At 64.9% G+C, this 42,026-nt stretch carries 38 protein-coding genes and 2 pseudogenes; 21 read left to right on the top strand and 19 right to left on the bottom strand.

Annotation, left to right across the window (positions count from 1 at the left end; translation table 11 throughout):
* Nucleotides 1-111: 111 nt before the first annotated feature.
* Both CXZ05_RS21645 and CXZ05_RS21640 read right to left on the bottom strand, forming a co-directional pair.
* Complete coding sequence (locus tag CXZ05_RS21645) at nucleotides 112-900, bottom strand: SDR family oxidoreductase (protein ID WP_219726580.1); 789 nt, start codon at nucleotides 898-900, stop codon at nucleotides 112-114.
* On the bottom strand, nucleotides 897-1,778 hold the full coding sequence (locus CXZ05_RS21640; RefSeq protein WP_102974516.1) for a helix-turn-helix transcriptional regulator: 882 nt from the start codon (nucleotides 1,776-1,778) through the stop codon (nucleotides 897-899). The genes CXZ05_RS21645 and CXZ05_RS21640 overlap by 4 nt, the downstream gene beginning before the upstream one ends.
* A gap of 102 nt (nucleotides 1,779-1,880) precedes the next feature.
* On the opposite strand from CXZ05_RS21640, the gene CXZ05_RS21635 reads away from it, so the two are divergent.
* From CXZ05_RS21635 to CXZ05_RS21605, 7 genes are all read left to right on the top strand, one after another.
* Nucleotides 1,881-3,326, top strand: a complete 1,446-nt coding sequence (locus CXZ05_RS21635) for an MFS transporter (protein WP_102974515.1) — start codon at nucleotides 1,881-1,883, stop codon at nucleotides 3,324-3,326.
* A 296-nt stretch (nucleotides 3,327-3,622) separates the two neighbouring features.
* Nucleotides 3,623-4,504, top strand: coding sequence for an aldo/keto reductase (locus tag CXZ05_RS21630; protein WP_102974519.1), 882 nt, complete (start codon nucleotides 3,623-3,625; stop codon nucleotides 4,502-4,504).
* Nucleotides 4,505-4,520: 16 nt separating this feature from the next.
* Nucleotides 4,521-5,546 (top strand): aldo/keto reductase, encoded by a 1,026-nt coding sequence (locus CXZ05_RS21625; RefSeq protein WP_102974514.1) that lies wholly within the window; start codon nucleotides 4,521-4,523, stop codon nucleotides 5,544-5,546.
* Between the two features lie 31 nt (nucleotides 5,547-5,577).
* Nucleotides 5,578-5,904: a nuclear transport factor 2 family protein gene (locus CXZ05_RS21620; protein WP_102974513.1), complete on the top strand. Its 327-nt coding sequence runs from the start codon at nucleotides 5,578-5,580 to the stop codon at nucleotides 5,902-5,904.
* Nucleotides 5,905-6,161: 257 nt separating this feature from the next.
* Nucleotides 6,162-6,530: a carboxymuconolactone decarboxylase family protein gene (locus CXZ05_RS23615; protein ID WP_308411015.1), complete on the top strand. Its 369-nt coding sequence runs from the start codon at nucleotides 6,162-6,164 to the stop codon at nucleotides 6,528-6,530.
* Between the two features lie 8 nt (nucleotides 6,531-6,538).
* Nucleotides 6,539-6,940, top strand: a complete 402-nt coding sequence (locus tag CXZ05_RS21610; protein WP_102974511.1) for a cupin domain-containing protein — start codon at nucleotides 6,539-6,541, stop codon at nucleotides 6,938-6,940.
* Between the two features lie 109 nt (nucleotides 6,941-7,049).
* Nucleotides 7,050-8,087 carry a zinc-dependent alcohol dehydrogenase family protein gene (locus tag CXZ05_RS21605; RefSeq protein ID WP_102974510.1) on the top strand — a complete coding sequence of 346 codons (1,038 nt, stop codon included), beginning with the start codon at nucleotides 7,050-7,052 and terminating at the stop codon, nucleotides 8,085-8,087.
* A gap of 485 nt (nucleotides 8,088-8,572) precedes the next feature.
* On the opposite strand, the gene CXZ05_RS21595 is transcribed toward CXZ05_RS21605, so the two are convergent.
* Nucleotides 8,573-9,562 carry a sugar-binding transcriptional regulator gene (locus tag CXZ05_RS21595; protein WP_102974508.1) on the bottom strand — a complete coding sequence of 330 codons (990 nt, stop codon included), beginning with the start codon at nucleotides 9,560-9,562 and terminating at the stop codon, nucleotides 8,573-8,575.
* A gap of 316 nt (nucleotides 9,563-9,878) precedes the next feature.
* Between CXZ05_RS21595 and CXZ05_RS21590 the strand changes: the two genes are divergently transcribed.
* From CXZ05_RS21590 to CXZ05_RS21565, 6 genes are all read left to right on the top strand, one after another.
* On the top strand, nucleotides 9,879-10,841 hold the full coding sequence (locus tag CXZ05_RS21590) for a sugar phosphate isomerase/epimerase (protein ID WP_102974507.1): 963 nt from the start codon (nucleotides 9,879-9,881) through the stop codon (nucleotides 10,839-10,841).
* On the top strand, nucleotides 10,842-11,810 hold the full coding sequence (locus tag CXZ05_RS21585) for a PfkB family carbohydrate kinase (protein ID WP_102974506.1): 969 nt from the start codon (nucleotides 10,842-10,844) through the stop codon (nucleotides 11,808-11,810).
* A gap of 150 nt (nucleotides 11,811-11,960) precedes the next feature.
* Nucleotides 11,961-13,019, top strand: coding sequence for a substrate-binding domain-containing protein (locus CXZ05_RS21580; RefSeq protein ID WP_180987494.1), 1,059 nt, complete (start codon nucleotides 11,961-11,963; stop codon nucleotides 13,017-13,019).
* Nucleotides 12,958-14,544 carry a sugar ABC transporter ATP-binding protein gene (locus CXZ05_RS21575; RefSeq protein ID WP_102974504.1) on the top strand — a complete coding sequence of 529 codons (1,587 nt, stop codon included), beginning with the start codon at nucleotides 12,958-12,960 and terminating at the stop codon, nucleotides 14,542-14,544. The genes CXZ05_RS21580 and CXZ05_RS21575 overlap by 62 nt, the downstream gene beginning before the upstream one ends.
* Complete coding sequence (locus CXZ05_RS21570) at nucleotides 14,541-15,623, top strand: ABC transporter permease (protein ID WP_102974503.1); 1,083 nt, start codon at nucleotides 14,541-14,543, stop codon at nucleotides 15,621-15,623. The genes CXZ05_RS21575 and CXZ05_RS21570 overlap by 4 nt, the downstream gene beginning before the upstream one ends.
* 190 nt (nucleotides 15,624-15,813) lie before the next feature.
* Complete coding sequence (locus CXZ05_RS21565) at nucleotides 15,814-16,743, top strand: amidohydrolase (RefSeq protein WP_180987492.1); 930 nt, start codon at nucleotides 15,814-15,816, stop codon at nucleotides 16,741-16,743.
* A gap of 76 nt (nucleotides 16,744-16,819) precedes the next feature.
* On the opposite strand, the gene CXZ05_RS21560 is transcribed toward CXZ05_RS21565, so the two are convergent.
* Entirely contained in the window at nucleotides 16,820-17,335 is a 516-nt protein-coding gene (locus CXZ05_RS21560) for a MarR family winged helix-turn-helix transcriptional regulator (protein ID WP_102974501.1), read from the bottom strand.
* A 113-nt stretch (nucleotides 17,336-17,448) separates the two neighbouring features.
* Here CXZ05_RS21560 and CXZ05_RS21555 point away from each other — a divergent pair, with 113 nt between their 5' ends.
* Complete coding sequence (locus CXZ05_RS21555) at nucleotides 17,449-18,240, top strand: SDR family NAD(P)-dependent oxidoreductase (protein ID WP_102974500.1); 792 nt, start codon at nucleotides 17,449-17,451, stop codon at nucleotides 18,238-18,240.
* Nucleotides 18,241-18,443: 203 nt separating this feature from the next.
* The gene (locus CXZ05_RS21550; RefSeq protein WP_102974499.1) at nucleotides 18,444-19,064 is read left to right on the top strand and encodes a TetR/AcrR family transcriptional regulator; all 621 of its coding nucleotides are present in this window, start codon (nucleotides 18,444-18,446) and stop codon (nucleotides 19,062-19,064) included.
* 149 nt (nucleotides 19,065-19,213) lie between these two features.
* Here the strand turns inward: CXZ05_RS21550 and CXZ05_RS21545 are convergent.
* From CXZ05_RS21545 to CXZ05_RS21530, 4 genes and pseudogenes are all read right to left on the bottom strand, one after another.
* Nucleotides 19,214-20,025 (bottom strand): annotated as a pseudogene (locus CXZ05_RS21545) (hydrolase).
* 259 nt (nucleotides 20,026-20,284) lie between these two features.
* Entirely contained in the window at nucleotides 20,285-21,100 is an 816-nt protein-coding gene (locus CXZ05_RS21540) for a hypothetical protein (RefSeq protein WP_102974518.1), read from the bottom strand.
* Nucleotides 21,101-21,330: 230 nt separating this feature from the next.
* On the bottom strand, nucleotides 21,331-22,572 hold the full coding sequence (locus tag CXZ05_RS21535; protein WP_102974498.1) for an NAD(P)/FAD-dependent oxidoreductase: 1,242 nt from the start codon (nucleotides 22,570-22,572) through the stop codon (nucleotides 21,331-21,333).
* 205 nt (nucleotides 22,573-22,777) lie between these two features.
* A complete protein-coding gene (locus CXZ05_RS21530) occupies nucleotides 22,778-23,002 on the bottom strand; it encodes a hypothetical protein (protein ID WP_102974497.1) in 225 nt (74 codons plus the stop codon).
* A gap of 225 nt (nucleotides 23,003-23,227) precedes the next feature.
* Here CXZ05_RS21530 and CXZ05_RS21525 point away from each other — a divergent pair, with 225 nt between their 5' ends.
* Nucleotides 23,228-24,688: an MFS transporter gene (locus tag CXZ05_RS21525; protein WP_102974496.1), complete on the top strand. Its 1,461-nt coding sequence runs from the start codon at nucleotides 23,228-23,230 to the stop codon at nucleotides 24,686-24,688.
* Here the strand turns inward: CXZ05_RS21525 and ftsW are convergent.
* From ftsW to CXZ05_RS21510, 3 genes are all read right to left on the bottom strand, one after another.
* Complete coding sequence (ftsW, locus tag CXZ05_RS21520; protein ID WP_102974495.1) at nucleotides 24,685-25,920, bottom strand: putative lipid II flippase FtsW; 1,236 nt, start codon at nucleotides 25,918-25,920, stop codon at nucleotides 24,685-24,687. The two genes, CXZ05_RS21525 and ftsW, sit on opposite strands and share 4 nt — an antisense overlap.
* 125 nt (nucleotides 25,921-26,045) lie before the next feature.
* Nucleotides 26,046-26,318, bottom strand: a complete 273-nt coding sequence (locus tag CXZ05_RS21515) for a hypothetical protein (protein ID WP_102974494.1) — start codon at nucleotides 26,316-26,318, stop codon at nucleotides 26,046-26,048.
* 377 nt (nucleotides 26,319-26,695) lie between these two features.
* Nucleotides 26,696-27,328 carry a hypothetical protein gene (locus CXZ05_RS21510; protein ID WP_102974493.1) on the bottom strand — a complete coding sequence of 211 codons (633 nt, stop codon included), beginning with the start codon at nucleotides 27,326-27,328 and terminating at the stop codon, nucleotides 26,696-26,698.
* Between the two features lie 235 nt (nucleotides 27,329-27,563).
* Between CXZ05_RS21510 and CXZ05_RS21505 the strand changes: the two genes are divergently transcribed.
* Complete coding sequence (locus tag CXZ05_RS21505; RefSeq protein WP_219726581.1) at nucleotides 27,564-28,172, top strand: dihydrofolate reductase family protein; 609 nt, start codon at nucleotides 27,564-27,566, stop codon at nucleotides 28,170-28,172.
* A 34-nt stretch (nucleotides 28,173-28,206) separates the two neighbouring features.
* Here CXZ05_RS21505 and CXZ05_RS21500 read toward each other — a convergent pair whose 3' ends face one another.
* On the bottom strand, nucleotides 28,207-29,520 hold the full coding sequence (locus tag CXZ05_RS21500; RefSeq protein WP_102974491.1) for an aspartate aminotransferase family protein: 1,314 nt from the start codon (nucleotides 29,518-29,520) through the stop codon (nucleotides 28,207-28,209).
* 251 nt (nucleotides 29,521-29,771) lie between these two features.
* Here CXZ05_RS21500 and CXZ05_RS21490 point away from each other — a divergent pair, with 251 nt between their 5' ends.
* Nucleotides 29,772-30,407 carry a dihydrofolate reductase family protein gene (locus CXZ05_RS21490; protein ID WP_102974489.1) on the top strand — a complete coding sequence of 212 codons (636 nt, stop codon included), beginning with the start codon at nucleotides 29,772-29,774 and terminating at the stop codon, nucleotides 30,405-30,407.
* Between the two features lie 42 nt (nucleotides 30,408-30,449).
* Complete coding sequence (locus tag CXZ05_RS21485) at nucleotides 30,450-30,992, top strand: substrate-binding domain-containing protein (protein WP_258006680.1); 543 nt, start codon at nucleotides 30,450-30,452, stop codon at nucleotides 30,990-30,992.
* 3 nt (nucleotides 30,993-30,995) lie between these two features.
* On the opposite strand, the gene CXZ05_RS21480 is transcribed toward CXZ05_RS21485, so the two are convergent.
* Entirely contained in the window at nucleotides 30,996-32,141 is a 1,146-nt protein-coding gene (locus tag CXZ05_RS21480) for an FAD-dependent oxidoreductase (protein WP_102974488.1), read from the bottom strand.
* 129 nt (nucleotides 32,142-32,270) lie between these two features.
* On the opposite strand from CXZ05_RS21480, the gene CXZ05_RS21475 reads away from it, so the two are divergent.
* Both CXZ05_RS21475 and ribA read left to right on the top strand, forming a co-directional pair.
* A complete protein-coding gene (locus CXZ05_RS21475) occupies nucleotides 32,271-33,149 on the top strand; it encodes a LysR family transcriptional regulator (protein ID WP_102974487.1) in 879 nt (292 codons plus the stop codon).
* A gap of 127 nt (nucleotides 33,150-33,276) precedes the next feature.
* Nucleotides 33,277-35,169, top strand: coding sequence for a GTP cyclohydrolase II RibA (ribA, locus tag CXZ05_RS21470; protein WP_102974486.1), 1,893 nt, complete (start codon nucleotides 33,277-33,279; stop codon nucleotides 35,167-35,169).
* Nucleotides 35,170-35,210: 41 nt separating this feature from the next.
* Here the strand turns inward: ribA and CXZ05_RS21465 are convergent, their stop codons facing one another.
* The 6 genes and pseudogenes from CXZ05_RS21465 to CXZ05_RS21435 all read right to left on the bottom strand — a co-directional run.
* A complete protein-coding gene (locus CXZ05_RS21465) occupies nucleotides 35,211-36,416 on the bottom strand; it encodes a cytochrome P450 (RefSeq protein ID WP_308411014.1) in 1,206 nt (401 codons plus the stop codon).
* On the bottom strand, nucleotides 36,392-37,066 hold the full coding sequence (gene bioD / locus CXZ05_RS21460) for a dethiobiotin synthase (RefSeq protein ID WP_102974485.1): 675 nt from the start codon (nucleotides 37,064-37,066) through the stop codon (nucleotides 36,392-36,394). Before bioD ends, CXZ05_RS21465 begins: the two co-directional genes overlap by 25 nt.
* Nucleotides 37,063-38,220 carry an 8-amino-7-oxononanoate synthase gene (locus tag CXZ05_RS21455; RefSeq protein WP_102974484.1) on the bottom strand — a complete coding sequence of 386 codons (1,158 nt, stop codon included), beginning with the start codon at nucleotides 38,218-38,220 and terminating at the stop codon, nucleotides 37,063-37,065. The genes bioD and CXZ05_RS21455 overlap by 4 nt, the downstream gene beginning before the upstream one ends.
* An 8-nt stretch (nucleotides 38,221-38,228) precedes the next feature.
* A pseudogene (locus CXZ05_RS21450) lies at nucleotides 38,229-39,640 on the bottom strand (adenosylmethionine--8-amino-7-oxononanoate transaminase).
* 199 nt (nucleotides 39,641-39,839) lie between these two features.
* Nucleotides 39,840-40,889 carry a biotin synthase BioB gene (gene bioB / locus CXZ05_RS21440; RefSeq protein WP_102974482.1) on the bottom strand — a complete coding sequence of 350 codons (1,050 nt, stop codon included), beginning with the start codon at nucleotides 40,887-40,889 and terminating at the stop codon, nucleotides 39,840-39,842.
* A gap of 202 nt (nucleotides 40,890-41,091) precedes the next feature.
* Nucleotides 41,092-42,026 (bottom strand): aldehyde dehydrogenase family protein (locus CXZ05_RS21435; protein WP_102974481.1); only part of this gene is annotated, 935 nt, incomplete at its 5' end.

Below are 42,026 nucleotides of genomic sequence, written 5' to 3'. Positions count from 1 at the left end.
CCATGGGATCCATGGTGTCGCTCATGATCGGTCCTCCCCGCCAGGCAACGCCCGGCGTGTCAGGCCAACCACGGATCCACCGTTATTCAGACAGTCCCAGACACGTCGTTATCAGTCGGTTTTAGGGCCTTGCTGTTGCGATGGTTGCGAGGTCGCGACGGAAGGTTTCGGGCTCTTTGTCGAGGGGGAGGTCGGTAGTGTCTTCGGCAGCGTCGAGGGATTCGCTTGAGTCCGGCGTGAGTGAGGCGAAGACGGTGGTGAGGTGGTCTTGTTCGGGTCCATGGTCGGCGATGAGCTCGAAGGTTTTGTGGTTGGCGGCACCGATATGAAGGCTGTCGATGAGGACGCGGGCGATTTGGTCCCGGGCGATAACGCCGTCTTTGGGTGAGCCGGACTGTCGTTTGTCGCCTGAAGCATGACGATCTTCCGCTGGTCGGGCAGGTTGTTGTCGAACCAGCCGGGCCGCACGATCGTGTACGGGTTGCCGCTGGCACGGACAAGCCGCTCACTGCGCAGCTTCCACTGGGCGTAGGCGACGCCGGGCCGGGTGGTGCCGATAGCCGTCATGAGGGCGATGTGGACCGGGCGACTGCCGTCCAGCGTCTTGAGGACGTTCGCGACGCCGGCGTAGTCGTTATCCCGCACGTCGCGTTCTGTTGTGGTGGACCCGTGGGTGAACACGATCGCCCCGACCCCGTCGAGGGCTGGACCGAGAGTTTCAGGACGGTTCAGGTCGCCGATCACAAGGTCCACGCTATCGGGAAGGACGCGGGCGGCGCGGGTCTGGTCGCGCACGAGCGCCCGGACGGCGTGGCCCTGCCGCAGAGCTTCCGCTGCCGCAGGGCGTCCGATGCTGCCGGTGGCACCCACGATGAGCACGGTGGAGGGACGGGGGTTCATTTCTTCTCCTTGAGAGGTATCTCTGTGGTGTCGCGCTGGGTGGCGACCCAGCTGGCGAGGACTTTCAGGGCGTCCTCTGAAGGTGTCCCGGGATCTGCGGTGTAGACGTTGATGCGCAGTCCGGGGTCCGCGGGAAGTTCCAGTGCTTCGAAGCTGAGGTCCATATCGCCCACGATCGGGTGGTGGAGCCGCTTGCGGCCGGTGCGGTGGTGCTTCACGTCGTGCCGCGCCCACCGGATGCGGAACTCCTCGCTGCGGGTTGAGAGTTCACCGATCAGGTCCGTGAGGTCCTTGTCGTAGGGGTTTTTCCCGGCCGCGGAGCGCAGGACCGCGACGACGTCGTCTGCTGCACGTTCCCAGTCTGTGAAGAATTCCCGCGCTTTTGGGTTCAGGAAGGTGAAGCGTGCGCTGTTAGGCGGGGTGGTTGCTTCTGCCATCATGTCCAGATAGAGCGCATGGCCGAGTTCGTTGGCGGCGAGGACATCGCCGCGGTCGTTGCGGACCCAGGCCGGGGCCGTCGCGATCGCATCAATGACGCGTTGCACGCTCGGCCGCACTGTTTGCGGGATGCGCTTGCGCCGCACCCGGGGGGAAGCGATGGCGGCGCGGGCGAGGTCAAAAAGGTGGGCCGTTTCGGCGTCGTCAAGCTTCAAGGCCCGTCCGAGTGCTTCGAGGACGCTGTCGGAGGCGCCGGAGAGGTTTCCGCGCTCAAGGCGTATGTAGTAATCGATGCTCATCCCGGCGAGCATGGCGACTTCCTCGCGGCGCAGCCCGGTGACGCGCCGGTTTCCGCCGTAGGCCGGCAGACCGGCCTCCTCGGGGGTGATCCTTGCCCGGCGGGAGGTCAAGAATTTCCGCACGTCGTCACTGTGTGTCATGGCATCCACGCTACGCGCGGCGTCGGGAGCGAGGGAGGCACTGGCGTTACCCGGAACAGCCGTGACTCCCGGAGCGTAAGGAACCACGGTTGCATTGAAGGCATGAAACCTGCACCCACAACGGCTTCCCACCCGGCAGCGATCCTGGCGATTATCCTCGTCAGCTACTTCATGATCCTGCTGGACAATTCGGTCATCTTCACTGCCCTGCCGAGCCTGCAGGAAGACCTGCAGCTGAGTACCGGTGAGCTCTCCTGGGTCCAAGATGCGTACACGCTGGTCTTCGGCGGCCTGCTGCTCCTAGGCGCCCGTGCCGGCGATCTGCTCGGACGCCGGCGGGTTTTCGTGTTCGGGCTGGTGGTGTTCTCAATCGCATCACTGCTGATCGGCCTGGCACCGGCAGGGTGGTGGGCGATCGCCGGCCGCGCCGTGCAGGGTATTGGGGCTTCGATCGTCGCGCCCGCTTCGCTATCCTTACTCACGGCGAGTTTCCCGGAGGGCCGTGAGCGCACCCGGGCGGTGACCCTGTATGGCGCAACCGCAGGGATTGGCGCCAGCCTCGGCCTGGTCATGGGCGGTGCATTGGCCCATTGGACCTCCTGGCGGGCCGGGTTCTTCGTGAATGTCCCCATCGGCGTCGCGATGATCGCACTCGCCCCACGCTTCATCCCGGAAACCGGCCGGGCCCGCGGCCGCTTCGACCTACTCGGTGCGCTCAGCGCCACCCTGGGAGTGGGCGGTCTCGTATTCGGCATCATCAACACCATCGATGCGGGATGGAGCTCGCCTGTTACGCTCACAGCCGTCAGCGCCGGTGTCGTGCTCCTGGGCGTGTTCGTACTGACTGAGCGCCGGGCGGCCCAGCCGATCATGCCGCTGCGGCTGTTTGCGAGCCGCCGTCGCACAGGCGCTTATGTGGCGCGCTTCCTGTACCTGGGCGCGATGATCGGGTTCTTCTTCTTCACCACCCAGTTCATGCAGGAAGTACTGGGCTTTGACCCGCTGCAGGCCGGCATCGGCTTCCTCCCAATGACGGCGGTCAACTTCGTGGTCGCGATGAGCATCCCCCGGCTGACGGGGCGGATGCCGGGTTCCATTCCGCTCGTGGCAGGCATCCTGATCACTCTTGCCGGGATGTTCTGGCTCAGCCGCGTCGGAGTCGACTCCGCATACCTGACCGGGGTGGCTTTGCCTATGATTCTCATCGGCGCCGGCCAGGGCCTCGCATTCGCGCCACTGACCTCCTTCGGCATCATCGGCGCCCCGCCCTCCGACGCCGGGGCAGCATCGGGCCTCGTGAACACCTTCCACCAGATCGGCACCTGCCTCGGCCTCGGCATCGCCGTGGCCGCCGCAGCCACCGTCCCGGCCACGGGTTCTGCCGCAGCGCACCTGGCCGCCGAGGTCAGCGCCGCACTCACGACAGGCAGCGTCCTGCTGCTCCTCGCCCTGGGCGTCACCGCGGCCCTCATCCTGCCCGCAGACGTCGCGGCACGGCGAACCGCGACGCTGCCGGGGCGTACCCCGCAGCCCGAGTCCGCACGGTGAAACTGCTCGGTAGCCGGCTACGGACCAATCTTCCCCTCAACCCAAGCGCTCAATAAGACAAAGGAAGAAACACGCAAGCTCGGCAACGGCATCGAGACATCAGCCATTGTCCTCGGCTGTATGGGCCTGAGTTTCGGTCTCGGCCCCGCCACCGACCGGACGACCGCGACCACTAACCGGCAGATCATGACGCGGCGGGGTGGCACCCTCGCAGGGCGCCACACCCGCCGAAAGAGGGGGGTAGTAACGTGCCCTCCCTTAATCTCCCTCATCTGAATACGTTGAAAGGCATGGACATGGAACTTTCACTGAACAACGGCGTCACGATGCCCGCCCTCGGGCTGGGCGTCTTCCAAAGCACCCCGGAGCAGACGACGGCGGCGGTCGAGGCCGCGCTTGCTGCCGGCTATCGGCACATCGACACCGCCGCCGCCTACGGCAACGAACGGGAGGTCGGGGAAGGTATCCGCCGTTCCGGCATCGACCGTTCCGACGCCTTCATTGAGACCAAGGTCTGGGTCAGCGACTACGGCTACGACCAGACGCTGCACGCCTGGGATAAAGCTGCCGGCAAGCTGGGCGTCGACTACCTGGACCTGCTCATCCTGCACCAGCCTGCCCCCGACCGGTTCGAAAAAACCATCGCCGCATACAAGGCGCTGGAGACCCTGCTCGCCGACGGGCGCGTGCGGGCGATCGGCGTCAGCAACTTCATGCCCCACCACCTGAAGCAGCTGCTCGCAGAGACTTACATCATCCCGGCGGTCAACCAGATCGAGCTGCACCCCTACTTCACCCAGCCCGACGTCCAGACAGCCGACGCGCAGCACGGCATCCTTACCCAGGCCTGGTCCCCGATCGGCGGCATCACCTTCTACCCCGGGTGGGGCGAGGACCGCCGGAACGTGATGGAAGACCCCGCGATCGCCGCCATCGGGGAAGCGCACGGCAAGACCCCTGCCCAGGTCATGCTCCGCTGGCACCTGCAGCAGGGCCGCTCAGCCATCCCGAAATCAACCAACCCGGCACGCATCGCCGAAAACTTCGACGTCTTCGACTTCGGACTCAGCGCCGACGAACTCGCCACCATCGACGCGCTCGACACCGGCGTGCGCAACGGACCGGACCCCGACCAAGCCCGCGAAGAGCGCTTCGCCATGGTCATCCCCGAAGCCTAAGAAAGAAGGAACCAGCATGGAATACCGCCCACTTGGCCGCACCGGCGTGCAGGTCAGTACCTTATGCCTCGGCGCGATGATGTTCGGCCCCTGGGGCAACAACGACACCGCCGACTCCACCCGCATCATCCACCGCGCCCTCGACGCCGGGATCAACTTCATCGACACCGCCGACGTCTACTCAGGCGGTGCATCCGAGGAAATTGTCGGTCAGGCACTGGAAGGCCGGCGAGACGACGTGTTCCTCGCCACCAAGTTCTTCATGCCCATGAGCGAGGACCCGAACCAGCGCGGAGGATCCCGCCGCTGGATCATCCGCGAAGTCGAAAACTCCCTCCGCCGCCTGAACACCGACTACATCGACCTGTACCAGGTCCACCGGCCCAGCCCCGACACGGACGTGGAGGAGACCCTCGGCGCGCTCACCGACCTCGTCCGCCAGGGCAAGGTACGGTACATCGGTTCGTCGTCGTACTCCGGATCCCAGATCGTGGAGGCCCAGTGGGCATCGCGTGAACGCAACCTGCAGCGGTTCGTTACCGAGGAGCCGCCCTACTCGATTCTCGTCCGCGGCATCGAAGAGGACATCCTCCCGACAGTGCAGCGCCACGGCATGGGCACCCTGACCTACAGCCCGCTCAGCGGCGGCTGGCTCTCTGGACGCTGGCGCAAAGACTCAGCCTCCGCACCTACCTCGTCCGCGCGTCCCAACGCCCGGTTCGACATGACGAGCCCGGCGAACCAGCGCAAGCTCGACATCGTCGAGGAACTCGCCCGGCTCGCCGAACAGGCCGGCATGAGCCTCATCGAGCTAGCGATAGCGTTCGTGATCAATCATCCCGGCGTCACTTCCGCGATCGTCGGACCGCGCACCATGGAGCAGCTGGAGTCCTACCTGCCCGCGGCCGACATCACTCTGTCCGCCGACGTGCTGGACCGCATCGACAAGCTCGTCGCACCCGGAGTGACCGTCAACCCTGACGACAACAGCTACGGCGCCCACGAACTAATGCCGCAGGCACGCCGACGGAACCAACCGTGACCGCCGAGGAGATTGAAGCCTCCATGAGGCCATGTTCGAGGCGATGGTGGCCGGGGACGTTGCGGAGCTGGACGGCATCCTTTCGGAGGACTTCACCCTGACGCACATGACCGGATACGTGCAGTCAATGGCGGAATGGCTCGAGGCTATCGAATCCGGCCAGATGCGGTACCACCGGATAGAAACGGTCGAGGCCACCCTCAGCACGGAAGGCACCGTGACCGCGCTGACCGCCCGCACACGTACCGACGCCACTATCTGGGGATCCAGAGCCACTTGGCGCCTGACGTTGCACTCCTTGTTCGAGCCGCACGGGGACGACTGGGTCATCACAGGCACCGTCGCATCAACCTGGTAACCCCCCGGACACCGGCTGCCCAGCCTTCCGACACAGCAACAGACCACACAGAATCGAAAGGAAATGCCATGGAAGGCCCGGAAACCGTCGTACTCCTGGGCGTACCCCACTTCCCGGGCGTGACGACATCATCTTCATCAGCGCAGGCGTGATCATGCTGATCCAGGGCCCCCTACTGCCGACGGCAGCCCGGTGGGCCCGGCTTCCGGAGGAGCCCGAGGAGGAAGAACTCCGCCTGGCCGAACTGGCCATCGCTTCTGCCTCCGTCTCCGCAGTCGACGGACTCGCCGACGAACTCCGGACCGGGGCAGAAGTCCGCGGCCGCGCCGCAGACGAGTACCGATCCCACCTGTCGGTATTGCAGGCGCGGAAAGGCGGTTCCGATCCGGTGGCGACTATGCAACCCCGAACTGAGCGCGCGGGATCGCAGCCTCATCACCGTGGCTGTGCTCACCGCCGGCGGGAACACGGACCAGCTGGGTTTCCACATCGGCCGCGCCATCGACAACGGCGTAACGCAGGAAGAGCTCATAGAAGCCATCACCCACGTCACGTTCTACGCCGGCTGGCCAAGGGGCATGTCCGCGATGGGCGTCGCCAAGCAACTCTTCACCGACGACAAGTAAGGACGACCATGAATATTGAACCCACCGTGCCGACCACAAAGAACCCGCCGGCCCAGTTCGCCGGTGACGTGTGGCTGGATCCGATCGCTCTTCCCCATGAGAGCGACCAGACCATGGTCGTCGCAACCGTCCGCTTCGCGCCCGGAGCACGTACCGCCTGGCACTCCCATGAGCACGGCCAGTATCTGCGCGTCACCCAAGGCGTCGGCCGCTTCGGTACCCGGGACGGAAGAATCATCGAGGTCCACCCCGGCCAGACGATCTACACCCCGCCCGGTGAGGAGCATTGGCACGCCGCCGCCCCCGGCTGTTATATGGAACATATTGCCATGCTCCAAAACGGTGAAGACCCGTCCAAGACCACCACTTGGGGCGAGCACATCACCGATGACGAGTACAACGGCCGCTAATCACCGGATGCCATCCACACGAGCCAAGAAGTCGAGGTGGCGTTTCACGTCGGCTCGACGGACCTGACCTGAGTCTTTTTCCATCAAGAACTGAAAGAGAGATAGCCAGATGCGAGCAACTTTTATGTACGGTGCCGGAGACGTGCGCGTGGAGAACGTGCCCGATCCCATCCTGCAGGATGCGACCGACGCGCTGGTGCGCATCGTTCGTTCATGCGTCTGCGGATCCGACCTGCACCCGTACCACAGCATGCCTAAATCCCATGAGGGATCTCCAATGGGCCACGAGTTCATCGGCGTGATCGAGGAGATCGGCAAGGACGTCGCCACGTTGAAGAAGGGTGACTTCGTCATCGCCCCCTTCGCATGGTCTGACGGGACCTGCGACTTCTGCCGTGAGGGCTTGCAGACCTCCTGCCGCCACGGCGGTTTCTGGGCCTCGGGCGGGATCGGCGGCGCCCAAGCTGAGGCCGTCCGCGTACCTTTCGCTGATGGCACACTGGTAAAGGCTCCGGTGGGCGAGGACAGCGAACTGCTGCCGTCGTTGCTGACCCTTTCTGACGTTTACGGCACCGGCTACCACGCTGCCATCAAGGCTGGTGTCAACGCCGGGACCACTGTCACGATCATTGGCGACGGGGCGGTAGGCCTGATGGCGGTGCTGTCAGCCAAGCAGCTTGGGGCCGAGCAGATCATCCTGATGGGCCGGCATCAGGCCCGCACGGACCTCGGTCTGGAGTACGGCGCCACGGACGTCGTCGCCGAGCGCGGCGGGGCCGGCATCGAGAAGGTCCGTGAGCTCACTGACGGCGATGGCACCCACACAGTGCTCGAGTGCGTAGGACACCGGCCGGCGTATGATCAGGCGCTCGGCGTGGTTCGTCCAGGCGGCGTGATCAGCCGCGTGGGCGTCCCGCAGTACGAGGATGCCCCGATCGGGTTCGGTTCCATGTTTGGCCCGAACGTGACCCTCACTGGCGGCCCCGCCCCCGTCCGCGCCTACATCGAAACACTGCTGCCCGGCGTCCTGGACGGCACCGTCAACCCCGGCAAGGTCTTCGACCGCACCATCAGTTTGGACGAAGTGCCCGACGGCTACCGCGCCATGGACAACCGTGAGTCCCTCAAGGTCCTCGTCCGCCCGTAGTGCACCCCCTCCGAGAAGTCGAGCTACAGGGGCATGGTCATGCACGTCGCCAATGTTTCGCCCCATGAGATGTCCGAAGGAGGCGCAACACCAAGACGTTTGATACCCAGCTGGCGACCTACCCCCGGACTTGGGTGTGCGCGGTCGGGACAGTGGGCCGAGGTCCGGCCAAGACGCCGGAGCTTGCCGACGGCGGGCGGAACTAAGGTGCGCAGCTGGCAGGGATTTGCCGGGTCTGAAGGCCCAGGCACTTCGCGGCACGGAGCAAGAGGGCAAAAAAGAGGCTGTGGACAGTGTCCAGACCCTGGGCTTCGGATTCGGTTGTAACGGCCTCGGACTGGGCCGGAGTGGTGATATTTTCGGGGGAGTGGCGGATTTTCAGGGAGGCGGCTGGTTCGAGTCCCACCTCGGGACTTTGGTCGGTCTTTCCTGCTCAGCTTGTGACGCAATACCTGCTATCGGCCCGGGCTAACGTCGGCGCTCACTTAGAGTTGCGGAGGCTCCAGAAGCTGTCGTGCCACGTCGGCATCCGTTATTAGAACATTGATCCACCCTCCTGCGATGGCGCCTCGGATCGCGTCAAGTTTGCGCATGCCTCCGGCGACGCCGATGCGGCGGGGTATCCTCATCATTGCTTCGGCGTCGATGGAGATCATTCGATCTTCGATTGCGGGTTTCATGGGTTGGCCGTTGATGTCGAAGAAACGCAAACATATCTCTCCTACGGCGCCGGCTCGGGAAAGTTCTTTTTCTTCGGCTCTGCTGAGTGCGTTCCCGCTGGCCTGCCACAACGGGGATGCCGGGAACGTCCCGATACCGACTAGCAATGTGGTCAGACGGTCCCAGGCTTCAATCGACGCTTTCACCGCCGGGTCTCCGAGGAATGCCTCGCGGATTTGTGAGTTTGCGACGAGCCCGGGACAGCCCATGTAGTAGGGCTTGGCCGATGTCAGCTCTGCGAGGTGGGAAACAAGACGGGTCGCCTGTAGTTGCGCCTGGGGGCTGCCCACGCCTCCGATGAGTTGTATCACTTCCTTGGCGATTTTTCGTGGCCGTGAGCGCATCGCTTCGACGGTATGCAGGAGTGTCGTGCTCCATGAGGAGATTCCCACGTAGTCGTCGGCGTCGATTGTGGTTTCGAGGTAGGTAGCCGCCGACGAGCCCAAGCGCATTCCCAGTGAAGCGCCGTCCATTACATCGACCACTACAACTTCGCGGAGTTGGTACTTCTCCTCGAGTGCCTTCTCGAGCCCCACATAGATACCGGCTGGCTGGACTATAGACGTCCTCACGATTCCGAGTTCAACAGCGTTCTTTAGGTAGCGCGAGACCCGGGCCTGGGAAAGGTTCAGCCGCTTGGAGATCTCGCCCTGCGACATGCCTTCCTCGTGGTAGAGCACGGCGATCTTGGTGAATAGCCGAAGCTGTTCCGTGCTAACCGACAAGAAGGAAGACGACCCTGTGGTCTGCGTCATATTTCGTCACTTTCGTTGCGGGTTTGAATATTTATGCAGGTGCGAATCGCAACCCTTGCCGCTCTCGTATCTCGCCAGCGGCCGACTTGGGCGACTAGTGCCGCTGAGCGTTGCTCAACGGCGGCCCACGCATCCCGCTGAATGGATATTCAGCACTGAAAGATTCTAACGCCCATAGTCATTTTCCCCTCCATTGCGGGGCCAGATAGCTCATAGACTTTCAACACCAGCCCAACTTCAGAGCCGAAGTTCCGTCAGGAATTTCGATCGCAGTTTCCCGTGGGCCAAGTTGCCTTCACGATCGAAAGCGAAACAGATGACCGACATTAAGTACTCCACCCGCCTCAATTCCTTTGCCCTGGGCAAGGGTAAGAAATACCCGAGCGGCGAAGATTCCGTGATCGACCTGATTGCCCTTGCGGGCAGCGTAAAGGGCCTTACGTCACTTGAACTGAACTACCCGGAGCACTTCGGCCAGCACTCAGTAGAGGACATCAAGGCTGCCCTGGACAGCGCCGGTTTGGACGTTCGCGGCATCCAGCTTCGCTGGCCGGCGCCCCAGTTCGCCAATGGAGGGTTCACTAACCCCGATCCTGCCCTTCGGGAGGCAGCGGTTGGAATGGTGAAGGAAGCCATCAGCCTTTGCCGGGAATTCGGCTCCGACCATGTACTGCTGTGGCCGGCCCATGACGGGTACGAATACCCGCTGCAGATGGACTACATGAAGTCCTGGAACTGGATGGTCGAGAGCCTGCAGGCCGTCGCCGACGTCGACCAGGACATCCGCATCTCGATCGAATACAAGCCGGCCGAGCCACGTGGGCGCACCATCCTGAACACCACGGGCGCCGTCATGAACCTCATTAAGGACTGCGACCGCCAGAACCTCGGGGTGACCCTGGACTTTGGCCACCTGCTGATGGCCCGGGAGAATCCGGCCCAGTCCGCCGCCATGTGCCTGCGCGAGCAGAAACTCTTCGGGCTGCAGCTCAATGATTCGCACGGCGTGGCCGATGACGGCCTCGTGGTAGCGTCGATCCACTTCGCGGAAACGCTGGAGCTTGTGTACTACCTGCTCCGGGAAGGGTACGAGGGAACGTTCTACTTCGACACCGACCCGGTTCGCGAAAACCCGGTCTCGGAATGCGAAATGAACATCAAGAGGATGGGGACCATCATCGACAAGGCCCGCGAGCTGGTCCGCGACCATCCGGACCTGCCCCAGGGCGACGCGCTGCACTCATCATCTGTTCTTTGGTCGAAAGTCGTGGGTGTCTAGGTGCGGTCCAGCAGTATCTGCGTGGTCGGCTCGCTGAACGCGGATCTTATCGCCTACGTTGGCGAAGAGGGGAGCGCGGCGAGCTACGCGACCGGGTCCAACTTTGAAATGGCTGCGGGCGGCAAGAGCCTGAATGCCGCCGCGAGCATCGCGTCGTTGGATCCCTCGGTCACCCTCGTGGGACGTGTCGGGTCGGATGATCTCGGCAATTTCATCACCGGGACCCTCCGGTCGCGCGGTATCAGCACAGAAGGCATCACCCGCGACGAGCGGATCCACACGGGTGTGGGGCACGTCAGAGTCAATCTGGAGGGCGAATACGACACCGTCGTTGTTCCGGGAGCCAACGGGAATTTCTCGGCCGCCGATGTCGACGCCTACCTCGATGGCCACGAACCGCCGGCGTTTGTGGTTCTGAACCTCGAGGTCCCGCTTCCCGCCGTCAGACGCGCAGCCACCCGCTTCCGTGAACTTGGAACAACCGTGGTTTTGAACCTCTCCCCGGTGCATGCGGAGGCGAGAACACTCCTCCGGCTCGCCGACGTCGTGGTCCTGAATCGCAGCGAAGCGTGTCACGTACTGGACGTCCCGCCAGAGACAGACGATCGGCTGCTGCTTACCGCCCTGCGAGAGGCCGGTGCCAGGACCCCGGTCCTGACACTGGGCGGCGGCGGGGTTGTGGCCCTGGACGGGAACGACGTCGTACAGGAAAAAGTCGAACCCATCCGCCTGGTCAACTCGATTGGGGCAGGCGACAGCTTCCTGGCCGCCATGGTCCTGGCGATGGCCAATGACCACCCGTTCCCCGTCAGCCTCCGGGCGGCCAACGAGGCGGGCCGGCTCGTCTGCGGCCGCCCGGAATCCTTCCTCAGACCCGATGACATCCGGCGCATCGAGAACGTCATTGGAGTTCCCCTCGCCAAAGGCTCCATCACACCCGCGCAAGTGTCGGAGAACATCCGTGGCTGAGGACACGACCAATATCAAACGCCGAAACGTATCTTAACCTCTTAACCGCACGACGAGCTGTGGCGCCGGTCCTCCCAGTGAGGCCGTCGCCCTTATAAGAGCATGAATCCCGCCGAGGCGGGCCTTCCAAAGACGAAAGGAATACAGATCATGAACAAATTTCCCAAGGCGGCCACCCAGATCGCCGCGGCCACGGCAGCAGTGGCATTGCTCGCGGCTTGTAGTGCCACCCCTGAAGGGCCCACCGGCCAGTCAACCCCGTCCGGTGACCTGGCAAGCCTCGTTGACGCCTCCGCGAAGACACCGATCAAGGACGTGAAGGCCAGCCTGGGCGACCCTGCGGGTTCGGCCGACACCAAACTTTGCTACATCACCCGGACCCTGTCCAACGAGTTCTGGGGTTTCGAGCGCGACGGGTTCGAAGCCGAGGCGAAGAAGCTCGGCGTCAAGTACCAGACATTCGATGTGACCGACGAATCCTCCATCACCGAGCAGCTGGACAAGGCCAAGAGCGCCGCAAACCAGGGCTGCAGCGCACTGCTTGCGTCGCCCATTTCAGCGACGGGCCTGGACACCGTCTTCACCGATGCCCTCGCAAAGAAGATGCCTGTCGTCATCCTCAACGATGCCAAGGGCAACGTCCCGGGAAGCATCTACGTCGGCCCGGATGCGCTGACGATCGGCGAGACTGCGGCTGATTACATCGCAACCAAACTCCCCGACGGCGGAAAGGTCGCCATGATCGAAGGCGACCCGGGCTCATCCAACGCTCTGAACCGCGGCGAAGGCTTCAAGAAGGGCCTGGCCAAGCATGCCAACCTGCAGCTGGTCGCGTCCCAGACGGCCAAGTGGGATCAGACCAGGGCGCAGGAGATCGCCACCGCCATGCTCACCGCCAACCCCGACATCAAGGCGTTCTACTCGCAGAATGACGGCATGGCATTCGGTGTCGCCGCCGCCATCGCCGCAAAGAATCTCACCGGAAAGGTACTGCTCGTCGGAACTGACGGCATTCCCCAGGCGAAAAAGGAGATCCAGGCGGGCAACATGACGGCCACGGTCAGCGAGCAGCCCGTCGCCGAAGGCGCCAGCGGCGTGGATGCGGCGCTGTGGCTGCTGGCCGGCAAGAAGGTTCCCGGCTGGGTAGATGTTCCCGCCTTCATCATCGACTCCAAGAACGTCGGGGAATACCCGACCGGAATGCCGTAAGGCAGAAACGGTACCCATCATGGTTGCACCGCTGCTGGAATTGCAGAATATCGCGAAGTCATTCCCCGGAGTCCGTGCTCTGAACGATGTGAGCTTCACGTTGGAACGCGGAGAAATCTGCACCTTGGCCGGAGAAAACGGGGCCGGCAAAAGCACACTGCTCGCCATTCTGGGCGGCTCGCTCGTCCCGGATCATGGAGCCGTCATCATCGACGGAACCCAACGGCAGCACTTCTCACCCCGCCAGGCGCTGGCTGACGGGGTGAGAATAGCCCACCAGGAACCTGCCATCGTTCCGCAGCTGTCGGTGGAGCAGAATCTCGTGCTCGGCCGCACATCGCGCGAACGCCGGGACGCCGGCACACACATCGACCAGGCGCTGGCCGACGTCGCCCAGATGGGGTTCCCGCTCAACGCCAAAGCCTCCGTACGGGGCCTCAGCCCCGCCCAGCGACACGCACTGACGATCGCTCGGGCCCTGGCGTTCGGCGCCAAAATCGTAGCCCTCGACGAACCCACCACCAGCATGCTGGAACACAACGTCGAAGGAGTCCTGAACCGGGTGCGCGAAATCGCGCACACGCGCGGGGTAGGCATCATCTACGTTTCACACAAGATGCCCGAGGTCATGAGCGTCTCCGACAAGGTCGTGGTCCTGCGTGACGGCACCGTCAACTACACCAAGCCGATAGTGGAGACATCGGAACAGGACATAGTACGGAACATGGTCGGCCGGGAGCTGCTCTCGTTCAAACGGCAGCACCCTGTCCCACCAGACGCCCCGGTCCTGTTTTCCGCCTCGGACGTCAGCCACCCCACCGGTGGCGGGCCCCTCTCCCTGGACGTCCGCGCCGGCGAAGTGCTGGGCATTGCCGGCTTGGTCGGCTCCGGCCGCACGGAGTTCCTCCGTGCCATCATCAGGGCCGACAAGGGCAGCACCGGGACGGTCAGCATTGACGGGAAAAAGCGCAAAATCCGCTCACCGCGGGACAGCAGAAACGCCGGTATCGCCTTCATCCCCGAAGAACGCAAACACCAGGGCCTGGTCCTGCAGGTCCCCGCCTACTTCAACGTTGCCCTCACCGCGGACCGGCAGTTCAACGGCTTTGGCCCGATCATCAGCCTGCGGAAGCAGATCGCCGCCGCGGAAGAGGCCGCGGCGCGGATGTCACTCCGGCCCGCCAACGTGCGCCTCAACGCCCGCCAGTTCTCCGGCGGCAACCAGCAAAAGATTGTGATCGCCAAGTGGACCTGGCGCAACACCAAAGTATTCCTCTTCGACGAGCCCACAAAGGGCGTGGATGTCGGCGGCAAAGTGGAAATCTACGAACTCATAGACGCTTTGGCCAAGGCCGGAAGCGCGGTGATCGTGGTCTCGTCCGACCTGCCGGAAATTATCTCCCTTAGCGACCGGGTCAAAGTGATGCGGCAGGGTCAGTTCGTCTCCGAGCACACCGGCGACGACATCAACGAACACAGCCTCGTGGCCAACGCCATGGGCATCGCAGAAAGAACAACGACATGAGCCAGCCCACCCTGCCCAAGAATGACGCGGGCGAAGACGGCCGAAAGGCGCCTGTGAACCGGCGGACTGACGCTGCCGCCCCCAGGAAACAACGCACCCTGCCGGCCCTGAACCTCCAGGCACTCGGCATTTACATCGCCGCCGTCGTCATCTTCCTCATCTTCGGGATGCTGAACCCGAACTTCCTCACCTCCGGCAACCTGCGGGATATCGCCGTCTCCGCGAGCGTGAACGCCATCATCGGGCTTGGCATCACATTCGTCATTATCACCGGCGGCATCGACCTGGCTGTCGGCTCAATCGCGAGCTTCGTCGGAATTGTATCCGCCACGCTCATGGTCAATGCCGGGACCTCGCCGTTCCTCGCCCTGCTCGCAGGCATCGGCCTGGGCCTGGTCTGCGGCGCCATCAACGGGCTGCTCATCACGAAACTCAAGCTGCCCCCGTTCATCGCCACCCTCGGAACGATGAGCATTTACCAGGGCTTCGCATACGTGGTCACCAACGGACGGCCTGTCTACAACGTCCCCAAGGACTTCGTCTTCATGCTCAACAGCTACGTCGGCGGCATCCCGGTCGCGGTCATCCTCGTGGCCGTCCTCGCCATCCTCTGTTGGCTGCTGCTCCGCCGGACGGTCTTCGGACAGAACGTCATCGCCACCGGCGGCAGCGAAGAAACGGCATGGCTCTCCGGCGTCCGCGTCGACAGGGTGAAAATCGCCGTCTACGCCCTCTCCGGCGTACTCGCCGGAGTCGGCGGACTGGTCATCGTCGCCCGCATCAACGCGGCCCAGACCGACGCCGGAAGCCCTTACCTGCTGACGGCAATCGCTTCGGCCGTGATCGGCGGAGCCAACCTCATGGGCGGAGAAGGACGGATCGCCGGTACCCTGGTCGGCGCCCTGATCCTCGGAGCGCTCACCAACGGTCTGGTCTTGCTCAACGTCCCGAGCTTCTACGAGCAGATCGTCACCGGCCTCGTCGTCGTGATTGCGGTCGCACTGGACCAAGGCAGCAAAGGCTGGCCGCTATTCAAGAAAAAATCACCCCCCAAGAAGGAAGCAACGGCAACTGCCTGACCCAACCCATGCGGTGACGGGCTCAGGAAGATGCCTACGCACCGAGCATCAGGGACCCGGGCGGCAGCGGATGACACCGCTGCCGCCCTTCCCGCCATCGAGCTCCCGTGTGAGTACCGCTGACGCCCAACCCGCCCTCCGCACGCAGCAACCGAGCCGGCGGAAAAGCGCCCGAAATGAGGAGCTCCCAGTGCTCAATTTCGACATCATCGACGCCCATCATCACCTGTGCGACTTCTCGCGTTCATATCCATGGCTCGAAGGCCCGGCAGAACCGTTCCGCTACCACGGCGATGACCGTCCGCTCCGGCGAAACTACCTCATGGAAAATTATCTGGCTGATACCGCAGGATTCCCTCTGGCTGGATCTGTCCATGTCGAAAACGGGGCCGCCGATCCACTCTGGGAAGCCGACTGGATCCAAAGCGTTCACGACACCAGCGAATTGCCATCGGTTCAAGTAGCCAAAGCATCCCTGGCCGAGCCAGGGGTGCTGTCCCGCCTGGAACGCCTCGCAGCAGTCCCATCGGTGCGTGGTATTCGCGACATTCTCAACTGGCACCCGGACCCCCGATACAGCCATACCGCCCGCCCTGATCTGATCACGGACCCGGGCTGGCTTAGGGGGTTCTCTCATCTTGCCTCCCTGGGGCTGTCCTTCGATCTCCAGGTCTTCCCCGACCAGCTGGACCAAGCAGCGCAGCTGGCCGCCAATCATCCGGACACCACCATCATTCTGGATCACGCCGGCATGCCCATCCACCGCGATCCGGAGTCCCTCCGGCACTGGCGGAAGGGCTTGCAAAAACTGGCGAAGCATCCCAATGTCGTCACCAAAATTTCCGCACTCGGAACGAACGACCACTCCTGGACGACAGAATCAATCCGACCCGTCATCCTCGACACCATCGACGTATTCGGCCCACACCGCACCATGTTCGGAAGCAACTTCCCGGTCGACAGCCTCTACTCCAGCTTCAACGCTCTTTACACGGCGTTCGACGAGATAACCGGTCCCATGTCGGAGCACGAACGCCGTGACTTGTTTGCGGAAACCGCGCGGCGAACTTACAGCATCGGACCAGGGCCTACAACGGGCAAACCGCAGTCCCGGCCGTGAATCACAGCAGTAAGTGGCGGCGTGTTCGTAGCGCTAAATGGCGGCAGCGCTGCGACACGGAAGTGGTTCCCTGCCGCTAGTCCGATGCGGCGGGAGAGCGGACACTCCGCGGTGGTCGCCATCCCTCTTGCGCTCTGATGGCCTGTTGGATGCGCAAGGTAATGTCATGCAACTGGCGTTTCTGAGCGGCTGTCAGCGGGTCGAGGACCAGCCTTCTGACTGTGTCGACGTGACCCGGGGTTGCCTCATTGATCACCTCGAGGCCGGCGTCGGTCAGAGTAGCTCGGGTCGATCTCCCGTCTCTCGGGTCTTGGGAACGCTGAACCCAGCCTCGGCTTTGCAGCCGCGACACTGCGCGAGACAGCCGTGAGAGCGAGCTATTGGCAAAGCCGGCCAGATCACTCATGCGAAGTGTCCGATCAGGTGCGCTAGCTAATGCGAACAGGATGCCGTACTCGAAATGAGTAAGGTCAAAAGCGTGCACCAACGGCGCATCGAGCGCGGGCGGCAACCACTCCAAAACCGTAGCCAGTCCCGCCCACGTTTCGAGGTCTTCCCCAGCGAGAACTACCGGATGGCGGTCATCAGTCATGCGACCAGAGTACGAGGTTCCGGCGAGTTTCGGTGCATTTTTACTTGACTGAGCAACTACCAGTCCGTAGCATTTTAGTTTCCCAAGCAAGTAAAAGATGAGGCACCAAGACCATGGATATGCAGTTAGCGACCAAGCGAGCCTTCGTCAGTGGCTCCACCCAGGGCATCGGCTTCTCAATTGCGAAGGCGCTCCTTCAAGAGGGAGTGTCTGTCGTCATCAACGGGCGCGTTGAGAGCCGGGTCGAGAGCGCGGTCCGAAAACTGAGGTCGGAGGTGCCCGGCGCGATCGTCTCAGGTATTGCTGCTGACTTCCGTGAGCCCGCGGAGGTGCAGCGCCTGCTGAGCTCGCTCGACGGCATCGACATCCTCGTGAACAATGTCGGACTCTTCGAAGTGAAACCCTTCGGGGAGATCTCGGATGATGACTGGGGACGTTACTTTGAGGTCAACGTTATGAGTGGTGTGCGGCTGTCGCGCGCAGTACTTCCCAGGATGATTGCCGCCGGGTGGGGTCGGATCATCTTCATCGGCAGCGAATCGGGAGTAAACATCCCTAGGGATATGACGCACTACGGCGTGACAAAGGCGGGACTGCTCGCCTTGGGTAACGGACTTGCCAAGCTCACCCGTGGTACTGGCGTTACGGTCAACACGATCCTTGGTGGACCTACCTATTCAGACGGTGTCGCCCAAACAATCGAGCGGATCGCCGAGACGCAGCAGCTCGCGGCAACTGAGCTCAAGGCGGTCATCATCAGTGGAAATCAAACCTCGCTCCTTGAGCGGTTCATAGAGCCTGCAGAAATCGCGAACCTGACCGTCTTCCTCGCAAGTCCACTGTCATCCGCGACAAACGGGGCTGCCGTGCGTGCCGATGGAGGCGTGCTGACCTCGATGCTCTGACGAGCATGAGCAAATTCGTGTCGGGGGCGGGGGAAGTGGCGTCGTGAAGGAATTGCTGGAATGGAGGGTGGCCACAGCAGGTCTTTCCTCGGGGTGCATGTTGGGCCGCCAAGAGCCCGGTCGCGACCTTTGGGGCCACCTTCAAGGCCGGGCCCGGCTCCTGGGGTCTGATTCTTCGGTCTCCCGGGCGTAGACTCGCGATCATGACCGCAGCCGAGGTTCCGCACGGCCTTTCGCTTCCGGGTCCGCACCCGGCGGCTACGGTTGGCACGGTCGATCGTATCCTCGGCATCGCCCACGATCTGTTCGCCCGGCGGGGCATCCGCGATGTGGGAGTCAATGAGCTGATCGAGTCCTCCGGGGTTGCCAAGTCGACCTTCTACCGGCATTTCGCATCCAAGGACGATCTGGTCCTGGCAGTTCTGGCTCTCCGGGACCAGATCTGGTTCGCCGAGGTCGTGGCCGAGGCAAAGCGGCGCAGCGCGACCCCGGAGGAAGAGCTGCTGGTCATCTTTGACGTGTTCGCTGACCGGCTCGGTGCCGGCGGATACAGATCCAACCTGTTTATCAAGGTCCTGATGGAAATGGGCCCGGACCACCGCCTGGGCAGGGCCTGCGTGGGATACTTGGCAAGGATCCGGGGACATGTGCAGGCCTTGGCCGAGGACGCCGGGCTGGAGCGCTGCGGTGAATTCGCCCGGTCATGGCACCTCTTGCTGAAGGGCTCCGTGATCTCCGCCATGGAGGGCGATCCGCAGGCCGTTGAGCTCGCCCAGCTGATGGCCCAGTCGCTCATCGAGCGCCACCGCCACGACCCGCACTGACCGAGGCTCTTTTGGTGACAGCGTCAGGGCGTTGAAGAGTGGCTGAAGGGCGGAGACAAGGTTCGCGGAGGGTCTCACACGACCCGGGTTCCGGCAGCCTGGCTCCATCCACCCTGCTGCTCACCATGCCAGAAGGGCGTCGGCTGGGTTCAGGTCAAATGGTCGAAGTCTCCTCGCGCCCAACCAGCGTGCCGTTTGGCGGAATTGTGCAGAATGGCCTTGGCTCCGGACGGGATTACATTGTTGAAATTGCCGTAGATCCGGTCGAACCTGTGTTCTCCCAGCTGCTCGGCGATTCGCAGCGCCACTGCACCGGAAAGCGGCAGATGATTCGGGTAGCTGCGCATAAAGGAGATGGAGCGACGGTCTGGGTTGGGGTACACGCTATCACCGGTCAGTAGAGCTCCTCTGCCGGCCGCTCCTGCAGCCCAGTGGACCACCGCGCTGCCCGGGAAGTGCCCCCGGTCTGGTGCAGTGTCAACCCTTCGGCGATAGTCTGACTGCCGGACCAGTATTCGATGTTCGGATCATTGCGCCCCAGCCATCGTCTGTCTGCGTCCGCCACAAGTACGGGGACGCCGCCGAGCCGATGCGACCATTCGACCTGCACACCAAACATGTGTGGATGGCTGGCGGCAATCGCCAGGACCGGGCCTCGCTCGAGCACTGCCTCCACAGCGTTGTCATCAACATATCCGACTGGATCCCACAGCAGTGAACCCTCGCGTGTTGCCACAAGCTGGGTGGTCTGGCCGATCCCGACTCTTGGCTGCGTCTGGATCGCGATAAGCCCCGGCTCGTTCTCCTTGACCAACGTCTGTTGGCCCTCCTGCGCCAGACCGTCCAGGGTGAGCCACTTTTGCCCGTCCTCGGGCACATACTGCCGCTCATCGCTGCAGATTGGGCAGACCTCCGGGGTAGGTTCGTCGCGTTCGACGGCACAGGTTGCGCAGATCAGCATGGTTGGTCCCTTCCAAGCATTTCGTGTCCTGCTGTGCCGCCTTCTTCACCTCCGGCCGCGGGCCGGCGTGCCCAGACTATGGCACTGCAAGCTGTCCTAGGAAGGGAGAAACTTCGCTGCTCGCCGCCGTCGAAAATCGGTTGGTCCCGCACGATGCCCGATGATGGCTCGCGATGGGGCGGTGTGGGCCGTTCACGCGTCGTGCCGGAGAAGGCCGCGACGGGAAGCGCCCGGGCGTGCGGCTCGGGCGAAGGTCCGATCAGGCCTTGGCGAGCGGCAGCACCAGCATGTAGCCGGTCGGCAGATTGCTGCTCCAGCGTCGCGGCTCGCGGACGACGAACTGCGTCGCCAACTGCTTGGGGGTGAGCAGGCTGTTGGGCGCGGGGGACGGTCCCCACTGATCGTCGCCGTACGGGTAGAGCGGATCTTGGACCCGAATGCCAGTGACTGAGAACTCCGGGAACTGGTCGGGATCGCCGAGCGACTTGAAGCCGCTCATCACCCATACGTGGCGACCCCGCCACATGACCAGCCCGACCGGCCGTCCCGTATCTGCGATGGCACGCGCAGCGGTCTGCAGCGCTTCCTCGTAGTCGGCGATGCTGACGACCGCGTAGGGCCCCATCCCGGACTCGTTCAGCACTTTCGCCCAACCCAAGGGGTTGGCGCCGTTGAACGAGTTGGACGACCGTGCCCGGGCCATCTCCCACAGCTCGCCCTGCTGAACGCGGTCGGCCCATGTGCGCGCCCCTTTGTCGTCGATGAGGTTATGCATGATCTGGATGCTCGCCGCCACACACCATTCAAAGGTGTACTGCGGAACGAAGTCCCCCTCCTCGTAGAGGTTGAGGGCGAACGCCTTGGGCATCGGGGTCGGCGTGGGAACCGATGTCGGGGTGGGGGATTGGGGCCGGTAAGGAGCGGGGATGTCATCGCGTGCGGCTGGCGGGGCCGAGGAGGTCTGGATCGGTCGATCGAAGGCGGCCTCATCGGGTCTGATAGCGGGCGAGCAGGCCGAGATGAGGGTCGCTAGGCTGACGAACCAGGCCAGAAGACGGAGCTTGGCACCGATCATGATCAACCCATTTTAGCGCGACGCGACGGGGATGCATCGAGAAGGGGATGGCGCAAACGCACGTCGAGGAGGCGTCACTACAGAGTCAGCCCGTACGATGCCTGGCAGCGCCTGCTTGCAGGTAACGAGCTTTTCGTTTCGGGAGGTTCGATGCACCCGAACCAGAACGCCTCACCGGAGTCCCTTAAAGCCGGCTCGGCATCGGCGGGCATGGATGATGGCGCAGGCTCCTAGTCGGGCCTTCCCACGACGACGTGTGACGGGCTGTGAGTGACGTACCCCGTAAGCCAGGAGGAGAGTGCACGGACCTTCTGCTGGGTGCCGGGGAGCAAGGCGAGGTGCACGCCGAGCCAGGAGAGGAACGCCAGTGGTCCCTGGAGCTGGATGCGTTTGCGGCCCAGTTCGGCGACCGCTGCGCCACGGCCGACCATGGCCATGTAACCCTTGTCCCAGTAGGCGAAAGGCTTCCGGGTGCCGCCGGTAAGGTCAGCCTGGATGTTGCGGGCGGCCCATTTTCCGGACTGTTCGGCAACAGAGCCGAGCTGGGGCAGTTTGGCGCCGGTGGCGTCGGTGATGTTGGCGGAGTCACCCAGGACGTAGACGCCTTCGGTGCCGGGCGCGGTCAGGTCCGGCAGCACGTCGATACGTCCTCCTTTCCCCTGCGGCAGGCCGGATTCGGCGATGATTTTTCCGGCTTTCAGGCCCCCGGCCCAGACGACGATCTGCGCGGGAATGATGGTCCCGTCCGCCAGCGTCACGCCGTCGGGTCGGACCTCGGTAACGCCCTGGCCCATGTGCAGCTGAACGCCAAGTTTTATCAGCCGGTCCCGCGTGTACGCCTGCGACTTGGCAGAGAAGGGCATGAGCACGTTCGGCACCATGTCCACAAGATGGATGCGGCACCGGGCGGCCAGCCCGGGCGAAAAATATTTGGGCACCAGGTACTTGATGTTCTCGGCGAGGGCGCCGGCTGTCTCCACACCCGTGGGGCCGCCGCCGACCACGACCACCTCTGCGCTGCCGGTCTTCGCACGGTCCGCCTGGTCCAAGGCTGTAGTGAGGGCAGTGCTCAGGCGCGTGGCGTCGGCCACTGAGTACAGCGGATAGGCATGTTCTTCGGCGCCGGGAGTGTCGAAGAAGTTAGGTACTGCACCTGCGGCAACGACCAGGATCTTCGCCTGGTAGCGGGATCCGTCCACAGTGGTGACGGTACGGGTGGCGGAATCAATCGCCGTCACCTCCGCAGTGAGCACCCGGACACTTTCGGTGCTGCGGAACACGGACCGCAGCGGCCGGGCCACCGCGGACACGCCGATCTGCGAAGCAGCCACTTGATAGAGGAGGGGCTGGAACTGGTGGTAATTGTTCGCGTCAATAAGGAGGACCCGAATGCCTTTGCGCCCAAGCTGCTCAGCTGCTGTCATGCCGGCAAACCCGCCGCCGACCACGATCACCTGATATGTTTCGTCCATTGGTGCAACATACCCTGCCAGGCAACACTGCAACAGGGCAGGTTTTCGGTTCTTCTCCACGGTTCTCGGGAATCCTGGCGGAGACAGGCGCCGGCCGGGCCGCCCTACAGGACAGCCGGTTCCAAGCCGAGAAGCCGGCAGAGCAGGCACCACTTCCGCACCCATGTGCAGGATGCGTCGCGGATGGGCCAACCTGACGTACTGGCTAGTGCAGAATGTCGCTAATCTCCGCCCGGACCAGCCGCTCGGCCAGTTCGCCAAGGTCCAGGTTCAGGACGGCTTTGAGGGCGCGTGCCATGTTGGGGGCGGCGGCAAGGAATTCGGCCAGGCCCGGATCAGATTCCAGCTCCCGTCCAAGCTTTTCCCTGACCTCATCGGCGGTCCAGTGGCTGTCGGTGTGCTGACTGGTGAGTACTGTCTTGGCGTTCATGGCCCTGCCCTTCGTTTGCCCCGTGCATTGGCTTTGCCATGTACGACAATGCCGGGCTGGGCTCAAGAATCGGTCAGGCAACGGGCCAGTTTTGGACAGGTTTCGGCCAAGTTTTCCTAAAGGTCCATACCGGGACTAATTCGGCGTGTGGCACGGTTATGCACCTGGGACCAGTCTGAGCTGCGGGCACGCACCTCGCTTTGATGACAACGGGAAAGAGATTACATGACGACGACGACTGCCGAGGGAGTCGGGTTCCGTTCCCGGCGGGGACCGATCCTCATTGCCCTGATGCTCTCGACGGGCCTGGTGGCCACCGATTCGACGATCGTTGCAACGGCGGTGCCGTCGATCGTTGCGGACGTCGGCGGATTCACGTCCTTTCCGTGGCTTTTTTCGGCCTATCTGTTGGCGCAGGCAGTGTCGGTGCCGGTCTACGCGAAACTCTCGGACGTCGTCGGCCGCAAGCCGATCATCCTCAGCGGCATCGGACTTTTCCTGCTGGGTTCGATCCTCTGCGGAGTGGCCTGGAGCATGCCGGCCCTCATCGCGTTCCGTGTGCTTCAGGGGCTGGGCGCGGGAGCAGTGCAGCCGGTGGCGATCACCATTGCCGGCGATATCTATACGCTGACCGAGCGGGCAAAGGTGCAGGGCTACCTTGCCAGCGTGTGGGCGATATCCTCCGTTGTTGGCCCCACGCTCGGGGGCGTCTTCGCCTCGCTGGGCATCTGGCGCGGGATCTTCCTCGTGAACATCCCGCTTTGCCTGCTCGCAGGGTGGATGCTGATCCGAACGTTCCACGAGAATGTCGAGCGCGCCAAGCACCGGGTGGACTATTTGGGGGCCGGACTGCTCACAATTTCACTCAGCCTGCTCATCCTTGGGGCTCTCGAGGGCGGCCAGGCGTGGGCCTGGAACTCTTCCATCAGCATCACCGTCTTCGCCGTCGGAGCTCTCCTGTTTGCCGCGTTCCTCCTCGTCGAGAGGCGGGCGGCGGAGCCGGTCCTGCCGCCGTGGGTCGTGTCGCGTAGGCTGCTGGCGACGACGGCGATGATCTCTTTCGGCGTCGGTGCAGTCATGCTTGGCCTCACCTCCTACGTTCCCACGTTCCTCGAAGGTGCCCTCTCGACCTCCCCGATTTTCGCCGGACTCGCCTTGGCGGCACTGACCATTGGCTGGCCGATCAGCGCGTCACAAGCGGGCCGGTTCTATCTACGGATCGGTTTCCGGAGGACCGCGCTGATCGGCGTCACAGTCACTGTCATCGGGACAGCCATTCTGGCTCTAACTGCCTCCGCGCCCAACGTTGCGGTGGCAGCGGCAGGTTGCTTCGTCGTCGGACTTGGACTGGGGCTGGTAGCGACCCCGAGCCTCATCGCCGCCCAGTCAAGCGTCGAATGGAATGAGCGCGGGGTAGTCACCGGTACGAACCTTTTCGCGCGTTCGATCGGCAGTTCCATCGGCGTCGCCGTTTTCGGGGCAGTGGCCAACGCGATCTACGCCAGTGCCCCCGGCGGCGTTTCCGATCCGCACACCATCGTGTCGGCGTCGAGCGCCGTATTCCTGGCTGTACTGGTCTGTGCGGTACTCACGGTCGTCGCCGTCGCCGCGATGCCTGCCGTGGACGCAAAGAGCACGACCCCCGACGCGGCCGCCAAGGCCAACGCGGCATCCTCACCGGATTAGGACCCTATTCGACTCCGGTGTACTGCTTGCTGCGGCTTCTTCGGTCGAACGGTTTGAACAGTCTGAGGTCGGGTGACTGCCAGGATCATGCCGATGCCGGCCAGCGAAGAAATCATCGCGGAGCCCCCGTAGGAGATGAACGGCAAGGGCACGCCGATGACCGGGAGCAGGCCGGTGACCATAGCGATGTTCACGACGGCCTGACCAATGATCCAGGTGATCACGCTGGAGGAGACAATGCGGGCGAACGGGTCCTGGGTCCGGGCAATGACCTTGAAAACCGCGACGCCGAGGACCGTAAACAGCACGAGCACCAGGAGAGTTCCGGCGAGGCCGAGTTCCTCGCCGAGGATGGTGAAGATGAAGTCGTTGTGGGCTTCGGGGATCCAGTTCCATTTCTGCCGGCTCTGCCCCAGGCCCACCCCGAACCAGCCGCCCGAGGCCAAGGCGTACTGGCCGTGCAGCGCCTGGTAGCCGACCCCCTGGGAATCGTCCGCGGAACCCGCACCGAGCCAGGACGCAATCCGCCCGACGCGGTTGCCGCTGGTGGCAGCCAGGATGAGGGCTAACATCGCGCCGAGAATCCCGGCGACACCGAAAACTTTCATCCGTACCCCGCCGTAAAACATCGTGGCGGCGAGGATCATCATGATGATCATGGCCGTGCCCAGGTCATGGCCGAGAGCGACAAGCCCGATGATGACGGCGCCTGCCGGCACGAGCAACGGGACGACGGCGTGTCTCCACTCGTGCACGAGAGCCTGCTTGCGGGACAGGACGGCCGCCGCCCAAATAACGAGCGCGAGCTTCGCGAACTCGGAAGGCTGGACGGTTAACCCGCCGACGCCCAGCCAGTTCCGGTTGCCGTTCACCGTCATGCCCAGGGGTGTGAAGACCATGCCGAGGGATACGACGGCGGCCCCCAAGAGCGGCCAGGCAAGCCAGCGGATGTGCCGGGTCCGGAGGCGTGCCAGGCCGAACATGATGGCTATCCCGGCTGCCGTCCACATGGCCTGCTTAAGCGGAAGATCGTACGGGTTTTTTCCGGCCGCCACTGATTCCACCGACGACGCGGAGGCAACCTCGATCAGGCCGAGTGCTGCCAGAACCAGTACAACCGCCAGGATGACCGGCCGGGTGCGGTCCCCGGACTCCTCACCGAGCCAGCGTCCGATGCGGAGCAGGACATCGCCGCGGCCCGCCATTTTGCTCGATGGATGCGTGGCGGTCATTTGCTTATCACTGTTTCCTTCCCTCAGGCCGGCCCTGCTCCGGGCCGTTCCGGGAAGGAGAAACCCGCCGGGGAAAAATCATACGTCCTTGTCTGCGGGATCAGGTGCTTTGCCCGGACATGAAGTCATCCCATGTAGAGGTGCCAGCGCCGTGGCTGCCTCACCGGGGGAGCGGAACAGAACTCCTGGAGGTCGGCGACCAGCCGGAAGTACCGGCCGGATTCGAGGGCTGCGAGCGCCGTGCCGTAAGCCACTTCGTGTGAGGGGACCGAGTGGCTGAGCGGAGCCAGTGCCTGGGTGAGCCAGGTCAGTTCTGTGCGGAGCGCATCCACCGCAGTCCGGTCGAACAGCTTGCGGTCCCCGAGGACTGACCAGACCCGTCCCGTGGCGGCACTCATGGCGCTTGCGGCATCCTGTTCGCCGGACCGCACACTGGGGTCGTAACAGAGCAGTGCAGAGACCTGATCGCAAAGAAAGGATGATGCGATCGGCTCGGCGTGGTGATGGGTTCTCTCCAGAGCGTTCAGCATTTTTCTGTCCCGACTGTCCCGATGCCCAGGTCCACAGAAGACCCAGAGATTTCATCGTCTTCGATACATCCCATGCTGACCTGCAGGTCTGAGACAGCCATGAGAAGCCGGTGAGGGTCTTCTCATGCGCGATGTCGTCCCTTTGGCAACCTCCTGTCTCCGCCGGCGGGGGTTGCCTTTTTACCGGCGTGGGCTGATTCGAGGCGTCTTCGGCGGATGCACCGGACTGGCAGTCGGATGGCTGGTCACGGCGCCGAATTCACGAGTTGGAGCTTCGATGTGAGGTGCTCAACAGCGTCCGGCGACAGGTCGGCGCCGACGATCGCGTAGAGGGCGTGCGCCTTGTTGCCCTGGGAGATGAAGGCCATCACCTTGATGAGATCCGAATCCATGGTCGGAGGCCAAGCGATGACCAGTTTCCCGTTCTCGAAGTCCAGCGTGCCGGATACGGCCCACGCGTCATTTTCCTGAAGGGAGAGCGCCCCGGGGTTGTCCCAGCGAAAAACTCCATAGTGCCTGTCGCCACCCACTTCGGTTGTGTAGTGGAGCCGTCCCTTTGTGCCGGTCATGGGGCCGGAATCCCTGGTAAGGCACGCGGCCAACTGCCACGCGCCGATCTGTTCCGGGGGCAGGACGTTGTGACCGGGATCTGCGCCGTCCGCCCATTTGCCTTGCTTGTGCGCTTCCCTCGTCAGCTCAAACGAACAGTTCGTCAGATTGGCCACACGGATCGCCACCGTATCATCGGCGTCGAGCGTGTCGTATACCGCACTCAATTCCTTTTCAGCTGCCTGCGCGGCCGCAGCTATTTTTTTGGTGGTTTCGTCGACGGCAGAGGCGATGTCACTCACGGGTTCAATTGCCTGAACGATTGCCATGGGGGTTTCCTATCGAGGGGCTCAGGACAGAGTATTGGCCAACAAGATATGCGTGCGTATTGGCAATAGTGGACCGGAGCGATTGGCCGGTCAAGGTGCCCGGCATACCCGGTCATCACAGATGAGGGGCGGCCGGGGGCGTGTTCGACAGTCACTCGGCAACCAGCATGATGCTGATTGTTCACCGCGAGGCGATGAAGGTCGCCGTGAGGAGGCCAGAGCAATGACAGAATCCATGGGCAGGGTGGTCTGCGACATCACGGTCACGGCTGACGGCTATTCTGCCGGGCTCAACCAGACCGAGCAGCGCCCGTTCGGCGACGACGGCGGCGACGGCTCCGGAGACGGACTGCACGCGTGGATGTTCAAGACTCCCGAGGAGAGCCGGGCGGAAATCGACCGGATCGTTGCCGCCAAGGCCTTCATCATGGGGCGTAACATGTTCGGCCCTGTGCGTGGTGAGTGGGATCGGCAGTGGAACGGCTGGTGGGGCGACAATCCACCCTTTCACGGCCCGGTGTTCGTGCTCACGCACCACGCCCGCGAACCGCAGCCGATGGACGGTGGCACCACGTTCCACTTCGTCACCGACGGCATCGAGTCGGCGCTGGCCCAGGCACGCGCGGCGGCCGGCGACGCCGATGTGGCGATCGCGGGCGGCGCGACAACCATCAACCAGTACCTCGCCGCCGGCCTGATCGACGAGCTGCGGGTGCACATTGCGCCGCTCACGTTCGGCGCCGGCACACGGCTGTTTGAAGGCGTCCCGCCGCTGAAGCTCGAGCAGGTCGAATCGCGGGCAGCGAGCCTGGTCACGCATGTGACCTACCGCGTGCTGTCCTGAACCGGATCAGCAGCGCCGAATGATGTGAATACGTTCAGCTCAGATACGCGTCGGCTACGGACAGGGCTTCGTCCAAAATGGCCAGGCCCGCGGAAGTATCAGCGTCAGTCACATTGAGGGGCGGAGCGATGTTGACGCGGTTGCCCTGGACAAGCGTTAGCAGCCCCCGTTCCAGGCACGCCTTGGTGAAGGAGACCATCGGTGCGGTCTCGGCGGTCGTGGCCCCTGCGGGCACGAGCGGCTGTTTGGTCAGCCGGTCACGGACCAGCTCAAGGCTCCACAGGCCGCCGATGCCGCGCACGTCCCCTACGGCCGGGTGCTTCTCGGCGAGCTGCCGGAGTGCCGGCCCGAGGATCTCGGCGCCAAGGCGAGCAGCTGCCGCGGCGGTGTGCTCTTCATGCATCGCGTTGTTGGCGCCGATGGCGGCCGCGCAGGCAAGTGGGTGGCCGCTGTATGTCATGCCGGCCGGGTAGGGGCGTTTGGTGAACGTCTCGTAGATCGTGTCGCTGACCAGCACGCCGCCCAGCGGCACGTAACCGGAATTAACGCCCTTCGCGAACGCCATCAGGTCGGGTGCCACCCCGTCGTGGTCCACGCCGAACCAGGCTCCCGTGCGGCAGAAGCCGACCATCACTTCGTCGGCGATGTAGACGATACCGTGGCGGTCGCACAGGTCGCGAACGCCCCGCAGGTAGCCGGGCGGCGGCACGATGACACCAGAACTGCCGATCACTGATTCCAAGACCAGGCCGGCGATCGTCGACGGGCCTTCCAGGAGGATCACCTGCTCGAGATGGGCCAGCGCCCGCTCGCACTCCTCGTCCGGCGTCCTTGATCCGAAGGCCGACCGGTACAGGAAAGGACCGAAGAAGTGGACTGCACCCGCCGCGCCCGTGTCCGAGCCCCAGCGGCGCGGATCGCCCGTGAGGTGGATGGATGTCGTGGTCGAGCCATGATAGGACCGGTACGCAGCGAGCACCTTTGGCCGTCCCGTGTGGAGACGCGCCATCCGTACCGCATGCTCAATGGCTTCCGTTCCGCCGGTGGTGAACAGCACGTGACCGAGGTGTTCCGGCGCGACTTCTACTATCAGCCGGGCCGCTTCGCCCCGTACATCTGACGCGTGGCCAGGAGCGAGGGTGCACAGCCTGTCAGCTTGTTCCTTGATCGCAGCGACGACGCGCGGATGTTGGTGACCGAGGTTGGTGAACACCAGTTGCGAACTGAAGTCCAGGTACCGTCGTCCATTGCTGTCGACGACGTGGCTCCCCGATCCGCCGATCAGGCTTGGCACTTCGCGCGGCCCCTGAACAACCCAGGGATGGAAGACCAGATCGTCGGGATTCATGACATGCTCCATTGCTTGAGTGCCGGACGGTTCACCCTCTGCTTCACATTGGCACCTTCCAGCACCAGTTTCCAGAGCCCTGCCCTCGTCACCCGGCGAAGGACCCGCGGGGCCCGGAACCTCAGCGCGAGGAACGCGGTGAACAGGAGCCCTTGAACGGCTGACCGCTGCATGGATAGCATGGCCGGCACGGGCGTCGACGGCGCAGCGCGCCAGCAGCCACTGACGTCGATCAGATGGAGGAGACTGCGATGGGCGAAACAACGGCAGAAACATCATCACCAGACCTGATGGTCGACCTGATCATCTCCCTGGACGGGTATGCCTCAGCCGAGGGATGGCCCGGCTGGTGGGGCCTCGAGGGGCCGGAATACCTGGCCTGGCTCGAGCAGGAGGGGGAGAAGGGCTACACCTTCCTCCTGGGGGCGAACACCTACCGGGTGATGTCCAGCATGTCAGGGGAGGCCACGGCCGAGGCGTCGGGATTCTCCAAGGATGAGGGAGCCGCCCTGACCGGCCTTGCCGGCGTCCCGAAAGTGGTGTTCTCCTCTACCTTGCAGGCGCCCCTGACGTGGCCCAACTCGGAGCTGGTCGCCGGGGACGCGATTGGGGCCGTGAGGGAGATGAAACGGACCGGGACCCGGCCCTTGAGTACCCTCGGCAGCCTCAGCCTGTGCCGGTCGCTGCTGGCCGCCGGCCTCGTGGACCGTTTCAGGCTGGTCGTTTTCCCGGTCATCACGGGCCGCACGGGGAGGGAGCGGATCTACGACGGCTACCCCGACGTCTCGCTCGAGATGGTGGACAGCAGGACCTTCGACGGCCGGCTCCAACTGCTCGAGTACATCCCCACGGTGCTCAACGGCCCGCCGGGCAGCGGGCCGAAGTGAGTCGGTCCGGCGTGAGCCAGCCCGACGTGGGCCCGGCCCCGAATGAGTCAGCTCACGGCAGTGGCCCGGGAACAGACCTACCTCCACCTGTTCGAGGAACAGCGTGTCCAAGGCGTCCTGATCACGCCTTTCTCGGACGTTCTCCAGCGGCTGGAGGCGATGCACTCGCGGGGAATTCCTTCCGTTTTGGTCGATCGGCTGGCGGGGTCCATGGAATTCTGCTCGGTGTCGGTGGACGAGGTTGCCGGGGGCGGGCAGCTGCTGAGCACCTCATCGCGGGCGAAGCGCCCCGACGCGGTTTTGGCGGCCAATGACCAGCTCGCCCTGGGTCTCCTCCAGTCCTTCACGGCCAGCGGAATCAAGGTTCCTGAGGAGATCGCCATCATGGGCTTTGACGACATCGACATCGACTTCGCCTCGCAGTCGAGCATCCCGCTGTCCTCGGGGCGGCAACGACGGCAGCTGATCGGGGAGCGGGCGGCGCAGTTGCTGTTCGACGAGATCGAAAACCCTAAAGGGCATGAGCACCAGCAGATCGTGTTCACTCCCGAACTCGTGATCCGGCACAGCAGCCGCCACGCCTAAAACCTACTGCGGAACGAGGCGCTTCTCGAGCCGGAACCGGTCCGGCACGGATCCTGCGCCGGTGGCCAGGTCCGCGGCGAGCCGACCGATCAGCGGGGCGAACTTGGCGCCGTGGCCGGAGCAGGGGGAGAGGATGGTGATCCCGTCCGCCCGGTCCAGGATGAAGTCTTCCGTGGGGGTGTTGGTAAACAGGCAGGTGGTCTCGGCGTACGGCTCCGGAACCAGGCCGGGCAGGTACTGGGCGACGTATTCGATGACCCGACGGCGGTTGTCCGGGTTGATCTGTCCGTCTTGGTCCGCGGCGGAGGGCAGGACCTTGCCGCCGTTGTATTCCGCGACCTTCTGTCCGCGGAAGCCGGCGTCGCGTCCGCCCGGCAGGCCGTAGGCCTGCCAGCCCTCGCGTTTGTGAATGAATGTCGGCCACGGTGAGACTTCATGGTCCGCGCTGTCGGCATACGGGAAGTGGTAGGCCTGTTCTTGCCGCACCTCGATCCGGGGGATTCCGGCCAGGAAGGACGAGGGCAGCGCGAGCGATCCCAGCAGCTGGGGAAGCCAGCCGCCGGCGGCAACAATCACGTTGGCGGCGCGCAGAGTCCGGCCATCTTCCGACGTCAGCACGTAACCGCCGTTTGAGGCGGCGATCGAGGTGACGGCCCAGTTGATGTGGAGTCCTGCGCCGTGGGTTACGGCCTGGTCAACCATGGCGGCGACGGATTCGTGGGCGTCGATTACGCCGGCGTCCGGGTGCCACAGCACCTGGGTGTCAAAGGTGATCTGGGGCCACCGGCGGTGGGCTTCTTCCGGGGTGAGGAGCTCGTGGTCGATGGCGCGCGCCGCCAGGACTGCGGCGAGGCGTTCGGGTTGGCGGATCGCGCCGTAGTCCACTGCGCCGGTGGGCGTGATGAGCTGCTTGCCGCTGAGGCGGGCCAGTTCGTCCCACCCGGTCTTCGCCTCCTGGACCAGGCCGGTGTAGAACTCCGACGGGTAGGCGTAGCGGAAGATCCGGGCGGAGCCGTGCGAGCTGCCGGCGTCGTTCGCGGGGGTTGAACGTTCGAGCAGGGCAACATCGTGCCCGCGGGAGGCGAGATGCCAGGCGGTGGCAGCTCCGGACAGCCCTGCACCGACGACGGCGTATTCGGTCGATTCCATGGATGGCTCCTTCGGTGTGGGATGGTCAGCGGGACGATGCCCGTGTTCATGTCCAGTAACTCACCGTCTTGTGCTGCCGGTCCAATATCATTTGACTAGTAATTATTAGCGTCGATCGAAAGAATCGCCATGGAACTCCGGCAACTCCGGTACTTCCTCGTCGTCGCGGACGAGCTGCACTTCGGCCGAGCCGCGGAACGACTGCACATCACCCAGCCCCCGCTAACCGTCGCGGTCAAGAGTCTGGAACGTGAGCTGGGTGTCCGGCTCTTCGACCGCACCACCCGCCGCGTGACGCTGACGGCGGCCGGCCAGGCCTTCAGGGACCGGATCCAGGCCGCCGTTGCGGATCTTGACGATGCCGCCGGAGACGTGGCCGACGTCGCTGCCGGCAAGAGCGGCAAGATCAGGGTGGGATTCGTCAGTTCGGCGAGCTACACCACCGTTCCCGAGGCCATCCGGACTTTCCGCCAATACCGCCCCCGCGTTGACCTCGTACTGCATCCGCTCACCAGCGGGGAGCAGGTCGAGCAGTTGCTGGACGGAAACCTTGATCTGGGGCTCATCCGGGATCCGGGTGACGTCCCGGGGCTGAACCTCGAACTGCTGAGCACGGAGGACCTGGTGTTGGTCCTTCCGGAAACACACCGTTTGGCGGCGGCGAAAGTGGTGCGCCCCGAGGATCTTGAAGGGGAACCCATGATCCTGTTCCCGTACCGCCTGATGCCCGGCTTCGTGGCGAGGGTCCTCAGGCTTTTCGACTCCCTGCCAAGCCCGCCGATGGTGGTCCAGCAGGCCATCCACCAGGAAACCATCCTCGGCCTGGTCGCCGCAGGATTGGGGGTTTCCGTCCTGCCCGAATCGGTGCAGCGGTTCCAGATGCCGGGAGTCGCAACGCGCCGCTTCGTCGGCAGGCCGCAGACGGAACTCCACGTTGCGCGGGCTGGTGGCGGTTCTCCGGCGGTGGAAGATTTCGTCCTGTGCCTCAGGGGACGGATTCCCGAGTGACCCTTGGCTGATCACACATCCCGGCCTTAGGCCGGGCGGACTGGAACAATTACTTGAAGCTTTAACTAATCAGCGCTAGGGTTAACTTCAAGCTTCAAGTAATTTCCCGGAATGTGGAGAACCGCAGATGACCGCATGTGTTGAAACCGCCCCGCAGGCTTCGGCCCTGCCCGCCGCCACCGTGCGCAGTCAGGTTATCGCGCGCAACCAGGTCACGGTGCGCAGCCAGGTGACTGTGCCGCTGCGATTTCCCGACGGATTCAGCACCACGGCTCAGGTGCTGACGTTCCGCGGCCTCGCGGACGGCAAGGAGCACCTGTTGCTAGCCCTGGGCCAGTGGGAGCAGCAGCTCCTCGCACACGATGTGCCGCTGGTCCGGCTGCACAGCGAATGCATGACCGGCGACGTGTTCGGCAGCCAGCGCTGTGACTGCGGACCGCAGCTGCGCGAGGCTGTCGAAGAGATTGCCGCGGTCGGGGGTTTTCTGCTCTACCTCCGCCAGGAGGGCCGCGGCATCGGCCTCTATTCCAAGCTCGATGCCTACGCCCTGCAGGACACGGGCCTGGATACCTACGAAGCCAATCTGGCCCTGGGCCACGGTGCGGACGACCGCGACTACACCGCTGCCGCCCAGATGCTGGACGCCCTCGGCGCGACGAGCATCCGACTGTTCAGCAACAACCCGGACAAGGCCGCGCAACTGACAGCCCTGGGCATCAGCGTCATCGAACAGGTTCCCACCGGCGTGTATCTCTCGCCGGCCAACCACGGCTATCTGGCGGCGAAGCGGGACCGCACCGCTCATACGCTGGAACTTCCAAGGGCCGACGTCGGGCACGTACCGCCGGCATCAGCCGGCACCATCCCCAGCCACGATGAGATACTCAGGCGTGTTGACGATCTGGTTCCCCGGCTGCGGGAACGTGCGGAGGAAACAGAGCAGCTGCGCCGCCTCCCGGACTCCACCATGAACGAACTGAAGGACGCCGGTGTCTTCAGGATTCTCGCTCCGCGGGCGCTGGGCGGGTACGGCATGGGGGTGGAAGCCTACGCTGAGGTCATCCGGCGGCTTGCACGGGGCTGCGCGTCGACCGCCTGGACTGCCGGGCACCTGATCGAGCACGTCTGGATGCTGGCCCGCTGGCCCCGGCGGGTCCAGGACGAAGTCTTCGCCAAGGGACCTGCTCCGCTGGCTGCGGCCACGAGTGCTCCCGTGGGTACGGGCAGGAAGGTGCCGGGAGGATTCTCGATCTCGGGGCACTGGAGCTTCGCCTCCGGGATCATGCATTCGGAGTGGGCCCTGCTGGCGGTGCAGGCCGGCGGCGTTCGCCTGCAGTGCCTGGTGCCGGTCGCCGAGCTGGAGCTGCTGGATGTGTGGCACACTGACGGGCTGCGGGGGACCGGCAGCAACGACCTGCGTGCGGACAACCTGTTTGTGCCGGAGTACCGGGCCATGGACTGGACGCTGCTGAGTGCCGCGGACAACCCGGGCAGCCTGATCCATGAGGACCGGATGATCCACACGCCCATGGCCACGCTGCTGAACCTGGTGGCACCCGCGGCCGCGCTGGGAGCCGCCGAGTACGCCGTCGACCTGTTCCGGGAAAAGATGCTGGTGCGCAAGGTCAAGAACACCGCTGACAACCGCCAGGCGGACTCACCGCTGGCCCAGGCGCGGTACTCGAAAGCCTACGGACTGGTGGCCACCGCGCGCCTGCACTGGCAGGAAGCGCTCCGCATCGTTTCGTCGTCATTCGAGCACCGGCCGTCAGGCCTGACTGAAGACGAGCGGGCCAAGTACCGGCTCTCCCTTGCCCTCAGCGGCGAGGCGGCGGAGGAAGCCGTGCGGCTCACGGTCTCGGGCTCGGGAGGCAGTGCCCACAGGCTTTCGCATCCGCTGCAGCGGGTCCAGCGCGACGTGAACGTCCTACTCAACCACCCGACCCTCAGCCTGGATCCGATCCTCGAACAGGCGGGCCGGGGCCTGCTGGGGCTGGGGTTCACGGTTCCGTCCTTCTAGCCAGTGCCCTTCCAGCCCCGGCGCGTTTTGCCTGAAGCCGGTCAGCCTGGACCGTTCATAACTCTCACGGTCCGGGGTGCCTGGAAAGACAAGTGCCGGATCCATTCCGGCTCATGGTCCCGCAGCTGGATCCCTGGCAGCGCCGCCGCGGTTTCCTGGACGATGACGCTAGCTTCCAGCTCGGCGAGCTTGGCCCCTAGGCAGCGATGGATCCCCGAACCGAAAACGAGACCGCTTGAAGGTCCGCGCCCCGCGTGCGCCTGCGGGCTCGAATTTCCGCGTTCTGCGGCTGCCGTGATCCGGTTGCCGGACAGTTCAAGGAGGATCTGGGTGCCGGCCGGGATCCGGCCACCGCCGAGGCTGGTGTCGTGTGCGGCCACGCGGCGCCAAGTGGGGACGGATGATTCGGTGGCGAGTACGTGCCGGACCACCGACCTGGCGCCGGTTTCCGATGCGGCTTCCTTCCAGCCCAAGGGCGCCGAACCCTCCAGCAGCCGGAACAGAGCGGTGCTGATCAGCTGCGTGGTGGTCTCCTGGCCGGCGATCAGCAGGAAGTAGCCCAGCGAGCACATCTCGGTCCTGGACAGGCCATGCTCGGCCAGCGACTTGAACAGGTTGCGTCCGGGAGCCGCCACGGATTCGGCCACGAGCCGGCGCAGCCAGACGTAGAACTCGGCCGCGCTGCGGGCCAGCTCGAGCTGCCGGTCCCGGTCCGGCCAGCCCCAAAACAGTTCCATGGAGTCCAGCCCCCAGCGTTTGAGGTCCGCAAGATCCCGCACGGGCAGCCCGAGGAGTCCAAGCATCACGACTGCCGGGGGAAATGTCGCCACCGTCTGCACGAGGTCCGCTTGGCCGGCGCGGACGAGTTGGTCCGCGGCGTTCCCCGCCGCTTCCCGGGCCAATTCCCGGATGCGCGGTTCCATGGCGGTGACGGTGGCCGGCGTGAAATAACCAGCCACCACCTTGCGGATTCCACCGTGCGTGCCGGTGTCGTTGCTGGCCAGGACCGGTGGCAACGCAAAGCCCACGCGCTGCAGCATCCGCAGTGCGGGTCCCTCCAGTGGCGTCACGGCAACCAGGGCATTCGCGGGACTGAAGTCGGCGGGCCGGTGCAGCACATCCCGGACCGATTCCGGGTCCCGGACCACGAGGTAGGGGCACTTGGCCGCGCCGTTGGGAGTTTCCGTAAGGGCCAGCGGCAGAGCCGTACTGGACGCCGGCATCATGCGGGCAGCCCGTTCAGCCATGCTGCCGCGCCGGCGCGGAAATCGGCTGGCAACATTTCCGCGGCCCCCTCGGGAAGGACGCCCAGGAGCGGGACCCGCAGCGCTCCGAGCACCTGCCGGTTGCTGTGGTGCACAGCGTCCGGGCTGAGGGGCCAGCTTCCGAGTACGACGCCGAGTACGTCGAGCCCGCGGGCCGACAGTACCTCGAGCGTCAGGGCGGTGTGGTTCAGCGTGCCGAGCCCCGGCCGGGCGACGAGCACAAATGCCGCCGCCAGCAGCGATCCGAGGTCTGCCAGGGTGCCGCCGTCGGAATCCAGTTCCACGAGCAGGCCGCCGGCGCCTTCCACCAGGACGTGGTCGTAGAATTCGCTGAGTTCACGGATCCGCTCCGCGTGCGCGGCCAGCCCAGGCAGCGGCGTCCTGTCCACGGCGGCAGCCGCGACGGGTGCCATGGGCTGCTGCAGTACGATGCCGGCCTCAGCGGTCACGCCGGTGAGACGGACAATCTCGCCCGCATCGGAATCGCCGTCGGCGGCACCCGACTGACATGGCTTGTACACCGCAACGCTTCGTCCCGTTCCGTGCATGACGGCGGCGAGGGCCGCCGTCATAATGGTCTTGCCGACGCCGGTGTCCGTTCCGGTGACCAAAATGATGCCAGGCAGGTTCATGGAAGCTCCTCCAGAATGCCGCGCAGCACTGCGCAGCTGTCTTCGATCTCTTCGGGCGTGAGGGTGGCGCGGGCCGTAAGCCGCAGCCGCGAGATCCCGTCCGGAACGGACGGCGGACGGAAGCAGCCGACCCGGACGCCGGCGCGGCGCGCTGATCCGGCAGCGGCCAGGGCCGATTCCGCGGACGGCAGGGGGATGGACTGCACGGCTCCTGCGGTCCGGTCGGGGATTGCGCCGCGCTGGGCAAGGGCCGGGGCCAGCCCGGCGGCCAGCGCTGCCGCGTTGCTGTGGACGAACCCGGCCCGCCACGGTTCGTCCCGAATGATGCGCGCCGCGGTGAGGGCCGCTGCGGCGGACGCCGGAGCCAGCCCGGTGTCAAAGATGAAGCCGCGGGCCCGATTGAGGAGGTGTTCCCGCAGCAGTGCGGATCCCAGGACGGCTCCGCCCTGGCTGCCCAGTGCTTTCGACAACGTCGCCGTCACGACCACATTTGGATGCCCGGCCAGGGTGGTCCCGGCCACCGAGCCGCGGCCCTGGAAGCTGCCGGCGCCGGTGACGCCGAGGCTGTGGGCCTCGTCGATCAGCAGCATGGCGTCGTGCTGCTCGGCCAACGCCAGCAGGTCAGCGAGCGGCGCCTCGTCGCCGAGGACGCTGTAGACGGATTCGACGGCGATAATCGCCCGCGGTTCCTGCCGTCCGGCGAGCAGGCGGCCGGCTTCCGCCACGCTGTTGTGGGCGAAGGATTCGGTGCGGGAGCGGCTGAGCCGGAAGCCGTCGATCATCGAGGCGTGGCAGTGCTCGTCCGCGACGATCAGGGTCCCGGGACTGCCCAGTGCCGTGATCACCCCGATGTTGGCCAGATAGCCGGAGGAGAAGACCAATGCCGCTTCCATCCCGGCCAGCGTGGCCAGTTCCTGCTCCAGGTCCAGATGCAGCTGCGTGGTTCCAGCGACCAGACGCGAGGAGGTGGCGCCGGCGCCCCACCCCGATGCGGCCTCCGCGGCTGCGCCGGCGACCCGCGGGTCCGTTGAAAGGCCCAGGTAGTCGTTGCTGGCCAGGTCGATGAACTTTTCGTGCGCGGCACGGGGGAGCGGGCGGCGCACCTGGCCCCGGCGTTCCCGGACCGCTGCCTGCCGTTCGAGCCACTGGGTCATCGAGCCGCTCATGACGCGCTCCCGGCCCTGGTTGGGACCCGCTGGACCTGGGCTTCGTGGACTTCCGCGACAGCCGCCGTCATCCCCACCGTAATCTGTGTGATGTCCGCCGCCGTGCTGATGTACGGCGGCATGGTGTAGACGAGATTCCGGAACGGGCGGACCCAGACGCCGTGGCGGATGGCTGCCACGGTGACGGCGGTGACGTCGACGGCGTCGTGCAGCTCGATGACACCGACGGCGCCGATGGTGCGGACATCCCGGACGGCCTCGAGCTCCAAGGCAGGCGCCAACCCGGACGCAAGGCCGCTGCCGATCCGGGCGACGTCGTCCCGCCAGCCGCCGGTGGCGATGATGCCGAGGCTGGCATTGGCGACGGCACACGCCAGCGGGTTGCCCATGAACGTGGGCCCGTGCAGCAGGGCACCGGCCGGGCCGCCGGAAACAGCCGCGGCTACCTCAGCGGTGCAGAGCATGGCGGCGAGGGTCAGGTACCCGCCGGTCAGGGCCTTGCCTACACACATGATGTCCGGCACGACGCCGGCATGACCGGCTGCGAACAGCTCGCCGGTGCGGCCAAAGCCGGTGGCGATCTCATCAAAGATGAGCAGCAGCCCGTGCCGGTCCGCCACCTCCCGAAGCGCTGTCAGGCATCCGGCCGGGTACGCGTGCATGCCGCCGGCCCCTGCAGCACCGGTTCGACCACGATCGCGGCAAGTTCCGGGGAGTGCGCGGCCGCCATCTCTGCCAGCTCAGACGCCCACGCCAGCACCGCTTCCGGGGTCGCCGACGCCGCCGCCGGAGGACGGGGCGCAAACACGTTGCCGGCGAGCAGCCCGGGGAAGGCCGAGTGCATGCCGTCTACGGGATCGCATACCCCCATGGCCGCGAACGTGTCGCCGTGGTAGCCGCCGCGCAGGCTGAGGAACCGCTGCCGCCGCGGGCGGCCGCCGGCGGTCTGGAACTGCACCGCCAGCTTGAGCGCCACCTCGACGGCGACGGGGCCCGAGTCCGCGAGGAACACACGCTCCAGTCCGGACCGGCCGGGGGCGCCCGGGGCCATGGCCACCAGGCGCTCGGCCAGTTCCACGGCCGGGGCATGGGTAAGGCCGCCGAACATGACATGGCTGAACTTCGCCAGCTGCGCTTTGGCGGCGGCATCCAGCACCGGGTGGCGGTAGCCGTGGATCACCGACCACCACGAGGACATCGCGTCGATTACCTCGTGGCGGGTACCGTCTTCGCCGCGGAGCCGCAGCCGGACGCCGGCGGCCGCCTCCACCTCCCACAGCGGAAGGCCGGAGGAGGCCGGCGCGTAAGGGTGCCACAGCCGTTCGCGGTCCTGCTTGATGAGGCCGGTCTGCGCTGAATCTAGGATCACGGGACCAGCACCCCATGCCGGGAACACTCGGCGGACCATCCCAGCGGCGTGACCTGCACCTTCATCCGCCGTCGGCAGGCGGTGCAGTAGCGAGGCGGTTCCATTGCCAGTCGTTCGCCGCACTCACGGTGGGCGTACGACGGCGGCCCGTCGCCGTCGTACGGCTCACCGCAGTGCCCGCAAAAGGCGGCCCCGCCGGTGGTTGAGCTCGTCGAAACCCGGGAAGTCGAAACCCTGCTCACAGCGTCTTCTGGAGTTCCTTGATGGGCATGTTCAGCTCGACCAGGAGGTTCAGGTCCGCGGTCGCGGGGCGCCCCAACGTGGTGAGGTAGTTGCCCACGATGACGGCGTTGATGCCGCCGAGGAGACCGTTGCGGGTGCCGAGGTCGCCGAGGGTGAGCTCGCGGCCGCCGGCGTAGCGCAGCACGGTCCGGGGCATGGCGAGCCGGAACGCGGCGATGGCGCGCAGGGCGTCCTTGCCGTCCATGATGCCCTGGTTCTCCAGCGGCGTTCCGGGGCGCGGATTCAGGAAGTTCAGCGGCACTTCGTGGGGTTCGAGGGCAGCAAGCTGGGCGGCGAGTTCGGCCCTCTGCTCGAGGGTTTCGCCCATGCCGATCAGGGCGCCGCAGCACAGTTCCATGCCGGCTGCCTTGACCATGTTGCAGGTCTCGAGGCGCTCCTCATAGCTGTGCGTCGTCACAACTTCCGGGAAGTAGCTGCGTGCTGTTTCCAGGTTGTGGTTGTAGCGGTGCACGCCCCACTCTGCGAGCTGGTCCACCTGGCGTTGGGTGAGCATGCCCAGGGAACAGGCGATGTTGATGTCCACTTCCTCGTTGATGCGGTCGATCGCGAACTTGATCTGGTTCATGAGCTTGATGTCGGGGCCGCGGACGGCAGCGACGATGCAGAACTCGGTGGCTCCGGTGGCAGCGGTTTCCTTCGCGGCCTTGACCAGCTCGGGGATGTCGAGCCACACGCCGCGGACGGGGGAGTCGAACAGGCCGGACTGGCTGCAGAAGTGGCAGTCCTCCGGGCAGCCGCCGGTCTTGATGGAGATGATGCCCTCCACCTCGACGTCCTCGCCGCAATGCTCGAGGCGTACTTCGTGGGCCAGTTGCAGGGCGGCGGGAAGGGCTTCATCCGGAAGGCGCAGCACTTCCTCGAGCTGCGCCTGGGTGAGCCCGATGCCGTCCTCGAGGACCTGCTGCCTGGCGGTTTCGAGGATGGGGAAAGTGGCCGGGATGGTCGCGTGCCTTGCGGCTTCGCTCGCGTCTGCCTGAATCGTCATTGATGGGTCCTTTGCTGTGATGGCTGCGGATATTCCTCTGAACCGACGCTAATTCCCCATCGAGGGCAAGATTTTGTGGGGTCCCAACAAGCAGGTCGGCGGGACATTGGTCGGGTCCAACTCTGGTTCCCTGCCTAGTGGCATGCAGAAAGGGCCGCCGTCGCGGTGCAGCGATGGCGGCCCTGACGTTCAGGTGGTCCGGTTAGCCGTTGATGATTTGGGGGACGCCCAGGTGCTTGAGGCCTTCGACGCCGAATTCGAGGCCGTAGCCGGACTGTTTGGCGCCGCCGAAGGGGACACGGGGGTCCACGGCGCCGTGTTTGTTGATCCAGACGGTGCCTGCTTCGATGCGGGCAGCGACTTCGCGGGCGGCCGTGAGATCCGGGGACCAGACCGAGGCGCCGAGTCCGACGTCGAGCGCGTTGGCGTATTCGATGGCCTGGTCGATGGTGCTGTACCGGATGATGGGCAGGGCCGGGCCGAACTGTTCCTCGGCGACGAGCGGGTTGTTGTTGTCGATGTCGGCCACGAGGGTGGCGGGGTAGAAGTAGCCGGGCTGGCCGGGGTCGGGGTTGCCGCCGAGGAGGATCCGGGCGCCGGAGTCGCGGGCGGCTTCGACGAGGTTGGCGACGATGTCGTACTGGGCCTTGTTTTGCAGCGGGCCCAGGACGTTGTTCTCGTCGAGGCCGACGCCCATGGGCATGGCGGCGGCAACAGCGGTGAGTTCGTCGCAGACGGCGTCGTAGATGTCGTCGTGGACGTAGAGGCGCTTGAGGGCGGCGCAGGTCTGGCCGGTGTTGATGAAGGCGCCCCAGAAGAGTCCTTCGGCGATGGCTTTGGGGTCGGCGTCGGGCAGGACGATGCCGGCGTCGTTGCCGCCGAGTTCGAGGGTGAGGCGTTTGACGGTGTCGGCGGAGGATTTGATGATCGCGCGGCCGGCGGCGGTGGAGCCGGTGAACATGATCTTTCCGATGGCGGGGTGTTCGGCGAGGCGGGCGCCGACTTCGCGGTCGCCGGAGATGACGGTCAGGACGCCCTCGGGGAGTTCCTCGTTGAGGACCTTGATCAGGGCGAGGACGGAGAGCGGGGTCATCTTGGAGGGTTTGACGACGGCGGTGTTGCCCATCCGCAGGGCGG

The sequence above is a fragment of the Arthrobacter sp. AFG20 genome, from assembly GCF_002892795.1.
Lineage (GTDB): Bacteria > Actinomycetota > Actinomycetes > Actinomycetales > Micrococcaceae > Arthrobacter.
The sequence above is the reverse complement of the archived record's forward strand: the minus strand, read 5'-3'. Positions and strand labels throughout refer to the sequence as shown.

Coding starts and splice junctions, on each gene's coding strand:
- CXZ05_RS21645 (WP_219726580.1), bottom strand. CDS start 900: ATGAACCCCCGTCCCTCCACCGTGCTCATCGTGGGTGCCACCGGCAGC.
- CXZ05_RS21640 (WP_102974516.1), bottom strand. CDS start 1,778: ATGACACACAGTGACGACGTGCGGAAATTCTTGACCTCCCGCCGGGCA.
- CXZ05_RS21635 (WP_102974515.1), top strand. CDS start 1,881: ATGAAACCTGCACCCACAACGGCTTCCCACCCGGCAGCGATCCTGGCG.
- CXZ05_RS21630 (WP_102974519.1), top strand. CDS start 3,623: ATGGAACTTTCACTGAACAACGGCGTCACGATGCCCGCCCTCGGGCTG.
- CXZ05_RS21625 (WP_102974514.1), top strand. CDS start 4,521: ATGGAATACCGCCCACTTGGCCGCACCGGCGTGCAGGTCAGTACCTTA.
- CXZ05_RS21620 (WP_102974513.1), top strand. CDS start 5,578: ATGTTCGAGGCGATGGTGGCCGGGGACGTTGCGGAGCTGGACGGCATC.
- CXZ05_RS21610 (WP_102974511.1), top strand. CDS start 6,539: ATGAATATTGAACCCACCGTGCCGACCACAAAGAACCCGCCGGCCCAG.
- CXZ05_RS21605 (WP_102974510.1), top strand. CDS start 7,050: ATGCGAGCAACTTTTATGTACGGTGCCGGAGACGTGCGCGTGGAGAAC.
- CXZ05_RS21595 (WP_102974508.1), bottom strand. CDS start 9,562: ATGACGCAGACCACAGGGTCGTCTTCCTTCTTGTCGGTTAGCACGGAA.
- CXZ05_RS21590 (WP_102974507.1), top strand. CDS start 9,879: ATGACCGACATTAAGTACTCCACCCGCCTCAATTCCTTTGCCCTGGGC.
- CXZ05_RS21580 (WP_180987494.1), top strand. CDS start 11,961: ATGAACAAATTTCCCAAGGCGGCCACCCAGATCGCCGCGGCCACGGCA.
- CXZ05_RS21575 (WP_102974504.1), top strand. CDS start 12,958: ATGTTCCCGCCTTCATCATCGACTCCAAGAACGTCGGGGAATACCCGA.
- CXZ05_RS21570 (WP_102974503.1), top strand. CDS start 14,541: ATGAGCCAGCCCACCCTGCCCAAGAATGACGCGGGCGAAGACGGCCGA.
- CXZ05_RS21560 (WP_102974501.1), bottom strand. CDS start 17,335: ATGACTGATGACCGCCATCCGGTAGTTCTCGCTGGGGAAGACCTCGAA.
- CXZ05_RS21555 (WP_102974500.1), top strand. CDS start 17,449: ATGGATATGCAGTTAGCGACCAAGCGAGCCTTCGTCAGTGGCTCCACC.
- CXZ05_RS21550 (WP_102974499.1), top strand. CDS start 18,444: ATGACCGCAGCCGAGGTTCCGCACGGCCTTTCGCTTCCGGGTCCGCAC.
- CXZ05_RS21540 (WP_102974518.1), bottom strand. CDS start 21,100: ATGATCGGTGCCAAGCTCCGTCTTCTGGCCTGGTTCGTCAGCCTAGCG.
- CXZ05_RS21535 (WP_102974498.1), bottom strand. CDS start 22,572: ATGGACGAAACATATCAGGTGATCGTGGTCGGCGGCGGGTTTGCCGGC.
- CXZ05_RS21530 (WP_102974497.1), bottom strand. CDS start 23,002: ATGAACGCCAAGACAGTACTCACCAGTCAGCACACCGACAGCCACTGG.
- CXZ05_RS21525 (WP_102974496.1), top strand. CDS start 23,228: ATGACGACGACGACTGCCGAGGGAGTCGGGTTCCGTTCCCGGCGGGGA.
- ftsW (WP_102974495.1), bottom strand. CDS start 25,920: ATGACCGCCACGCATCCATCGAGCAAAATGGCGGGCCGCGGCGATGTC.
- CXZ05_RS21515 (WP_102974494.1), bottom strand. CDS start 26,318: ATGAGTGCCGCCACGGGACGGGTCTGGTCAGTCCTCGGGGACCGCAAG.
- CXZ05_RS21510 (WP_102974493.1), bottom strand. CDS start 27,328: ATGGCAATCGTTCAGGCAATTGAACCCGTGAGTGACATCGCCTCTGCC.
- CXZ05_RS21505 (WP_219726581.1), top strand. CDS start 27,564: ATGGGCAGGGTGGTCTGCGACATCACGGTCACGGCTGACGGCTATTCT.
- CXZ05_RS21500 (WP_102974491.1), bottom strand. CDS start 29,520: ATGAATCCCGACGATCTGGTCTTCCATCCCTGGGTTGTTCAGGGGCCG.
- CXZ05_RS21490 (WP_102974489.1), top strand. CDS start 29,772: ATGGGCGAAACAACGGCAGAAACATCATCACCAGACCTGATGGTCGAC.
- CXZ05_RS21485 (WP_258006680.1), top strand. CDS start 30,450: ATGAGTCAGCTCACGGCAGTGGCCCGGGAACAGACCTACCTCCACCTG.
- CXZ05_RS21480 (WP_102974488.1), bottom strand. CDS start 32,141: ATGGAATCGACCGAATACGCCGTCGTCGGTGCAGGGCTGTCCGGAGCT.
- CXZ05_RS21475 (WP_102974487.1), top strand. CDS start 32,271: ATGGAACTCCGGCAACTCCGGTACTTCCTCGTCGTCGCGGACGAGCTG.
- ribA (WP_102974486.1), top strand. CDS start 33,277: ATGACCGCATGTGTTGAAACCGCCCCGCAGGCTTCGGCCCTGCCCGCC.
- CXZ05_RS21465 (WP_308411014.1), bottom strand. CDS start 36,416: ATGGCTGAACGGGCTGCCCGCATGATGCCGGCGTCCAGTACGGCTCTG.
- bioD (WP_102974485.1), bottom strand. CDS start 37,066: ATGAACCTGCCTGGCATCATTTTGGTCACCGGAACGGACACCGGCGTC.
- CXZ05_RS21455 (WP_102974484.1), bottom strand. CDS start 38,220: ATGACCCAGTGGCTCGAACGGCAGGCAGCGGTCCGGGAACGCCGGGGC.
- bioB (WP_102974482.1), bottom strand. CDS start 40,889: ATGACGATTCAGGCAGACGCGAGCGAAGCCGCAAGGCACGCGACCATC.